We start from the raw sequence: 55873 nt of genomic DNA on the forward strand, positions 1-55873 counted from the left end.
ACAGAAGCCCCTCTTCCTCGAAGGCCGCCAACACCAGACTGGCCAGTTCGCTGGCCTTGGCATGATGGATGGGCAACAACGCCCGCTCCAGAGGCTCCAGGTCCCTGCCCACGTTGACGTCGGCCCGGCGCTCGGCCAGTTCCGCCAACGGCGCGACCAGCAACACGTTGCCCTGCAGCCGACGGCCCAGGCCCTTGCTGCTCAATATCAGGTCCAGCGCCTGCTCCCAAGGCACGTCTTGCAGGCGCAAGGTGACCTGCCCCTGGACCGCGTCACTGGCCACCAGGTTGATGTCAGCGTGATCTGCCAGCACCTGCAAGGCCGCGCGCACCTCCACGTCCTGAAAATGCAGTGTCAACGGCTCATCCCGAACGTCGGCCAGACTTGCTGTCATGGCCCCCATCATCACTGCGCCCATCGCCCATCCGCGTCCATTCATCCGTTTCATCCTTGGTTTTGCCATCGCGCAACCGCAACTCGCGCCGGCGTTCGCGCTGACCTTCCCAGCCTTCGCTCACCGGCTCGCCCACCACCACGCGCTGTGCGTCGATGCTCAGCACGCGCCCCCCTTCGCGCCCCAGGCGAGCGCCGACGGCGACCCGGTGCAAGTACCCTTTCTCGTCTAGGATCGCCTGGTACTGGCCATGTCGCGCCAGCACACCGACCATCTCCAGCTGTTCCAGCGGCAGGCGGGTCAAACCGTGCGCCCGGTGTGAGCCGACTGCCTGGAAAGGATCGTTGCCTGCCCAAGGCTCGTCTGCACGAGCAGGCTGGTGCGCCAGCGAAGCAGGCATGGGCAGTGCGGTCTGCTCACTCTGGTACGCGTGTACCACCATCTGCCAGCGCAGCGTCGTCGTCGCCGCTGCCGGGTCGATCGGTCGTGCATGAAGCCGTTCCACGCGCAGTAGCCGTAACTGGCCCAACCATTCGTCCAGCCACCGGCGCAGCATCGGGTAGGCACCTGCCACCTCGAGGTGCACGGGCACCACACGGTAGCCTTCACCGGCCTGCTCGTCCTTGACGTCGATACGCTCGAAGCGCAGCCCATACCGGTGCCCATGACTGGCCAGCTGCGCGATCAGCTCACTGGTTCCGTCGCCAGCCGCCAGTTGCCAATGCATCTCCTGCAGCGCCTGACGGGCCTGCTGAACCTGCTCGTCGAGCCTTCGCGACGGCTCGAGGGCGGCGACCTCGGCGGCATGCCGCGCCATGAGCGACTCCCCCATCAGGCGTGCATGCTGAAGCCGCTCCAGGCCAGGGCCGATACTGAATGGGTAGCCTGCGCCCAGCAGCACAAGCAGAACGCTGCCCCACCATGACAGCCTGAGCGGCCATGGAAACGTGGCCACATGCTCCAGGCGTCGGCGCCAAGGGTTCATGAACGACTCCAGCGCATGTCCAGCGACACACGAAAGACCTGTGTGTCGCCCCGTGCCTGCAGGTCGTGCAAGGTGACCGCCCCCACCTCCGGCAGGGCCTGGAGCGCTTGCATCAGCTCAGCGACCAGCAGACCCGACGGTGCCTGTCCGGACAGGTGCAGGCGCTGCTGCTCGAACGTCAGCTCCGTCAATCGAAGACCGGCCGGCATGGCGGCTTCGAGCTGTCCGAGCAGGGCAGGCATGCCTGTACTGCTGGCACGCAACGCGGACAGTTCGGCCTGCTGCCGCGCCAAGTCCGTGAGCAGGGCCCTTGCGTCGCTGGCCCGTTGCCGAGACGTGTCGACCATCTGCAGGCGAGCCTCCCAGGACGCATTGGCCTGCTCCTGCTGCTGCAGGCGCTGACGCTGATGGCGTTCGCACACCGCCAGCATCGCCATCGCGAGCAGGCAGACGGCAGTCAGCATGGCCAAGGATTGCCGCAGGGCAGCGCGGCGCCGTTGCGCTCGCCATGGCAGCAGGTTGAACGTTGTCATCGCTCCAGCCCTCGCACGGCGAGGCAACTGGCCAGGGCCAGGCAGGACAGGGCCTCGCTCCCACCCTGGGGTCGCTCGACGCCGTCCAGGACAACGTCTGCCCAAGGATCGATGGGGCAGCAGGGGACGGCCAGCTGTGCGGCGATCGCCTCGTATCGCCGAGCGTCAGCACCCAGGACACCCAGGGCATCCACACCCGGCCAATCCAGGCGAGGCGCGAGCCAGTGACGAGCGGCCTGAAGCCAGTTGCCCTGCTCGTCCATGGCCAGCACGTAGGATTGCGGCGCCTGTTCGACGGGCCAGGCGTACAACGTCGCCCGCCGTTCTTGAAGGCGCATTAGCGCAGGTCGCTGCCCAGGCAACCCGTTCGTCAGGCGCCACAAGGCCACCGCGTCGACCTCCACGATCGACGCCTTGAGTCCCGCGCCGTCCAGCGTGCTCGTCAATTCATCGAGCTGCGCCTGCCGACAGGCCGCGACCCAGACCTCGAGGCCGTCCGAGGCGGACCTCGAAGCGTCCGTGATGCAAAAGTCCAAGGCCACTTCGTCCAGCGAAAATGGCACGAAGCGGTCCGCATCGGCCAGCAACCATGCCTCCATGGCGTCTTCGTCCAGCCCCTGCGGCACCTGGCGTGGCTTCACGATCACCTGGCTGGCAGGCAGCGACACCACCAGCCGGCCCTCGCCGACCTGCTGGCGCGCCTGCCGTAATGCCATGGCCGTCGAGTCGGTCACCGGCGCACCGGGCGTCGTGACGGGCGTGCCGGGACAGGATTCGATCGCCCAGCCTTGAAGATGAACACGCCCCTGATGCCTGCGTACGCGCACCATGCGTACACAGTCGCCCTCCATTTCCAGCCCTACGACGGAACTGCACCCCCTGTTGAAGCATCCGAGCATCGTGACGTCCTTGTGCGTGTTCTGGTTCAGGCATTGCACCTGTCGGAGCCCAGGCCAAGCCCGTCGGCCGGTCACCCTGCCAGGTGAAAAATGCTTATAATGCCCAGCGATCTTTCCTGTTCGCCGGCCCCCGCGCGCCCTCCATTTCCCAACCTGGACACCCAAAAGCCTTGATACGCCTGCTGAAGTTCTTCTGGTGGTCTTTCGTCGCTGTCATCTGTGCGCTGGTACTCGGTGTAAGCGGTGCGTTTCTCTACCTTAGCCCGAGCCTGCCTTCGGTCGACGCGCTGCGAAGCATCCAGTTGCAGATACCGCTGAGGGTCTTCAGCAGCGACGGCAAGCTGATCGCCGAATTCGGCGAAATGCGTCGCTCGCCGATCCGCTTCGATGAAATTCCCCCACAGTTCATTCAGGCGCTTCTGTCAGCCGAGGACGATAACTTCCTCAACCACTATGGGGTCGACCCCAGCAGCCTGATGCGCGCGGCCACCCAACTGGTCAAGTCCGGGCACATCCAGACCGGCGGCAGTACGATCACCATGCAGGTGGCGAAGAACTTCTTCCTGAGCAGCGAACGCAGCTTCTCGCGCAAGACCACCGAGATCCTGCTGGCCTTGCAGATCGAGCGCGAGCTGACCAAGGACGAGATCCTCGAGCTGTACGTCAACAAGATCTACCTGGGCAACCGTGCCTACGGGATCGAGGCTGCCGCACAGGTCTACTACGGCAAGTCGATTCGTGACGTGAGCCTGGCGCAGATGGCCATGATCGCCGGTCTGCCCAAGGCGCCTTCGCGCTTCAATCCGCTGGCCAACCCGGTGCGCGCCAAGGAACGCCGCGACTGGATCCTGGGCCGCATGTACCGCCTGGGCAAGATCGACCAGGCCAGCTACCAGGCCGCCCTGGCCGAGCCGCTCAATGCCAGCTACCACGTGCCGACGCCGGAAGTGAACGCGCCGTGGATCGCCGAGATGGCGCGCGCGGAAATGGTCGGCCGCTATGGCAGCGAGGCCTACACCGAAGGTTTCCGCGTCACCACCACCGTGCCGAGCGACCTGCAGGAGATGGCCAACAGTGCCGTGCTCGACGGCCTGACCGCCTACGATGAGCGCCACGGCTACCGCGGTCCGGAAGCCCGCTACCCCGGCAAGACGTTCGCCGAATGGCAGCGCGTGCTGGGCAAGCAACGCAACCTGGGCGGCCTGGAGCCGGCCATCGTGATGCAAGTCACCAAGACCGGCCTGTTGGTGATGACTCGAGGCGGCAAGGAAGAGCAGGTGGCCTGGGACACCCTCAAATGGGCGCGGCCGCACCTGAACGTCAACAGCCTGGGCCGCGCGCCCACCTCACCGGCCGACGTCGCTCAAGCCGGCGACCTGATTCGCGTGCAGCGGCTGGCCGACGGCACGCTGAAGTTCAGCCAGGTGCCGGGCGCACAAAGCGCCCTGGTGACCCTTGATCCCACCAGCGGCGCCATCCGCGCCCTGGTCGGCGGTTTCTCCTTCGAGCAGAGCAACTACAACCGCGCGGTGCAGGCCAAGCGTCAGCCAGGCTCGAGCTTCAAGCCGTTCATCTACAGCGCGGCGCTCGACAGCGGCTACACCGCCGCCAGCCTGGTCAACGATGCGCCGATCGTCTTCGTCGACCCGTCCGTCGACAAGGTCTGGCGCCCGAAGAACGACACCAACACGTTCCTGGGCCCGATCCGCATGCGCGAGGCGCTGTACAAGTCGCGCAACCTGGTGTCCATCCGCCTGCTGCAGGCGATGGGCGTGGACAAGACCATCGACTACATCGCCCAGTTCGGCTTCAACAAGCAGGACCTGCCACGCAACCTGTCCTTGGCGCTGGGCACCGCCACGTTGACGCCCATGGAGATCGCCACCGGCTGGAGCACCTTCGCCAACGGGGGTTACAAGATTAGCCCTTACCTGATCGAGCGCATCGAAAGTCGCTCGGGCGAAACGCTGTTCACCGCCAACCCGGCGCGCGTGCCGCACACCCAGCAGGACCAGGCAGGTATCGCTGCGCCGGAGCAGCCATTCGACGTCCAGCTGCCAGGGGAAGCCGCACCCGCCAATACCCAGCTGGCCGCCACCCCGCCACTGTCCCAGATCGCCGAGCGCATCATCGACGGTCGCACCACCTACATCCTGACCAGCATGCTGCAGGACGTCATCAAGCGCGGCACCGGGCGTCGCGCCCTGGCGCTGGGCCGTGACGACCTGGCCGGCAAGACCGGGACCACCAACGAGTCCAAGGATGCCTGGTTCTCCGGGTACAACGCCGACTACATGACAACGGTCTGGTCCGGCTTCGATCAACCCGAGACCCTGGGTCGCCGTGAGTACGGCGGCACCGTGTCGCTGCCGATCTGGATGCACTTCATGGGGGCGGCGCTCAAGGGCAAGCCCAGCCATCCACCGGCCGAACCGGACGGCATCCTGAGCCTGCGCGTTGATCCGGTCAGTGGTCGTGCGGCCAGACCGGACACGCCCAACGCCTACTTCGAGCTGTTCAAGGCCGAGGACTCGCCCCCGTCATCTGGCGAGCTGGGCAATGGCGTGGCACCGGGCAGCCCGCTGCCGGCCGACGAAGCGACGCCGATGGACCTGTTCTGATCGCGGGCGTCGAGGGGCCTTCGGGCCCGGTCACCCGGGCGCCCAGACGCGATCGGCCATGAACGAAAAAGCCCTGGCGCTCACGCACCAGGGCTTTTTCATGACACGCCCGGTGGATCAGCCGTTGAACACGTCATCCACGCTCTTGAGCGGGTAGTGCTTCGGATACGGCAGGGTCGCGACGCCGGACTCGATGGCGGCCTTGGCCACGGCATCCGAGACCACGGTGATCAGGCGTGCATCCATGGGCTTGGGAATGATGTACTCGCGACCGAAGCTCAGCGAGTCGACGCCGTAGGCCTCGCAGACCTCTTTGGGCACCGGCAGCTTGGCCAGGTCCTTCAGGGCGATGGCAGCCGCGATCTTCATCTCTTCGTTGATGCGCTTGGCACGTACGTCCAGGGCACCACGGAAGATGAAGGGGAAGCCCAGGACATTGTTGACCTGGTTCGGGTAGTCGGAGCGACCGGTCGCCATGATCACGTCGTCACGAGTGGCGTGCGCCAGCTCGGGCTTGATCTCCGGGTCCGGGTTGGAGCAGGCGAAGACGATCGGGTTCGCCGCCATGGACGCCAGGCCTTCGGCGCTCAGCAGGTTCGGACCGGACAGGCCGACGAACACGTCGGCGCCTTGCAGGGCATCGGCCAGGGTGCGCTTGTCGGTGGCGTGAGCGAACTGGGCCTTGTACTGGTTCAGGTCTTCACGGCCGGCGTGGATGACGCCAGTGCGATCGATCATGAAGATGTTCTCGACCTTGGCGCCCATGCTGACCAGCAGCTTCATGCACGAGATGGCGGCAGCGCCAGCGCCCAGGCAGACGATCTGCGCGTCTTCCAGGGTCTTGCCGGCGATTTCCAGGGCGTTGATCATGCCGGCTGCGGTGACGATCGCAGTGCCGTGCTGGTCATCGTGGAAGACCGGGATGTCGCACTGCTCGATCAGCGCGCGCTCGATCTCGAAGCATTCCGGCGCCTTGATGTCTTCCAGGTTGATGCCGCCGAAGGTGATGGAGATGCGCTTGACGGTGTCGATGAAGGCCTGGGGGCTTTCGGCATCGACTTCGATGTCGAACACATCCACGCCAGCGAAACGCTTGAACAGGACGCCCTTGCCTTCCATGACCGGCTTGGAGGCCAGCGGGCCCAGGTCGCCGAGGCCGAGAATGGCGGTGCCATCGGAGATCACCGCCACCAGGTTGCCCTTGCCGGTGTACGTGTAGGCCAGCTCAGGGTCACGGGCGATCTCGCGTACCGGCTCGGCGACACCTGGGCTGTAGGCCAGGGACAGGTCACGCGCGGTGGAGGTCGGCTTGGTGAGTTCGACGCTCAGTTTCCCTGGGCGAGGCTGGGCATGGTATTCGAGGGCGGCGGTTTTGAGATCTGACATGAGGGCTTTCCGCTAATTGGACTGTTCTGACGGACCGCCGAGGATACGCAAAGAGCCAGGGAGCGACAAGACTGCCCGGTCACTTGTGTCAAGACCCTCGTCCTACGACTTTACGCTAGGTTCGATGCCTGAACGGGCAGGTCACCAGGCTGCCAGGCGCGCCCTTCAGCGTACCTCGAGCATGCTCGGGTCGGTCAGCGACATGCCCCAGCGCGGACCACTGCGCCTGCTCGAACCGACGCCGGCGCGCTCGCGCACCCAGCCCCGTACTTCCACCTGGCGCCCTCGAAGGCGCTCGAGCGTACTCATCGACAGCCGATCGCGCAGACGGTCCGGCACCCTCACCACCAGCCGGTCATCGAGCACCAGCGACACGCCCGAGGGTTGACGCCGCACCTGCACGACACGGCCGGCGACCACGGCAAAGCCGGGACGTCGTAGCTCGGCGGCCTGGCGCACGACCGCCCGTCGCCACAGCCCGGCACCTGCCTCCCGGGCCTGGCGCTCGGCCTGTCGGTGACAGCGGTTCAGCGCCACGTTGGGCGCGATGGCCACGCGGTAGCCCAGGCCTTCGCTGAGCAACCGGGCCTCGAGATTCTGGCCATCTCGGCCATAGGCATGGGCCAGCAGCCGGCCGTAGTGATCGGTGCGCTCCTTGCCCACCACCAGGCCGAGACGCCCGCCATTGGCCTTGACCAGCGCCCGCAGCCGCTGCCGGGCGGCCTCGGCGAACGGTTCGCTGAGCTGACCACGACGACCGATCTCCGGCGCATTGATCCCGATCAGGCGCACACTGCGCCCATCGGTCAAGCGAAGCGTATCGCCGTCCACGACCTGGCGAACAATCGCCTGCTGCACCCGACCCGGCGGGGCACACCGTACCTCGGCCTGGGCAGGCCACCCCCAGATCGCGGCCATGAAAAAGGCGCCCACGAGGGGCGCCTTCTGGTGCAGCGGTGCGAAGCCCAGAGGGTTCGCCATGCGCCTGCTTACTTCTTGGTACCGAACATGCCGAAGCGGTCGGCGAACTTCTGTACGCGACCACCGGTGTCCAGGACTTTCTGCTTGCCGGTGTAGAAGGGGTGGCACTGCGAGCACACGTCGATCGCCAGCGGCTTGGCCAGGGTCGAACGGGTCTCGAACTTGCTGCCGCAGCTGCAGGTCACTTCTACAACTTCGTAATTCGGGTGGATATCTGCTTTCATGGTCACTTCCTCGGCTGCGTGCCGCCATCCAACACCATTGTTGAATACCGCACGGAATCAGGCGACGTATGATAGCAGAGCCATGCGCCAGCGCAAGTTGCCGCACCCACCGACCGTCGTGCTAGGCTTTGTACGAAAAGTCGCCGAGCGGCGATTAGGCAAGGCGAAAACAGGCGAGGAAGCGGAGTTTACGCCTTGTAAATGAGCATTCTGAGCCTGTTTTCAACGCAGCATAATCGTTGCGCAGGCACTTTACGTACATAGCCTAGGCTCGCTAGGCCTTTCGTGTCCTCTTCAGAGATCTGCCGCGTGCCCGACGTCATCCTGCGCCTTGCCCTTCCTTCGCCGCTGCGCAGGTTGTTCGACTACCGTGCGCCGCCGGGCACCTCGGGCAAGACCTTCGTGCCGGGCATGCGCCTGCGCGTACCCTTCGGCCGCCGGGAGCTGATCGGGATCCTGGTCGAGGTGACCGACACCAGTGACGTGCCGGCCGACAAACTGCGGCCGGCCACGGCGCTGCTCGACCCGGTGTCGCCCTTGCCCGCGTCTCTGCTCAAGCTGTGCCTGTGGACGGCGCAGTACTACCAGCACAGCCTGGGCGATACCTTCAACTGGGCCCTGCCGACCTTGCTGCGCCAGGGCGAGCCGGCCGAAATGCGCCAGGAACGGTTCTGGCAGATCGCCCCTGGGGCGCGCCTGGACGATCCGCGCATCGCCCGAGCGCCCCGCCAGCGCGAAGCCTTGCAGACGCTGGCGCAGCACCCCCACGGCGTGGCCCATGCGGTGCTGAGCAAGCTGGGCCTGAGCAAGGACAGCCTCGACCTGCTGCTGGCCAAGCAACTGGTGGAGATCGAGCTGCGCCGCCATTTGCCGGTGGCGCGTCACGAACACTGGCTCGCCCAGCCCGAACTGCCGCTGAACGAGGAACAGCGTGCCGCGTTCGATGCCGTACGCTCCTCATTCGGCGGATTCCAGGCGTTTCTCCTGGCCGGGGTGACTGGCAGCGGCAAGACCGAGGTGTACCTGCAACTGATCCGCGAAACCCTCGAGGCCGGCAAGCAGGCACTGGTGCTGATCCCCGAGATCAACCTGGGGCCGCAGACCCTGGCGCGTTTCGAGCAGCGCTTCAACGCACGCATTGCCCTGCTGCACTCGGCGGTCAACGACCGCGAACGGCTCGATGCCTGGCTCGCGGCGCGCGATGGCGAGGCGGACATCATCATCGGCACGCGCTCGGCGCTGTTCACGCCCATGAAACACCCTGGCCTGATCATCATCGACGAAGAGCATGACGGCTCCTATAAACAGCAGGAAGGCCTGCGCTATCACGCGCGCGACCTGGCGCTGGTGCGTGCACGCCAGGAAGACGTGCCGATCCTGCTCGGCTCGGCCACCCCGTCGCTGGAAAGCCTGCACAATGCTCACACTGGCCGCTATGGCCTGCTGCGCATGCACCAGCGGGCCGGTGGTGCCCGGCAGCCACGCTTCCTGCGCCTGGACGTCAAGAGCCGGCCGCTGGACAGCGGCATCAGCGGCCCCCTGCAACAGGCCATCGGTCAGACCCTCGCGGCCGGACAGCAGGTGCTGGTGTTCCTCAACCGACGCGGCTTTGCGCCCACCTTGCTATGCCACGACTGCGGCTGGCTGTCCGGCTGTCCACGCTGCGATGCCCGCATGACCGTGCACCAGCGTTCGGGGCTGCTGCGCTGCCACCACTGTGGCCACGAAGAACGCATCCCGCACCAGTGCCCCCAGTGCAACCATGTGGACCTGCGCCCGGTCGGCGCCGGCACCGAGCGCGCCGAAGAGCGCCTGAGCATCCTGTTCCCGGAGTACCCGGTGTTGCGCGTGGACCGCGACAGCACGGCGCGCAAGGACGCCATGCAGACCTTGTTCGCCACCATCCAGCGAGGCCAGCCATGCATCCTGGTCGGCACCCAGATGCTCGCCAAGGGGCACCACTTCCCGCGGGTGACCCTGGTGGCGATCCTCGATGCCGACGGCGGCCTGTTCTCCGGTGATTTTCGCGCCAGCGAGCACATGGCGCAGCTGATCGTGCAAGTGGCCGGCCGCGCCGGGCGAGCCGAGGAGCCCGGCAAGGTGATCGTGCAGACGCACCTGGCCGAGCACCCCTTGCTGGTGCAGCTGACCGAGCAGGGCTACTCCGCCTTCGCCGATCAGGCCTTGAGCGAACGGCGCGCCGCGAGCCTGCCGCCCTTCTCGCACCTGGCTCTGCTGCGGGCTGAAGCACACAAGCCGGGCCAGGCCGAAGCCTTCCTCGACGCAGCCTGCGCGGCGGCCGAGCGCCTGCTCGCCACGCAGGGCGCAGCCGGCATCGAATTGCTCGGGCCCGTGCCAGCACCCATGGAGCGCCGCGCCGGCCGTTACCGGGCCCAGTTGCTGCTGCAGGCCAACGCCAGGGCCGCCTTGCATCGCCTGCTCGCCAGCTGGCTGCTGGAACTCGAACAGATGCCGTCGGGCCGCCAGGTCCGCTGGTCGCTGGATGTGGATCCTGTGGATCTCTACTGAGGGGCAGACTTCAAGCTTCAAGCCAGAGCGACGTTGCCTGTCCCATTGAGTTGCCCTCACCTTCACCGCCGCCCGGCTTGCGGCTTGCGGCTTGCCACTTGCCACTTGCCGCTTACGACTTGCCGCCTGCCGCGTGCGACCGGATAATGCCCAGTTTTTCCACCTGCGCCTCGAAGCGCCCGCCGCGCGTGCGGTCGAAAGAGAACCTGATGAAAGACACCATTCGCCAGCTGATCCAGCAAGCCCTCACCCAACTCGTCGCCGACGGTGTGCTGCCTGATGGGCTGACGCCGTCGATCCAGGTGGAGAACGCCCGGGACAAGACCCACGGCGACTTCGCCAGCAACATCGCCATGATGCTGGCCAAGCCGGCCGGCCTGAAGCCGCGTGACCTGGCCGAAAAGCTGATCGCCGCCCTGCCGGCCTGCGAAGACGTCAGCAAGGTCGAGATCGCAGGCCCCGGCTTTCTCAATTTCTTCCAGAACACCCAGGCCCTGGCCAACCGCCTGGACGCCGCGCTGGCCGACGAGCGCCTCAACGTGCGCAAGGCAGGCCCTGCCGAGAAGGTGGTGGTCGACCTGTCGGCACCCAACCTGGCCAAGGAAATGCACGTCGGCCACCTGCGCTCGACGATCATCGGCGACAGTGTCGCCCGTGTGCTGGAATTCCTCGGCGACGAGGTGATTCGTCAGAACCACGTCGGCGACTGGGGTACCCAGTTCGGCATGCTGTTGGCGTACCTGCAGGAGAACCCGGTCACCAGCGACGCGCTGTCGGACCTGGAAAACTTCTACCGCGCCGCCAAGAAACGCTTCGACGAGTCCGAGGAGTTCGCCACCCGTGCCCGTGGCCTGGTGGTCAAGCTGCAGGCGGGCGACCCCGACTGCCTGGCGCTGTGGACCCGCTTCAAGGACATTTCCCTGTCGCACTGTCAGAAGACCTACGAGCTGCTCAACGTCAAGCTGAGCATGGCCGACGTCATGGGCGAGAGCGCCTACAACGCCGACCTGGCCAACGTGGTTGCGGACCTGGCGGCCAGCGGCCTGCTGGTCGAGAGCCAGGGCGCGCAGTGCGTGTTCCTCGACGAATACAAGACCGCCGATGGCGACCCACTGCCGGTGATCGTGCAGAAGGCCGACGGCGGCTACCTGTACGCCACCACCGACCTGGCAGCCGTGCGCTACCGCAGCAACGTGCTCAAGGCCGACCGTGCGCTGTACTTCGTCGACCAGCGCCAGGCCTTGCATTTCAACCAGGTGTTCGACGTCGCGCGCCGGGCCGGCTTCATCGGCCATCCGATGCGCATGGAACACATGGGCTTCGGCACCATGAACGGTGCCGATGGCCGTCCGTTCAAGACCCGCGACGGTGGCACCGTCAAGCTCGTGGACCTGCTCCAGGAAGCCAAGGAACGCGCCTACGCACTGGTCAAGGACAAGAACACCGACCTGGACGAGCAGGCCCTGCGCCAGATCGGCGAAGTCGTCGGCATCGGCGCGGTCAAGTACGCCGACCTGTCCAAGCACCGCACCAGCGACTACAGCTTCAATTTCGAGCTGATGCTGAATTTCGACGGCAACACTGCGCCCTACCTGTTGTACGCCTACACCCGCGTCGCCAGCATCTTCCGCAAGCTGAGCAAGCGGTTCGACGACATCGAAGGCCGGATCGTCCTGCAGGCCCCTCAGGAACAGGACCTTGGCGCCCGCCTGGCGCAGTTCGGCGAAGTGCTCAACAGCGTCGCCGACAAGGGGACCCCGCACGTGTTGTGCGCCTACCTGTACGACATCGCCGGCCTGTTCTCGAGCTTCTACGAAAACTGCCCGATCCTCGCCGCCGAGACGCCCGAGCAGCAGCAGAGCCGCCTGCGCCTGGCGGCGTTGACCGGGCGGACCCTCAAGCAGGGTCTGGAGCTGCTGGGTCTGGAAACCCTGGAGCGCATGTAAGGTGGCCGCCAAGAAGAAGCCTGCGCCCAAGCGTGGCGCCAGCCGCACCCAAGCCCCTGCCAAGCAGCCCATGCCCGGCTGGGTATGGCTGGCGGCGGGGCTGACGATCGGTGCGTTCGTGGTGTTCCTGATGAAGCTCGAACCGGGCAGCGGTGACGTCAAGCGCACCCAGCCCGAGCAGCAACAGGCCGAGCGAACCGCGCAAGCGGCCAAGACGCCGCCGTCGCCCGAGCAACCGGTCAAGCCCAAGTACGACTTCTACACGCTGCTCCCGGAGTCGGAAGTGATCGTGCCGCCAGAGGCCGTGCCTGAAAAGACACCGCCCGTGCCTGCCCAGCCCGTGCCGCCGCCGGCCAAGCCGGTCACCGTCGAGGAAGCGGCGAAGATCGACACCGCCCGTGCCCAGGCTGCCCTGTCCGGGCAGACGCCACCGCCTGCGCCACCGGTGCTCAAGCCTGCTGCGACCACCCAGTACTTCCTGCAGGCCGGCTCGTTCCGCAAGCAGGCCGACGCCGACAAGGTCCGCGCGCAGATCATCCTGCTCGGCCAGGCGGTCAAGGTCGAGTCCGGTACCGTGAAGGAAGAGACCTGGTACCGTGTACTCGTCGGCCCGTTCAGCAACCGGGAACAGCTGACCGTGGCCCAGAAGCAACTGGGTGGTGCCGGCTTCAACAACCTCCTGCTGCAGCAGCGCCAGATTCGGCAGTAAGGCTGCGCAAGCTGCAAGCTGCAAGTTTGAGCATGGGCGAGCAATAAGGCTTCGCCCCATGCCTCATATCTCTCGCCCCACCGCTCAACTTGTCACTTGTAGCTGACCGCTTGCCGCCGCGCCTATCGCCGCTGGCCGTTGACCTGCGACACCTGCCCATTGAGCGTCCAGAAGTCATAGAGCACGCCCAGCAGGAAGACACCGCCGGTCAGCAGGTAGACCAGGGCGCTGATCCACTTGCCCTGGTACAGCCGGTGCACGCCGAAGATGCCAAGGAAGGTCAGGAAGATCCAGGCCAGGCTGTAGTTCACATGCCCCGGCTGAAAGCGCACGTCGGCTTCCCGGTCCATGGAGGGAATCAGGAAGAAGTCGATGATCCAGCCGATACCCAGCAGGCCCAGGGTAAAGAACCAGATCGTGCCAGTGATGGGCTTGCCGTAGTAGAAGCGGTGGGCGCCCGTGAAGCCGAAGATCCAGAGCAGGTAACCCATGACCTTGCTGTGAGTGTCGTGTGATGCAGACTGCTGATAACCGTTCATTCGTAAGATCTCGCTGTGTAATCCTAAAAATTTCTAAGCGTTCATGTGACTTTTGTGAACCTTGCCGACGTATGGTGGTCTTGGATCGACCAACGGATCATTATTTGATCAGAAGGTGTTATAGAGTTGCCCGCCTAAACAGACACCCACAAGAGCTTCACCTATGCCACCTTTGTTCAAGACATGGTTGACCCTCTGTCTCTTATTGCCCCTGGCCGCCCACGCCACCAACCGTGAGCAACGACTTCCCAACGGCTTTACCGGCTATACCGTCCACTACGGTACCTCGGCCAAAGTCGCCCATGCACCGCTTCGCGCCAAGCCGAGCAATGCCGCCAAGCTCAAGGCCGGCCCGACCGTCGCCTCCGCCAGCAAGCAGAGCAACGCCGTGCTCAAGCGCGCGGTCAACGCGATCGGCACTCCTTATCGTTGGGGCGGCAGCAGCCCGAGCAAAGGGTTCGACTGCAGCGGCCTGGTGAAATACGCCTTCGACGATGTCGCCAACGTGAACCTGCCGCGCACCTCCAGCGCCATGGCCCAGGGGCATGGTGTGAAGGTAGCACGGAGCGACTTGAAACCGGGCGACCTGATCTTCTTCAACATCAAGAGCCGCCGGGTCAACCACGTGGCCATCTACCTGGGCAACGACCGCTTCATCCATGCCCCGCGTCGCGGCAAGCGGGTGAGCATCGACACGCTGAACAAGCCCTACTGGAAGCAGCACTACGTGGTCGCCAAGCGGGTCCTGCCGAAGGATACCGGCACGGCTGGCCTGCAGGTGGTCAAACGCTGAAGGCAAACGCCTGGCAACGTGCCGTACTCGAGGCGCCCGTGTGGCGCCTCGTTTCGTTCAGGCGTCCTGCCTGTCGATCAACCCTTGTGCCTGCAAGGCGCGCAAGGCGTCTTCCAAGGTCTGCATCCCCTGCCCTGTCCCGGTTTGCATGACCGACTGCAACTGCGCCAGGCGCCCTTCCCGGATCAGATTGCGCACTGCGGGCGTGGCCACCAGCACCTCGCGCGCGGCCACGCGTCCACCCCCCTTGCGCTTGACCAGCCGCTGCACCACGACCATGCGCAACGATTCGGCCAGCAGGCTGCGAATCAGGGTCTTCTCCTGGGCGTCGAACACGTCGACCAGGTGGTCGATGCTGCTCACTGCGCAGCGGGCATGGACGGTGGCCAGCACCAGGTGACCGGTCTGCGCGGCTCGCAAGGCCAGACGGATGCTCTCCAGATCACGCAACTCACCCAGCAGGATCACGTCAGGGTCCTGGCGCAAGGCGCTGCGCAGCGCCTGCGCGAAGTCGCGGGTATGCCGCCCCACCTCACGCTGCGTGATCAGGCTGCGTTGACTGTGATGGACGATCTCGATGGGGTCTTCCAACGTGATCACGTGGGCCGGACGCTCCCGATTCAGGTAATCGACCAATGCCGCCAGGGTGCTGGACTTGCCGCTGCCAGTGGGTCCGGCGACCAGCAGCAGCCCGTCCTGCCATTGTGAAACAGGCCGAAACACATCGGTCAGTGCCAGGGCTTCGAGGCTAGGCGCCCGGGTCGGCAGCAGACGCAGGCTGACAGCCGGCCCCTGACGCTGGCGGAACAGATTCACCCGCACCCGCTGGGCGTCGGGCAAGGTCAAGGCCAGGTCGAGCTCGTCGCCCTCGCGCCACTGCGCGCGCTGGCCGTCCTGCAGCCAGGGGGAGAGGCCGTCGAACACCTGCGCCTCGGACAGCGGCGGCAGGTCGAGCCGGCGCAGGTCGCCGTCCACACGCATGCACGGGGGATGCCCGGCAGCCAGGTGCAGGTCGCAAGCGCCTGCGGCGACGGCCCGGGCCGCCAGTACGGTCACGTCCATGAGACTCCTCAACGGCCAGCAAGCAGGTAGAATGCCGCAGACCCTCAGGCCGTCGGCAGCGATCCATGTCCACACTAGCAGACAATCTTTCCGCCCTTGCCACCCGCATCGAGCACGCCGCGACCGCCGCTGGCCGTGACCCTGCCGAGGTCCGGCTGCTGGCGGTGAGCAAGACCAAACCCGCCGAAACGGTACGCCAGGCCTATGCCGCCGGCGTGCGCGACGTGGGCGAGAACTACCTTCAGGAAGCGCTGGACAAGCAACAGGCGCTGACCGATCTGACCTTGATCTGGCACTTCATCGGCCCCATTCAATCGAACAAGACGCGGGCCATCGCCGAACACTTCGACTGGGTGCATTCCGTGGATCGCCTGAAGATCGCGCAACGTCTGTCGGCGCAACGTCCTGCCCATCTGCCGGCGCTGAACATTTGCCTGCAAGTGAACGTCAGTGGCGAAGACAGCAAGTCCGGGTGCAGCCCGGACGAGCTGGCAGCGTTGGCCACGGCTGTCGCGGCGCTGCCCGGCCTGCACCTGCGCGGGCTGATGGCGATCCCTGAGCCCACCGACGACCGTACGGCCCAGGAAGCCGCCTTCGCACGCCTGCGCAGTCTGCGCGATGGCCTTGGGATGGGCCTGGACACCTTGTCGATGGGCATGAGCCACGACCTGGAAGCGGCGATCGCCCAGGGTGCGACCTGGGTACGCATCGGCACCGCCCTGTTCGGAGCGCGCGACTACGGGCGCGCCTGATTCCATGCTTTACTCACTCTTTCCCTCAAGGACCTGACATGAGCACTACACGTATCGCTTTCATCGGCGCGGGCAACATGGCGGCGAGTCTGATCGGCGGCATGCGCGCCCAGGGCGTGGAGGCGTCGCGCCTGCGCGCCAGCGACCCGGGTGCCGAGACCCGTGCGCGGATCCAGGCCGAGCAGGGCATCGAGGTGTTCGAGGACAACGCCCAGGCCATCGCCGGTGCCGACGTGATCGTGTTGGCGGTCAAGCCTCAGGTCATGAAGGCCGTGTGCCAGACCCTGCAGCCTGAGCTGAAGGCCGGCCAACTGGTCGTGTCCATCGCGGCCGGCATCACCTGCCAGAGCCTGCAAGGCTGGCTGGGCGACTGCCCGGTGGTGCGCTGCATGCCCAACACGCCTTCGTTGCTGCGCCAGGGCGTCAGCGGCCTGTACGCCACCGCCGAAGTATCGGATCAGCAGCGCCAACAGGCCGAGCAATTGCTCTCGGCAGTCGGTACCGTCGTCTGGGTGGACCAGGAGCAGCAGATCGATGCGGTGACCGCCGTATCGGGCAGCGGGCCGGCGTATTTCTTCCTGATGATCGAAGCCATGACCGCGGCCGGCGAGAAGCTTGGCCTGTCACGCGAGACCGCTTCGCAACTGACGCTACAGACCGCGCTCGGCGCGGCGCACATGGCCGTGGCCAGCGACGTCGACGCCGCCGAGCTGCGCCGCCGCGTGACCTCGCCTGCCGGCACCACGGAAGCGGCGATCCGCTCCTTCCAGGGCAATGGCTTCGAAGCGCTGGTCGAGCAGGCGCTGCAGGCCGCTGCGCACCGCTCCGCCGAACTGGCCGAACAACTGGGTAAATGAGGAGCCCTCGATGAATGCACTGTCCGGCGCCGCGATCTTCGTGGTGCAAACCTTGGTCAGCCTGTACCTGGTGATCGTCCTGCTGCGCTTCGTGCTGCAACTGGTCAAGGCCAACTTCTACAACCCCTTGAGCCAGTTCACGGTGCGCGCCACTCAGCCGCTGCTCAAGCCCATCCGCCGGATCGTGCCGAGCATCGCCGGGCTCGACACCTCCTCGCTGCTGCTGGCGATCGTGATCCAGGCGCTGTTGATGGCCTTCGTGCTGATGGTCAGCTACGGCACCTTCGGCGATGTCCCGCACCTGTTGATGTGGGCGCTGATCGGTATCGCCTCGCTGTTCCTGAAGATCTTCTGGGTGGCGATGATCGTCATGGTGATCGTGTCGTGGATCGCCCCGAACAGCCACAACCCGGCCGCCGAGCTGGCCTACCAGATCAGTGAGCCAGTGCTGGCGCCGTTCCGCCGGATCATGCCCAACCTGGGCGGCATGGACATCTCGCCGATCTTCGCCTTCCTGGCGATCCAGGTGATCCAGTCGTTCGTCATGCCACCGCTGGCGGCCTATGCCGGCATGCCGCAAGAGCTGTGGCGGATGATCTGAGCCGGTCGATGACCTGCTGAAAGGGCTGCGCTGCAGCCCGCGACCACACCCGCCGCAGTGGTGCAGGCAATCACGGCCCATGTAGGAGTCCGCCCGCCGCCTTGGCGCCGCGCTGTCGCGCAGAGAACATGGCGATAGCTGGCAGGATCCGAGACTTTATTGCTGATCGATTTAGGGCCGCTTCGCGGCCCATCGCGGCACTAGGGCCGCTCACCCGTAGCCCCACCGCGGGGTTGCAGGCTATCGCGGTCACCTGTGAGCGGCCCCTGTGCCGCGATCGGGCCCGCAGGCCCGCAAGGCAGCCACCCCATAGGCTCAGCCTCCACACCACCGGCCTCATCGCCTCACCTCGCCCTCATGCGCCTTGCCGCTGCCGGGAGGGGTCTTTAGACTTACGCCTCATTCACGCGTGAGCAGGGTCGATGTCCACTGTCTTTCCCAAAGATTCCGTCGGTCTGGTCGTGCCGCAACTGGCGCGGTTCGACGACCCCCTGACCCTGGCCTGCGGTCGTTCGCTGGCCGGTTACGAACTGGTCTACGAGACCTATGGCACACTCAATGCCAGCGCCAGCAACGCGGTGCTGATCTGCCATGCGCTGTCGGGCCATCACCACGCGGCGGGCTATCACACCCCTGAAGACCGCAAGCCCGGCTGGTGGGACAGCTGCATCGGCCCTGGCAAGCCGATCGACACCGAGCGCTTCTTCGTGGTGAGCCTCAACAACCTCGGCGGCTGCAATGGCAGCACCGGCCCGAGCAGCCTCAATCCGGCCAGCGGCAAGCCCTACGGCGCCGACTTCCCGGTACTGACCGTCGAAGACTGGGTGCACAGCCAGGCGCGCCTGGCCGACCGCCTGGGCATCGCGCAATGGGCCGCCGTGGTCGGCGGCAGCCTGGGCGGCATGCAGGCGCTGCAATGGACCATGACCTACCCCGACCGGGTACGCCACTGCGTGAACATCGCCTCGGCGCCCAAGCTGTCGGCGCAGAACATCGCATTCAACGAGGTGGCTCGCCAGGCCATCCTCACCGACCCGGAATTCCACGGCGGCTCGTTCCAGGACCACGGCGTGATTCCCAAGCGTGGCCTGATGCTGGCGCGCATGGTCGGCCACATCACCTACCTGTCCGACGACGCCATGGGCGAGAAATTCGGCCGCGAGCTCAAGAGCGACAAGCTCAACTACGACTTCCACAGCGTCGAGTTCCAGGTGGAAAGCTACCTGCGCTACCAGGGCGAGGAGTTCTCCGGGCGCTTCGATGCCAACACCTACCTGGTGATGACCAAGGCGCTGGACTACTTCGATCCGGCCGCGGCGCACGATGGCGATCTGGCCGCGACCCTGGCGCACGTCAAGGCCAGCTACTGCGTGATCTCCTTCAGCACCGACTGGCGCTTCTCACCGGCCCGCTCGCGGGAAATGGTCGATGCCCTGATGGCCGCACGCAAGAACGTCTGCTACCTGGAGATCGATGCCCCTTACGGTCACGACGCCTTCCTGATCCCGTCCCCGCGCTACATGCAGGGTTTCTCGAACTACATGAACCGCATCGATATCTGAGGACCCCATGAGAGCCGACCTGGAAATCATCCAACAGTGGATTCCCGCCGGTAGCCGGGTCCTCGACCTCGGTTGCGGCAACGGCGAGCTGCTGGCCTCGCTGCAGGCGCACAAGCAGGTCACCGGCTACGGCCTGGAGATCGACCCGGACAACATCGCCGCGTGCGTGGCCAAGGGCGTCAACGTCATCGAGCAGGACCTGGACAAGGGCCTGGGCAACTTCGCCAGCGACAGTTTCGACGTGGTGATCATGACCCAGGCGCTGCAGGCCGTGGAGTACCCGGACCGCATTCTTGAAGAGATGCTGCGCGTCGGTCGCCAGTGCGTGATCACCTTCCCCAACTTCGGCCACTGGCGCTGCCGCTGGTACCTGGCGACCAAGGGCCGCATGCCGGTCTCGGACTTCATGCCGTACACCTGGTACAACACGCCGAACATCCACTTCTGCACCTTCGCCGACTTCGAGACCTTGTGCGTCGAACGTGAAGCGAGGATCATCGATCGCCTGGCCGTCGACCGCCTGCACCGACACGGCTGGGCCAGTCGACTGTGGCCCAACCTGCTCGGGGAAATCGGCATCTACCGGCTGAGCAGCCCAGGCCTTCAGGGGCACAAGGTCGCGGTCTGAGCCGAGGCCCGTCGGCGCACGACCCCATCTTCCAGCACGGCAGGCTTCGCAGGCCTGCATGCGCGCCCTGTGCCGATGCGTGCTCCCGTGCCGCGCAGCGCATTTCGCGTTTCACTCCAGACAGACTTCCAGGTTTATGATGAACGTCTCACACCTCGTATTGGCCAGCCATAACGCTGGCAAGCTCAAGGAACTGCAAGCCATGCTCGGCGACGCCGTGCAGCTGCGCTCGGTTGGCGAGTTCAGCCAGGTCGAACCCGAAGAAACCGGCCTGTCGTTTGTCGAGAACGCCATCCTCAAGGCGCGCAATGCCGCGCGCCTCTCCGGTTTGCCGGCCCTGGCCGACGATTCCGGCCTGGCCGTCGATCACCTGGGCGGCGCGCCGGGCATCTACTCGGCCCGCTATGCCGATGGCCAGGGCGATGCGGCCAACAACGCCAAGCTGCTCGCAGCGCTCAAGGACGTGCCAGACGCGCAGCGCACCGCGCAGTTCGTCTGCGTGCTGGCCCTGGTACGGCATGCCGACGACCCGCTGCCGATCCTCTGCGAAGGCCTGTGGCACGGGCGTATCCTGCGCCAGGCCAGCGGCGAGCATGGCTTCGGCTACGACCCGTTGTTCTGGGTGCCGGAGCGCGACTGCTCCAGCGCCGAGCTGAGCCCTGCCGAAAAGAACCAGCTCAGCCACCGCGCACGTGCCATGGCCCTGCTGCGCCAACGCCTGGGGCTGGCATGACGGTCAGCGCGTCGACGCCCGCTCTGGCGACCCTGCCACCGTTGGCGTTGTACATCCACATCCCTTGGTGCGTACGCAAATGCCCCTACTGCGACTTCAATTCGCACACGGCAGGCCCTGAGCTGCCCGAGCAGGCCTACGTCGACGCACTGCTGGCCGATCTGGAGCAGGACTTGCCGGCCGCCCAGGGCCGCCCGCTGACCTCGATCTTCTTCGGCGGCGGCACGCCGAGCCTGTTCAGTGCCGAGGCCCTGGGCCGGCTGTTGCGCGGCATCGAGGCCCGCATCGCCTTCAGCCCCGACATCGAGATCACCCTGGAGGCCAACCCCGGGACCTTCGAGCAGGACAAGTTCAAGGCTTACCGGCAACTGGGCATCAATCGCCTGTCGATCGGCGTGCAGAGCTTCCAGCAGGCCAAGCTGCAGGCGCTGGGGCGCATCCATGACGGCGGCGAAGCGGTACGGGCCGCCAGCATGGCCCAGGCCGCCGGGTTCGACAATTTCAACCTCGACCTGATGCATGGCCTGCCGGGGCAGTCCCTCGAGGAAGCCCTGGGCGACCTGCACCAGGCCATCGACCTGGGCGCCACCCACCTGTCGTGGTACCAGCTGACGCTGGAGCCCAACACCGTGTTCTGGAACCAGCCGCCGGTGCTGCCAGAAGACGACATCCTCTGGGACATCCAGGAGGCCGGCCAGGCGCTGCTGGCCGAGCAGGGGTTCGCGCAATACGAGGTCTCAGCCTACGCGCGTCCAGGACGGGCGGCACGCCACAACCTCAATTACTGGAGCTTCGGTGATTTCATCGGCATCGGTGCTGGGGCGCACGGCAAGCTCAGCTACCCGGACGGGCGCATCCTGCGCACTTGGAAGACCCGCCTGCCCAAGGACTACCTGAACCCGGCCAAGCCGTTTAAGGCAGGGGAAAAACGGCTGCCCCTGGACGAGTTGCCGTTCGAATTTCTGATGAACGCCCTGCGCCTGACCGAGGGCGTCGACGCTCAGCTGTTCACCGAGCGGACAGGCGTGCCGCTCGCGCAGCTGGACAGCGCGCGGCGCGAGGCCGAACAAAAGGGGCTTTTACGGGTCGAACCGCAGCGCTTGGTTGCCACGCCACGCGGGCAGCTGTTCCTGAACGACCTGCTGCAGTACTTCCTGACCTGAGGAACCTTCCATGGATGTGATGCTGGACCTGCTCTCGACCGTGTCGCACTGGAGTCGCGGCCACCTGTCGGAGATTTCGCTGGCGCTGGTCGGCTGCCTGCTGGTGCTGTTCGGCGCAGACCTCAAGGGCGCGGTAGAACAACGCCTGGGCGGGGTGAACGGCGCGCTGCGAGTGCCGGCAATGGCGGCCTTGATGCTGGTCGGCTGCGGCGCAGCATTGATCCATGCGACACCGTGGGTGGAGAAGGGGCTGGCGCAGTTCGGCAACTATGCACTGGGGCCGGTGCTGCTGGTGGTGATCGTGGTGATCGGGGTCGTCGCGGACCGGCGGGGCTGAAACACCGGACGGCGTCGCCCCTCGATCCGCCGCTGACCGATCCGGTCGATCAGCGGTCTTGCCTTGTCATACCTTTTCGAACTTCAGATCCCACACACCGTGCCCGAGCCGCTCGCCGCGGCGCTCGAACTTGGTGATCGGCCGCTCGGGCGGACGCGGCACGTAAGCGTTGTCGGCCGCCTGGTTGCGGTAGCCCGGCGCCGCCTGCATCACTTCCAGCATGTACTCGGCGTAAGGCTCCCAATCGGTCGCCATGTGGAAGACGCCGCCGACCTTGAGCTTGCGACGCACCAGTTCGGCGAAGCCGGCCTGGACGATACGACGCTTGTGGTGACGCGCCTTGTGCCACGGGTCGGGGAAGAACAGCATCAGGCGGTCGAGGCTGTCGTCCGCCACGCAGCGGTTCAGCACCTCGATGGCGTCGCAGTCGTACACGCGCAGGTTGGTCAGCCCCTGGGTCAGCACACCATTGAGCAGCGCGCCGACGCCGGGACGGTGCACCTCGACGCCGATGAAGTCCTGCTCGGGCGCGGCGGCGGCCATCTCCAGCAGGGAGTGGCCCATGCCGAAGCCGATCTCCAGCGTGCGCGGCGCCGAGCGCCCGAACACCTGGTCGTAGTCGACGACGCTGTCCGCCAGCGGCAGGATGTACAGCGGGCCGCCTTGGTCCAGACCGCGCTGCTGGCCTTCGGTCATGCGCCCGGCGCGCATGACGAAGCTCTTGATACGGCGCTGGGGGCGCGCTTCGCCGTCTTCGGGGATCGGCGTTTCTTGCGATTCAGTCATCAGGGGCTCTTACTTGATCAGGCCTTCCAGCGGCGAAGACGCGCTGGCATAGAGTTTTTTCGGCATGCGACCGGCCAGGTAGGCCAAGCGCCCGGCGACGATGGCATGCTTCATGGCGTGGGCCATCATCACCGGTTGCTGGGCGTGGGCGATGGCCGAGTTCATCAGTACGGCCTCGCAGCCCATTTCCATGGCGATGGTGGCGTCGGACGCGGTGCCGACACCGGCATCGACCAGCACCGGCACCTTGGATTCTTCGAGGATGATCTGCAGGTTGTACGGGTTGCAGATGCCCAGCCCGGTGCCGATCAGGCCGGCCAACGGCATGACCGCGATGCATCCGGCTTCGGCCAGCTGGCGGGCGATGATCGGGTCGTCGCTGGTGTAGACCATCACGTCGAACCCGTCCTTGACCAGCACCTCGGCTGCCTTGAGGGTCTCGATGACGTTGGGGAACAGGGTCTTCTGGTCGGCCAGCACTTCCAGCTTGACCAGGTTGTGCCCATCGAGCAGCTCACGGGCCAGACGGCAGGTGCGCACGGCCTCGACAGCGTCGTAGCAGCCCGCGGTGTTCGGCAGGATGGTGTAGCGATCCGGCGGCAGCACGTCCAGCAGGTTGGGTTCGCCCGGGTTCTGGCCGATGTTGGTGCGGCGCACGGCGACGGTGACGATCTCGGCACCCGAGGCCTCGATGGCCAGGCGGGTCTCTTCCAGGTCACGGTACTTGCCGGTGCCGACCAGCAGACGCGAGGCGAAGGTGCGGCCGGCCAGGGTGAAAGGCGTGTCGCTACGAAGGTTGCTCATCGTTGTTCCTCTGGAAAAGATTGCAAGGGGCAGCAGGCCATGGACGCCCGCCGGCTCAGCCGCCACCGATGGCGTGAACCACCTCGACATGATCGCCTTCGGTCAGCAGCGTGCCTTCATGCAGGCTGCGGGGCACGATGTCCTGATTGAGTTCCACGGCGACCCGGCGACCGGCCAGGTCGAGCCGGGCCAGCAAGGCCGAGACGCTTTCGCCATCCGGGACGTCGTAGGGCTCACCGTTCAGTTGAATGCGCATGACTCGAGCACCACTGTTCTTTGGGGCCCGCATTCTAGCCCCGATCCGCACTCGAACCCAAGGGCACAAGCGACAAGCTGCAAGCTGCAAGCTGCAAGCTGCAAGCTGCAAGCTGCAAGCTGCAAGCTGCAAGCTGCAAGCTGCAAGCTGCAAGCTGCAAGCCAGAGCGTCAGCGCCGCATCAACCTCCTGTCAACACTTGGCGAACCGCACTACCGTCCGCTTGTAGCTTGTAGCTCGTAGCTCGTAGCTCGTAGCTCGTAGCTTATGGCTTGCGACCTGGGCTCAGGCCAGGCGCCAGGCCGCCAGCCCCAGGCACAGCCAGCCGCCCAGGAAGCACAGGCCGCCGAAGGGCGTGACGATGCCTAGCTTGCTCACCCCGGTCAGGGTCAGCAGGTACAGACTGCCGGAGAACAGCACGATGCCCAGCGCGAACAGACCGCCGGCCCAGCCCATCAGGCGCCCCGGCAGGTGGGCGCACAGCAGGGCAACCCCGAACAGCGCCAGCGCATGCACCAGTTGGTAGAGCACACCGGTGTGAAAGATGGCCAGATAGTCGGCGCTCAGCCGGTTCTTCAGACCGTGGGCGGCGAAGGCACCCAGCGCGACGCCGGTGAAACCGAAGAACGCGGCGAGCATCAGGAAGCTGCGAAGCATGGGGCGACTCCTTCAAAGGGGTCTGTATAATGGCCGGTTCCATTCGTCCGGCCAAGTCATCGCCATGCTGACCTCCCTGCTTCGCCGACTCGCCTTCGCCCTGCTCTGGTTCGCCGCTGTCAGCGTCGTGCTCGTGATCCTGCTGCGCTGGCTGCCGCCGCCCGGCACTGCCCTGATGGTCGAGCGCAAGGTGCAGTCCTGGTTCAGCGGCGAGTCCATCGACCTGCAACGTGACTGGCGCCCGCTGGAAGGCATCGCCGACAGCCTGAAACTAGCGGTCATCGCCGGCGAGGATCAGAAATTCGCCGAGCACCATGGCTTCGATATCCCGGCCATCCGCGCGGCGCTGCTGCACAACGAGCAGGGCGGCAGCTTGCGCGGTGCGAGCACCTTGACCCAGCAGGTCGCCAAGAACCTGTTCCTGTGGCCTGGTCGCAGCTGGCCGCGCAAGGCCCTGGAAGCCTGGTTCACCGGCCTGATCGAGCTGTTCTGGTCGAAAGAGCGGATTCTCGAGGTCTACCTCAACAGCGTCGAATGGGGCCCCGGCGTCTTCGGTGCCCAGGCGGCGGCGCAGTATCACTTCAAGGTCGATGCCGACCGACTGTCCCGCCAGCAGGCCAGCCAGTTGGCCGCCGTGCTGCCCAGTCCGCTGCGCTGGAGCGCCAGCCGTCCCAGCACCTACGTGGCAGGCCGGGCCAGCTGGATCCAGCGCCAGATGAGCCAGCTCGGCGGCTCGGCCTACCTGATGCAACTGCAGGGCACATTAGCGTCGCGCTCGAGCGAGCAGGCCACCGAACGCTGACCGATCGCCTGAAACGACGAAGGGGAGCAGACCGACATCGGCCTGCTCCCCTTCGTGCCACGGCTCGAACGATCAGGCCGCGATCAGCGCCTTGACCTTGTTCATGGCGTTCTTTTCCAACTGGCGAATGCGCTCGGCAGAGACACTGTACTTGTCCGCCAGCTCGTGCAGGGTCGCCTTCTCCTCGGCCAGCCAGCGCTGGTACAGGATATCGCGGCTGCGGTCGTCCAGGCCGTTGAGCGCCTCGTGGAGGTTGTTGCTGGAGTTGTCGCTCCAGTCGGCATCCTCGAGCTGCGTGGCCGGGTCGTAGCGGTGGTCTTCCAGGTAGTGTGCAGGCGACTGGAAGGCGCTGTCGTCGTCGGCTTCGGCCGCCGGATCGAACGCCATGTCGTGGCCACTCAGACGGCTTTCCATCTCGCGCACTTCACGCGGTTCCACGCCCAGGCTTTCGGCAACGCGATGGACCTCGTCGTTGTTCAGCCAGGCCAGGCGCTTCTTCTGGCTGCGCAGGTTGAAGAACAGCTTGCGCTGCGCCTTGGTGGTCGCCACCTTGACGATGCGCCAGTTGCGCAGGATGAACTCGTGGATCTCGGCCTTGATCCAGTGCACGGCAAAGGACACCAGGCGTACGCCCATTTCCGGATTGAAGCGTTTCACGGCCTTCATCAGGCCGACGTTGCCTTCCTGGATCAGGTCGGCCTGGGCCAACCCGTAACCGGCGTAGCTACGGGCGATGTGCACGACGAAGCGCAGGTGCGCCATCACCATTTGCCGCGCGGCGTCCAGGTCTTGCTCATAGTAGAGACGCTCGCCCAGTTCACGCTCCTGCTCGACCGTCAGCAGCGGAATGCTGTTGACCGTGTGCACGTAGGCTTCCAGGTTCGCACCGGGCACCAGGGCATAGGCAGGTTGCAACGAAGTGGTCATTCAAGAACCTCCGACTCACTGAAAATGTGCTCATGGCACTGCCAACATTGACCAGAACCCGCAGGGCAAGTTCCGGTCGTGAAAAAGGCTTAATGTTGGCGAAAAGGACTTAACGTGGTGCCAGCTCGTTCAGGTGACGAGCCACGGCGATCCATGCACCGATATACCCCAACAGTACAGCACCGATCAAGAGTGAAAGTCCATCGGCCCCTGGTACTCCTGCGAGGGCGAAGTCGCTGCCATAGAGGTCGGAAAGCCCCACCACGGCATCGTTGAGCCAGTCCAGCGCGAAGGCCAGGATGCCCCAGGCCAGCACGCCGGCACCCAGGCCGTAGAGCGCGCCCATGTACAGGAAAGGCCGCCGGACGTAGCTGTCGGTACCGCCCACCAGCTTGATCACTTCGATCTCGATCCGGCGGTTCTCGATGTGTAGACGAATAGTGTTACCAATGACTAACAACAAGGCAGAAATCAGCAACACGGCCAGGCCAAAGACGAAGCGATCACCCAGCTTGAGGATCGCGGCCAGGCGCTCGACCCAGACCAGGTCGAGCTGCGCGACATCGACCCGGGGCAGCTCCGCCAGGCGCTGACGCAAGGCCTCGAGCGCCGGCTTGTCGACCTCGGTCGGCGTCACCACCACGACCCCAGGCAGCGGGTTGTTCGGCAGCTCGCGCAGTGCCTCGCCGAGGCCCGACTGCTGCTGGAACTCCTCCAGCGCCTGCTCGCGGCTGACGTACTGTGCGTCCGAGACCCCCGGCATGCCGGCGATCTGCGACCGCAGCGCTTCGCCCTGGGCGCCACTGGCATCGAGTTTCAGGTACAGGGAAATCTGCGCGGCGCGCTGCCAGGAACCGCCCAGGCGCTCGACGTTCTTCAGCAGCAGCGACAGGCCCATGGGCATGCTCAGCGCCACCGCCATCACCAGGCAGGTGAAGAAGCTGCCGATCGGCTGCTTGCCCAAGCGCCGCAGGCTGTCGGCCAGGCTGGCTCGGTGACTTTCCACCCAGGCGCGCAGCAGGGCCTTGAACTCAGGCCCATCGTCGTCGTGCTGACCGCGCCGCTTGGCAGGCTTGGCCTCGGCGGCCTTCGGCGCGACGCGCTCGGAGACCTTGGGGCTACGCATATCGCTCATTGTCCGGCCTCCCCGTCGCCGATCAGTCGGCCGCGCTGCAAGGTCAGCATGCGGTGGCGCATGCGGGCGATGAGGGCCAGGTCATGACTGGCGATCAGCACGGTGGTGCCCAGCCGGTTGATGTCTTCGAACACGCCCATGATCTCGGCCGCCAGGCGCGGGTCGAGGTTACCGGTCGGTTCGTCGGCCAGCAGCAGGGCCGGCTGGTGGACGATGGCGCGGGCGATCCCGACGCGCTGCTGCTGCCCGGTGGACAGGTCCGCCGGGAACAGCTCGCCCTTGTCGCTCAGCGAGACCCGCTCGAGCGCCGAATCGACGCGCTTGGCGATCTCGTCCTTGGACAGGCCGAGGATCTGCAGCGGCAGGGCGATGTTATTGAAGACCGTACGGTCGAACAGCAGCTGGTGGTTCTGGAACACCACGCCGATCTGTCGACGCAGGAACGGAATCTGCGCATTGGTGATCTGCCCCAGGTCCTGCCCGGCCAGCAGCAACTTGCCGCTGGTCGGTCGTTCCATCGCCAGCAGCAGGCGCAGCAAGGTGCTCTTGCCGGCGCCCGAGTGGCCGGTCACGAACAGGAATTCGCCTCGGCGCGCACGAAAGCTCAGCTCGTGCAGGCCGATGTGGCCGTTGGGATAGCGCTTGGCAACCTGTTCGAAGCGGATCATGGATGCTCTCGCTCGGCGAACAGCGCCTTGACGAACGGCTCGGCCTCGAAGGTACGCAGGTCGTCGATGCCCTCGCCCACGCCGATGAAGCGGATCGGTAACCCGAACTGCTTGGCCAGGGCGAAGATCACGCCACCCTTCGCGGTGCCATCGAGCTTGGTCAGGGCCAGGCCGGTCAGCTCGACGCTCTGGTTGAAGTGCTTGGCCTGGTTGATGGCGTTCTGGCCAGTGCCGGCGTCGAGCACCAGCAGCACCTCGTGAGGGGCGTCGGCATCCAGCTTGCCGATGACCCGGCGCACCTTCTTGAGCTCCTCCATGAGGTTGTCCTTGGTGTGCAGACGGCCGGCGGTGTCGGCGATCAGCACGTCGATGTTGCGCGCCTTGGCGGCCTGCACGGCGTCGAAGATCACCGAGGCCGAATCGGCGCCGGTGTGCTGGGCGATGACCGGGATGCTGTTGCGCTCGCCCCAGACCTGCAGCTGTTCGACCGCCGCGGCGCGGAAGGTGTCGCCGGCGGCCAGCATGACCTTCTTGCCTTCGAGCTGGAGCTTCTTGGCCAGCTTGCCGATGGTGGTGGTCTTGCCGGCGCCATTGACGCCCACGACCAGAATCACGAACGGCTTGTTCTGCGACTGGATGCGCAAGGGCTGCTCGACGGGACGCAGCAGGCCGGCCAGTTCGTCTTGCAGGGACCTGTACAGTGCATCGGCATCGGCCAACTGCTTGCGCGCGACCTTCTGCGTCAGGCTTTGGACGATCACCGAGGTCGCCTCGACGCCGACGTCGGCCGTCAGCAGGCGTGTCTCGATCTCTTCGAGCAGGTCATCGTCGATGGCCTTGCGCCCCAGGAACAGGCTGGCCATGCCCTCGCCGATGCTGGCGCTGGTCTTGCTCAGGCCTTGCTTGAGGCGGGCGAAGAAGCCGGTCTTCACCTCCTCAGGGCGCGTCGGCGCAGCAGGGGTGGGTTCAGCCTCAGGCTCGGGGGCCGCTGCAGGTGCAGGTGCGGACACGCTCGGCGCAGGCGGCTCGGGCAGGCGCGCCGTCGGTACGGGCGACACGACCGGCGCGTCCGGCGTCGCCTCGGCGATCACCGGGGTCGGCGCTGCCGAAGCAGGCTCGACGAGCGCGGGCGCCGGACGCTCGGGAATCTCCGGCGGCGGCTGCGGCGTCAGGTCGCTCACCAGGGCCACGGGCTCTTCGGCCACTGGCAGCACCAGGCTGCCGGTCGGCGGTTCGTCAGGGTCGATGTGCTCGGGCATCGCCTGCACAGGGGCCTCGGGCAATGCCTCGGCGCGCGGAGGAATGGCGGGTGGCGCCTCGGCCGGGACTACCGAAGGCGCCTCCTCGATGACCGGCGGCGCGTCGGCAGCCGGCGGTGCTACAGGCTCAGGTGCCGGCGGCTCGGCGACAGGGGTCTGCGGCTTCTTGCGAAACCAGCTGAACAGGCCTTTTTTACCGCCAGCATCGGCCGGGGCTTTCTTGTCGTCGTTGGAACCAAACATGGGAGACGGCTATCTCAGGCAAGCGATGGGCCACCAGCGGCGCATCGGAATTCTTCAAATGCAGAACAGACTATTTTGAATCCGCCTGGTTCATGCGCACTATTTTGTCGTGAGGCCTGCGGGGCGAGAACGGCAACAGGCATGGTCGCCAGGCAAGCGGATCAGTATCCTAGCACCTCCTGGCCCACGGACGCTAAGTCCGCGCTGGCCGCCCTACAGGTTAAACAACGTATGAATGCTCTCGCTCGCCGCGCCGCTGGCCTGTTGCTCAGCGCGCTCTGCTTGCCCCTGACGGGCCATGCCGCCACCGCTCAACCCACCCATGAATTCACCCTGGACAACGGCCTCAAGGTGGTCGTGCGCGAAGACCATCGCGCGCCCGTGGTCGTGTCCCAGGTCTGGTACAAGGTCGGCTCGAGCTACGAGACGCCAGGCCAGACCGGCCTGTCCCACGCCCTCGAACACATGATGTTCAAGGGCAGCGCCAAGCTCGGGCCTGGCGAAGCCTCGCGGGTCCTGCGCGACCTGGGCGCCGAGGAAAACGCCTTCACCAGCGACGACTACACCGCCTATTACCAGGTCCTGGCCCGCGACCGCCTGCCGGTCGCCCTGGAGCTGGAGGCCGATCGCATGGCCAGCCTGCGCCTGCCGGCCGAGGAGTTCAGCCGCGAGATCGAGGTGATCAAGGAAGAACGTCGCCTGCGCACCGACGACAAGCCGACCGGCAAGGCTCTCGAGCTGTTCCGCGCCATGGCGTACCCGGCTAGCGGCTACCATACGCCGACCATCGGCTGGATGGCCGACCTCGAGCGCATGAAGGTCGAGGAACTGCGCCACTGGTACAACGCCTGGTACACACCCAACAACGCCACCCTGGTCGTCGTCGGCGATGTCACGGTCGACGAGGTCAAAGGCCTGGCACAGACCTATTTCGGCGCCATTCCCAAGCGCGCGGTGCCGCCAGCCAAGCTGCCCATCGAGCTGGCCGAGCCCGGCCAGCGCCAGTTGACCCTGCACCTGCGCACCCAGTTGCCGATCCTGTTCTATGGCTTCAACGTGCCCGGCCTGGCCACCGCCAAGGACCCGCGCGACGTGCACGCGCTGCGCCTGATCTCGGCCCTGCTCGACGGCGGCTACAGTGCCCGCCTGCCTTCGCGCCTGGAGCGCGGCCAGGAACTGGTCGCCGGGGCGTCCACCCGCTACGACGCCTTCACCCGTGGCGACAGCCTGTTCATGATTTCGGCCACGCCCAACGTGCAGAAGCAGAAGTCCCTGGGCGACGTCGAGCAAGGCCTCTGGCAGCAGCTCGACGAGCTCAAGAACACGCCGCCCAGCGCCGAAGAACTCGAACGCGTGCGCGCCCAGGTGATCGCCGGGCTGGTCTACGAGCGCGACTCGATCAGCAGCCAGGCCACCACCATCGGGCAGCTGGAGACCGTCGGCCTGTCCTGGACGCTGATCGACCAGGAGCTCGACGCGCTCAAGCAGGTGACGCCCCAGGACGTCCAGAACGCCGCCCGTACCTATTTCACCCGCGAACGCCTGAGCGTCGCCCACGTCCTGCCGGAGGCCTCGGCCCATGAATGATCGTCGCGCACTGCGCTCGCTACCCTGGGGCCTGGGCGGCCTGGCCCACGCCATGGCCCTGGCCCTGCTGCTGGTCGGCCCGGCCCAGGCCGACAGCACCTCACAGGACGCCCCTCCTCCTGGCAGCGCCCTGAAATCGTTGGCCGCGCTGAATGACAAGGCACCTGCCCGGCGCACGCTGGACATCCAGTCCTGGAAGACCCAGGAGGGCGCCAGGGTCCTGTTCGTCGAAGCGCGCGAGCTGCCCATGTTCAACCTGCAGGTGACCTTCGCCGCAGGCAGCAGCCAGGACGGCGACACGCCGGGCGTGGCTGCGTTGACCAACGCCATGCTCAACGAGGGCGTTCCGGGCAAGGACGTCACCGCCATCGCCCAAGGCTTCGAAGGCCTGGGCGCGGAGTTCGGCAACGGCTCGTACCGCGACATGGCCATCGCCTCGCTGCGCAGCCTGAGCGCCGCCGACAAGCGCGAACCGGCGCTCGAGCTGTTCGCCCAGGTGGTCGGCAAGCCGACGTTCCCGCAGGATGCTCTCGCCCGGATCAAGAACCAGATCCTGGCCGGCTTCGAGTACGAGAAGCAGAACCCCGAGCGGATCGCCAGCAAGGCCCTGTTCAGCCAGCTGTACGCCGCCCATCCCTACGCCCATCCCAGCGACGGGACGCCCGAGAGCGTGCCGCCGATCAGCCTCGCGCAACTGCGTGCGTTCCATGCCAAGGCCTATGCGGCCGGCAACGCGGTGATCGCCATCGTCGGCGACCTGGATCGTCAGCAGGCCGAACAGATAGCCGCACACGTGTCTTCGGCGCTGCCCAAGGGGGCCGCCCTGCCCCCGCCGTCGGCGCCTGGCGAACCCAAGGCGGGTGTCACCACCCTCGACTTCCCATCCAAGCAGACCCACCTGATGCTGGCCGAGCTGGGCATCGACCGTGCCGATCCCGATTGGCCCGCGCTGTCGCTGGGCAACCAGATCCTTGGCGGCGGCGGCTTCGGCACGCGCCTGATGAGCGAAGTGCGTGAGAAGCGTGGCCTGACCTATGGCGTGTATTCGATGTTCAGCCCCATGCAGGTCCGTGGTCCCTTCATGATCACGCTGCAAACCCGCGCCGAGCTGAGCGAGGGTACGCTGGGCCTGGTGCGCCGCCTTCTCACCGACTACCTCAAGGACGGGCCGACCCAGCAGGAGCTGGACGACGCCAAGCGCGAACTGGCCGGCAGCTTCCCGCTGTCGAATGCCAGCAACGCCAGCATCGTCGGGCAACTGGGCGTGATCGGCTTCTATGGCCTGCCACTGACCTGGCTGGAAGATTTCATGCGGCAGTCGCAGGCGCTGACCGTCGCGCAGGTTCGGGATGCGATGCGTCGCCACCTGGACGCCGACAAGCTGGTCATCGTCACCGTGGGCCCGAAGGTGCCCCAAAAGCCGCTGCCCGCCCCCACCGACACACCCGCCGAGCCACCCCTCGGCGTACCGGAGCACTGATGTCTCGATCGTCTCAACCCGCCCGCCCTGTCCGAGGCCAGGGCCATGTGCGGATCATCGCCGGTGAATGGCGCAGCCGCCGCCTGAACGTCCCGGAAGGTGCGGGCCTGCGCCCGACCCCGGACCGCGTGCGCGAAACCGTCTTCAACTGGCTGGCGCCCAGCATCGAGGGCGCGCGCGTGCTCGATGCCTTCACCGGCAGTGGCGCGCTGGTGCTCGAGGCGCTGTCGCGCGGCGCGGCGGACGCCGTGGCCCTGGACACCAACCCGGCCGCCATCGCCAACCTGCGGGATAACCTGGAAGTGCTGCGCTGCCCGCGCGGGCAGCTCTTGCAGACCGATGCAGTGCGTTACCTGGAAGGCCCGGTGAAGCAGACGTTCGACGTGGTCTTTCTCGATCCGCCGTTCCACGAAGGCCTGCTTGCCACCGTCTGCACGCTACTCGAGGAGCGCCAGTGGCTGCGCGAGCACGCCTGGATCTACACCGAGAGCGAAGCGGCGCCTTCGACCCTGTCCATGCCGGAAAGCTGGCGCCTGCACCGCGAGAAGAAAACCGGCCAGGTGCATTACGCCTTGTGGCAAAAGCATTGACCTGACCTGACCTGGCCCGCCCGCCTGCCTCGCACCCGTCGACGCAGACGGGCTTCGCGCCACGGCCAACCCGGCTGGATGCCGTGCGCACCGGTATCCGGAGCTCTACACATGCCCTTCGATTGCTCTCCCTTCCACGCCGCCGTCGGCTTGAGCAACCCCCACTTGCAGACGCTGTGGGGGCCGTTCATCCGTCGCCAACCCAGGCTGTCACGCACACGCGAACGCCTCTGGCTGGACGATGGGGACTTTCTCGATCTGGACTGGCATGGCCCCTACTCGGCACAGGCCCCGCTCGTCGCCGTGCTGCATGGGCTGACGGGATCCTCTCAGTCACCGTACGTCATCGGTCTGCAACGAGCGCTGGCGGTCCTCGGCTGGGCCAGTGTGGCCGTCAACTGGCGAGGTTGCTCGGGCGAGCCCAACCGGCTGGCGCGCAGCTATCATTCGGGCATCAGCGAAGACCTGGCGCAGGTGGTCGAACACCTGCGCCGCCTGCGCCCCCTGGCGCCTCTATATGCGGTGGGGTACTCGCTGGGCGGCAACGTGCTGCTCAAGTACCTGGGCGAGCGGGGCGCCGACAGCGCGTTGCGCGCGGCGGTGGCGGTCTCGGTGCCCTTTCGCCTCGACCAGTGTGCCGACCGTATCGCACTGGGGTTTTCCCGGGTGTACCAGGCGCATTTCATGCGTGAGCTGTCGGCACATTTGTCCGCCAAGCATGACTATCTGCGTCAGCAGGGCCAGGCGGAGGGTCTGGCGGCGTTGGAACGTCTCGAGCCGCTCGGACGCCTGCGGACGTTCTGGGACTTCGATGGCAAGGTCACCGCGCCGCTCAACGGGTTCGACAGTGCGCAGGACTATTACCGACGGGCCTCCAGCCGGTACTACCTGGGCCAGATCGAGACACCGACACTGATCGTCCAGGCGCGTGACGATCCCTTCATCTTTGCCCACAGTTTGCCGACGGCCGAGGAGTTGGCACCCGGTACGACCTTCGAGCTGCATGCGCGTGGCGGGCACGTGGGGTTCGTGGAGGGCAGCGTGCGCCGGCCCCGTTACTACCTGGAGCGGCGCATTCCGCAGTGGTTGCTCGAACAGGTCTGAAGCGTGCCTCGACACCATGATCGCGCTGCAGTGAGGTCGGCTGTCACAGGCCGCTCACACAAGGGGATGCGTCGGTCTGTCAGATCCGCGCGGCAGTCCAGACCTCCCTGCTCACGCCGCGGTGAGGCAGGCTGCCACGGCCCTGTGGGAGCGGGCTTGCCCGCGATAGCGTCCGGTCCGCCGCCGCCTGCATCGCGGGCAAGCCCGTCTCAATCCCCCGTGGCGATGGCATGCGCCGGATCGTTGATCCACTCACTCCACGACCCGGCATACAGGCGGCCCAGCGGATAGCCCACCAAGGCCATCGCGAACAGGTTGTGGCAAGCGGTGACGCCAGATCCACAATAGGCGACCACACGCTCCGGCGGACGCCCCGCCAGGTATGTCTCGAACCGCTGGCGCAGGCGCTCGGCGGGCAGGAACCGGCCGTCCGGTCCCAGATTGTCGGTGAATGCCGCGCACTGCGCGCCGGGGATGTGCCCGGCCACCGGATCGATGGGCTCGACCTCGCCCCGAAACCGCGGCAGGGCACGGGCATCGAGCAGGGTCTGCTCCGGACGCTGCAGGTGCTTGTCCAGGCGCTCGGCGTCGATGAGCAGACTGGGGTCGGGCGCCCCCGCGAACGTTCCCACGCGCTTGATCGGCGGGTCCAGGCTCAGCGGCAGGTGCGCCGCGTGCCAGGCCTTCAGCCCTCCGTCCAGCAGGCTGACGCCTTCGCGTTTGCCCAGCCACGCCAGCAGCCACCAGGCCCGTGCGGCGAACGCGCCAGGGCCGTCGTCGTACAGCACGATCTCGCTGTCGTCATTCACGCCCCACTCACGCAGCCGCTCGACCAGGTGCTGCGGCGCTGGGAGCGGGTGTCGGCCCGTACGCCCCTTGCTCACTGGACCGCTCAGGTCTCGTTCGAGGTCGGCGAAATGCGCGCCGGCGATATGACCCTGCGCGTAGCTGCGTTGGCCGTGGTCAAGGTCCTCCAACGCGAAGCGGCAATCGAGGATCACCAACCCAGGCATTTCCAAGCGTTCAGCCAGGTGCTCGGCAGTGATCAGGTGCGCAAGGGGCATGTCAGTCTCCTGGGGGACGAAGGTGTCGGGGCCGCAGGCAGTGGGCCGTGCACGTCGCGGCAGGGCCTGCATTCATGGGGCGATGCCCGTACGGTGACACGCCCTGCACCGCACTGCAAAGCCCCGAACGTGATTTCATGGCCGCTCTAGACGTTGGTCGTAGCGCCTCTCAGGCGAACGGCTCTGGCAGTGGCTGCCCAGGCCTCTGGAGGCCGACGGCACGCCACGCGACTTGGCCGGGCGCGGTCGCTGCGCTACCATCCGAGTCCCCCACGCACTCCAGCCAGGATGACGCGATGAACCGAGTGTTGTACCCGGGTACTTTCGACCCTATCACCCGAGGCCATGGCGACTTGGTCGAACGCGCCTCGCGGCTCTTCGATCATGTGATCATCGCGGTGGCGGCCAGCCCCAAGAAGAACCCCCTGTTCCCTCTCGAGCAGCGGGTCGAGCTGGCGCGAGAAGTCACCCGGCACCTGCCCAACGTCGAGGTCATCGGCTTTTCGACGCTGCTGGCCAGCTTCGCCAAGGAGCAAGGGGCCAATGTCCTGCTGCGCGGCCTGCGTGCGGTGTCCGACTTCGAATACGAGTTCCAGCTGGCCAACATGAACCGGCAACTGGCCCCGGACGTCGAGAGCCTGTTCCTGACGCCCTCCGAGCGCTACTCGTTCATCTCCTCGACCCTGGTACGCGAGATCGCTGCCCTGGGCGGGGACATCAGCAAGTTCGTGCACCCGGCCGTCGCCCAAGCGCTGACCGAACGCTTCAAGAAGTGACGCAGACGGCCTGAGCGTCGCGCCTGCGTGCACTGCGGGCGCGAATACGGCACAATTGCGCGCATCGGTATCTACATGCCCGGGCCCAGGCGCCCCGGCCGGAGTCTCCATGTCCCTGATCATCACCGACGATTGCATCAATTGCGACGTCTGCGAACCTGAGTGCCCGAACGCTGCCATCTCGCAAGGCGAAGAGATCTACGTGATCGACCCGAACCTGTGCACCCAGTGCGTCGGCCATTACGACGAACCCCAATGCCAGCAGGTCTGCCCGGTCGACTGCATCCCGCTGGACGAGGCCCATCCCGAGAGCCAGGACGAGCTGATGGCCAAGTACCGCCGGATCACCGGCAAGGTCTGACGCGGCCTGCCACCTGGCGTACCGCGTCTCTCTCGGCCTGCGCTCAGCGCTGGCAACGCGGGCAGTAGACGCTCGCCCGCTGGCCCAGCCGCACCTCGCGCAGCGGGGTCGCGCACACCTTGCACGGCAAGCCTGCGCGCCCATAGACGAACAGCTCCTGCTGGAAATACCCCGGCTGCCCATCGCCACCGATGAAGTCGCGCAGCGTCGTGCCGCCCCGTTCGATGGCGGCGGCCAGCACGCGCTTGATCTCCACAGCCAGCTTGAGATAACGCGCCCGCGAGATGCCGCCCGCCGCCCGCCGTGGATCGATACCGGAGGCGAACAACGCCTCGGTCGCGTAGATGTTGCCCACGCCGACCACGATGGCGTTGTCCATGATGAACGGTTTGACCGCCATGGCCCGGCCCCGGGACAGCTGGTACAGCCGTTCGCCATCGAACAGGTCGGTCAGTGGCTCCGGGCCCAGGCGCGCGAGCAATTCATGGTTGTGCGGGTCCAGGCTCCAGAGCATGGCACCGAAGCGGCGTGGATCGGTATAGCGCAGGGCCATGCCCGACTCCAGCTCGATGTCCACGTGCTCGTGGCGTGCCGGCGCCAGGCCCAGCTCCACCAGCCGCAGGTTGCCGGACATGCCCAGGTGACTGATCAGGGTACCGGCCTCGGCGTTGATCAGCAGGTACTTGGCACGCCGCTCGACGGTCAGGATGCGCTGGCCGGACAGGCGGACGTCCAGATCCTCGGGGATCGGCCAGCGCAACCGTCGGTCGCGCACGACGACCCGCTGCACGCGTTGACCTTCGAGGAAAGGCGCGATCCCGCGTCGCGTGGTTTCGACTTCTGGCAATTCCGGCATGGGTCAGCGTCCGCTCAGTTCACGAAGGGTCTGTTTGAGGTTTTCGAAGTCGTACTCCGACAGGCCGATGTAATCCAGCACCAGCGATGCGATGGCCTGCCACTCGTGATCGACGGTCTGGTTGCCCAGCACCCGATGCGAGGCGCAGATGTGCTCGGCCATCTTCAGCACGGCCAGCAGGTTCTTGAGCGGGGCGTGGCGCGGCGAGTCGTCGCGAAACACGGCCAACGCATTGTGGTGGTTGGCGATGGTCGCAGTCAGGTGCTCCGGCAGGCGCCAGGACTTGGCGGTGAAATAGCCGACCACCGAATGGTTGGTATTGAATGCACGGTTCTCGGTGTCCACCACGCGGTGATCGGCAGTGGCGTTGGCATAGGCCTCTTCCAGCACCGTCATGTACGTGGGGAAGCGCTTGAGCATCAGCGGCACGCCACAGTCGTGGAACAGGCCGACGGTGTAGGCCTCGTCCACCGCCTGCAGCCCGGTGCGCTTGGCCAGGTTCAGGCAGGTCATGGCCACGTCCTGGGCGTTGTCCCAGAACCGGTTGAGCGTGACGATGGTCTCGTCGCTCATCTCGCCCTTGATCGACTGGGCGTTGATCAGGTTGATGATCGACCGGCTGCCCAGCAGGTTCACCGCGTGCTGGATCGACCCGATCTTGTTGGACAGGTCGAAATGCGCCGAGTTGACCAGCTTGAGCAGTGCGCCGGACAGCCCTGGGTCTTGGGAGATCAGCTTGGCAATGGTCTCCAGATCCGGGTCGGGCATGTACTGCTCGAACTGCAGATCGACCAGGATCTGCGGCTGTGGCGGGATGCTGATGCCTTGCAAGGCCTGCTGGATCTGTTCGGCGGTGAGTTCCTGATGGGACATGAACGGCTTACTCGGTAATGACACGCGATTCTAACCTTTGACGCCATGCGCGCACTAACCGCTCACTTGAATTTCAGGAACTTTCAGGCTACGCCGCAGGCCTGTTTCTCAGGTCCCATTGAACACCGAGGAGCAACTCATGACGACTTCACTGAGCGGTAAGCGCGTAGCCTTCCTGGTCACCGATGGTTTCGAGCAGGTCGAGCTGACCGGTCCGCGCGATGCCTTGCAGCAGGCCGGCGCGACCGTCGACATCCTCAGCGAGAAAGCCGGCCAGGTGAAAGGCTGGAACCACGACAAGCCGGCAGATGATTTCACCGTCGACGCCACCTTCGACGACGCCCAGGCCAACGTCTACGACGCCGTGGTCCTGCCAGGCGGCGTGCAGAACTCCGATACCATTCGTCTGAGCGAAGGCGCCCAGGCGATCGTGAAAAAGCACGCGACTGAAAACAAGCCACTGGCCGTCATCTGCCATGGTGGCTGGCTGCTGATTTCCAGCGGTCTGGTCGACGGCCGTCGCATGACCAGCTTCAAGACCTTGCAGGATGACCTGCGCAACGCCGGCGCTCAGTGGGTCGACGAAGAAGTCGTGGTCGATGGCCCCCTGATCAGCAGCCGCCAGCCGGATGACATTCCGGCCTTCAACAAGGCGATCCTCGACGCCCTATCCTGATCGACGCCCGTCGTCGGCCGCGCCTGGGCGGTGGCCGACGCGCTATACTCCCGCTCTTTTTTTCGGAGCGACGTCATGTCCCTGCCCAGCCTTCGTCTCAAAGCCAACGCCGATCGCCGCTTGCGCGCTGGCCACTTGTGGGTCTACAGCAACGAAATCGACGTCGCCGTCACCCCTCTGCAAGGGTTGCAGGCCGGCCAGCAGGCCATCCTCGAAACCGCCAGCGGCAAGCCCCTTGGCATCGTCGCCCTGAGCCCGAACAACCTGATCTGCGCACGCCTGGTGTCGCGTGACATCAAACTGCCCCTGGACAAGTCCCTGCTCGTCCACCGGCTCAACGTCGCGCTGTCGCTGCGCGAGCGCCTGTTCGACAAGCCCTGCTACCGTCTGGTGTATGGCGACTCCGACCTGCTGCCGGGCCTGGTCGTCGACCGTTTCTTCGACGTGCTGGTGGTGCAACTGGCCTCGGCCACCATGGAGCAGCACAGGGACGACGTGGTCGCGGCCCTGGTGCAGGTGCTCAAGCCCAGCGGCATCCTGTTCAAGAACGACTCGGCCGCGCGCGACGCCGAAGGCTTGCAGCGTTATGTGGAAACGGTCTACGGCGAGGTGCCGGACTGGGTCGCCCTGGAAGAGAACGGCGTGCGCTTCGAGGCGCCGGTGCGCGAAGGCCAGAAGACCGGCTGGTTCTATGACCACCGCATGAACCGTGCGCGCCTGGCGCCCTACGTCAAGGGCAAGCGCGTGCTGGACCTGTTCAGCTACATCGGTGGCTGGGGCGTGCAGGCCGGTGCCTTCGGGGCCAGCGAGGTGTTCTGCGTGGACGCCTCGGGCTTCGCCCTGGATGGCGTCGAACGTAATGCGGCGCTCAACGGCATCGCCGACACGCTCACCTGCATCGAAGGCGACGTGTTCGAGGCGCTCAAGGAGCTGAAGGCCGCCGAGGAACGTTTCGACGTGATCGTCGCCGACCCGCCCGCGTTCATCAAGCGCAAGAAGGACCTGAAGAATGGCGAAGGCGCCTACCGTCGCCTGAACGAGCAGGCCATGCGCCTGTTGACCAAGGACGGCATCCTGGTCAGCGCCTCCTGCTCCATGCACCTGCCCGAAGACGACCTGAACGGCATCCTGCTGACCAGCGCCCGTCACCTGGACCGTAACCTGCAACTGCTCGAGCGTGGCGGCCAGGGTCCGGATCACCCGGTGCACCCGGCAATCCCGGAAACGCGCTACATCAAGAGCATCACCTGCCGGTTGCTGCCTAACAGCTGACGGTCCCCGACCACGAGCGTGCCCTCCTCGTTCGAGTGCGTGCAGCTGATGGCGCGGAGCATGGCGGCCCCCTCGCAGGGTAGCCGCCATGGCCCAACCGCTTCAGATGTCCAGCACCTGCGATGCGATTGCGAAATACACCAGTACCCCCGCTGCATCGGCGATCGACGTGACCAACGGACCGCTGGCGGTGGCGGGATCGAGCCTGAACCGGCTGAGCAGGAACGGCAGGCTCATGCCGATCAGGCTGCCCAGCAGCACGATCACCACCATGCTGCTGGCCACGATCACCGCGATGTCAGCGCCGCCGCGCAGTACGCCCAGCCCGGCGACCGCCACCGCCATGGTGCCGCCCAGGGCCAAGGCAACGCCGCATTCACGTCCGAGCAGGTACAGCCAGTCACGCATGACCACTTCACCCGTGGCCAGGCCCCGGACCATCAAGGTCGCGGACTGCGCGCCAGCGTTACCGCCGCTGTCGATCAGCAGTGGCAGGAAGAACACCAGGGCGATGTGCGCCGCGATGGTGTCTTCGAAAGCCGCGATCCCGGCCCCCGAGAACAGGTTGCCGAAGACCAGCAGTACCAGCCACAGCACCCGCTTGCGGTACAGCAGGCCGAGGGTGGCGTTCTTCAGGTTGCCGACATGGTTGGTGATCGAGGCGCCCTTGTGGAAGTCTTCGGTCGCTTCGTCGACCACCACATCCATGGCCTCGTCATGCGTGATGATCCCGACCAGCCGACCGGCCTCGTCGAGCACCGGCACGGCCAGCAGGTCATGCTGGCGAACCAGCCGCGCGACGTCTTCCTGAAGCGTGGACACGCTCACGCTGAGCACATCACGGGTCATGATCTGCTCGACGGGCACGTTCGGCGCAGCAAGGATCAGTTCACGCAAGGACACGGTGCCGAGCAGGTTGCGTGCGCCATCCAAGACGTAGGATTGATAGATGGTTTCGGCATCGGCCGCTTCGCGGCGCAACATGTCGAGGGCCTGGCTGGCGCACAAGCCATGATCGAGGCTCGAGTACTGACTCGTCATGAGCGCGCCAGCAGTGCCTTCGCGGTAGCGGCCGAGTTCCAGTAGCTGGTCGCGACGGGCCTGGGCGGCCTGCCGTGGATCGTTCGAAAAAGGGGTAAGGCGGGTATCGTGGTGCATGAGAGTCTCCAGGCGCCGTCCAGGCACCTGCGGACCTCACCCTCTCGGGCTCAAGCCTGCGGTAGCCCTGGCGACGGCGCGCTCAGTGCCAGATGACAGGTTCCTGGGGAACCGAAACTGGGAAGGTCCATTGAGATGTTTCTCGTCTAGCCGCACATGCGGCGCGGCAATCATAGGAAGAGGCGCGACTGAAGTCAGCCCCACGTTTGCCCCATCAGTGCATTTTCAGAAGCGTCCTACATGGGACTCGGGTGATGACTGACCCGGAACACCATAGCGTCATGGCTGGCCAACCCTCCAACTGGCCGTTCCCTCGCCGCGCCAGGGGTGTAGAATCGATCGTATTCATCGCCAGACATCCCCCGGCGGGTTTATGAGCTCTGGTCGAGCACGCGGCGATCCCGTGCTGTCGTCGACCTCATCCGTGCCAATGGCAACCGACGTTCGGCGCAATGGACAAGAGAAGCTCACTTCCCTTTACATGACCTGACCAAGCCGCCAGGAGTGCTTCATGCCTGATTACCGTTCCAAGACTTCCACCCACGGCCGCAACATGGCCGGCGCCCGTGCTCTGTGGCGCGCCACCGGCATGAAGGATGACGACTTCAAGAAGCCGATCATCGCCATCGCCAACTCGTTCACCCAATTCGTCCCAGGCCACGTGCACCTGAAGGACCTGGGCCAACTGGTGGCACGCGAGATCGAGCGTGCCGGGGGCGTGGCGAAGGAGTTCAACACCATCGCGGTCGATGATGGCATCGCCATGGGCCACGATGGCATGCTGTATTCGCTGCCCAGCCGCGAGATCATCGCCGACGCGGTCGAGTACATGGTCAACGCGCACTGCGCCGACGCCATCGTCTGCATCTCCAACTGCGACAAGATCACCCCAGGCATGCTGATGGCCGCCCTGCGCCTGAACATCCCGGTGATCTTCGTCTCAGGCGGCCCGATGGAAGCCGGCAAGACCAAGCTGGCCAGCCATGGCCTGGACTTGGTCGATGCCATGGTCATCGCCGCCGACAGCTCGGCGTCCGACGAGAAGGTCGCCGAGTACGAGCGCAGCGCCTGCCCGACCTGTGGTTCGTGCTCGGGCATGTTCACCGCCAACTCGATGAACTGCCTGACCGAGGCCCTGGGCCTGGCCCTGCCCGGCAACGGTTCGACCCTGGCCACCCATTCGGACCGCGAGCAGCTGTTCCTCAAGGCCGGCCGGACCATCGTCGAGCTGTGCCAGCGCTACTACGGCGAGAACGACGCCTCGGTCCTGCCGCGCAGCATCGCCAACTTCAAGGCGTTCGAGAACGCCATGATGCTCGACATCGCCATGGGCGGCTCGACCAACACCATCCTGCACCTGCTGGCCGCGGCCCAGGAAGGCGAAGTGGAGTTCGACCTGCGCGACATCGACCGGCTGTCGCGCACCGTGCCGCAGCTGTGCAAGGTGGCGCCGAACATCCAGAAGTACCACATGGAGGACGTGCACCGCGCTGGCGGCATCTTCAGCATCCTCGGTTCCCTGGCCCGAGGCGGCCTGCTGCACACCGACCTGCCGACCGTACACAGCCCCAGCATGGCCGCCGCCATCGCCCAGTGGGACATCACCCAGACCGATGACGAGGCGGTGCACACCTTCTTCAAGGCCGGCCCGGCCGGTATCCCGACCCAGACCGCCTTCAGCCAGTCGACCCGTTGGGACACCCTGGACGACGACCGCGAGCACGGCTGCATCCGCAGCGTCGAGCATGCCTACTCGCAGGAAGGTGGCCTGGCCGTGCTGTACGGCAACATCGCCCTGGACGGCTGCGTGGTGAAGACCGCTGGCGTGGACGAGTCGATCCACGTCTTCGAAGGTACCGCCAAGATCTTCGAGAGCCAGGACAGTGCCGTGCGCGGCATCCTCGCCGACGAGGTGAAGGCCGGTGACATCGTCATCATCCGCTACGAAGGCCCGAAAGGTGGCCCGGGCATGCAGGAAATGCTCTACCCGACCTCTTACCTGAAGTCCAAGGGCCTGGGCAAAGCCTGCGCCTTGCTGACTGACGGACGCTTCTCCGGCGGTACCTCGGGCCTGTCCATCGGCCATGCTTCACCGGAAGCGGCGGCAGGCGGCGCCATCGGCCTGGTCAAGGATGGCGACAAGGTGCTGATCGACATCCCCAACCGCTCGATCAACCTGCTGGTCAGCGACGAAGAGCTGTCGCACCGCCGTATCGAGCAGGACAAGAAGGGCTGGAAGCCTGTCGAAACCCGCCCGCGCAAGGTCACCACGGCCCTGAAGGCCTATGCCCTGCTGGCCACCAGCGCCGACAAGGGTGCGGTACGCAACAAGGCGATGCTTGATGGGTTGTAAGGCATTGATGGCATGAGAAACCGGCGTCTTGAGCGCCGGTTTTTTATTGTCCGGAGACAGAGACGGCTCCATGCCAAGCGCAGACTCGACATTCAAGCAGCGACGCGCTTTATTCCATAAAGAACTATATAAATTCCATTTGGGTATAAATCCGTTTGATTTCAGCCTGTTAGGATTTCCGGTTCGCATTCGCTCACAGAGGCGATGCCCCCTCTGCCTTTTACTGCTGGAGCTTCAATGAACCTGCCGCTGTCGCTTAACCTGCTGGCGTTCCTGGCCCTGTTGCTAGGCCTGGCACAAACCCGCCGCACTGACTGGAGCCTGGCCAAGAAGGTGCTGCTGGGCCTGGTGCTGGGCGTGGTGTTCGGTGTGGTCCTGCATACCCTCTATGGCGCTGGCCACCCCGTGCTGCAAACCACCATCGGCTGGCTCGACCTGGTCGGCAACGGCTATGTCGGTCTGCTGCAGATGATGATCATGCCGCTCATCTTCGCCTCGATCCTCAGCGCCGTGGCACGCCTGCACAACGCGTCTTCGCTGGGTCGCATCAGTGTGCTGAGCATCGGCACGCTGCTGCTGACCACCGCCATCGCGGCGCTGATCGGTATCGTCCTGACCAACCTGTTCGGCCTGACCGCCGAGGGGCTGGTGGCCGGGGCGCAGGAGTCGGCGCGCCTGCAGACCATCCATGGCGAATACGCCGGCAAGGTCGCCAACCTCGACATTCCCAAGCTGCTGCTGTCGTTCATCCCGAGCAACCCGGTGGCCGACCTGGCACGGGCCAAGCCGACCTCGATCATCAGCGTGGTGATCTTTGCCGTGTTCGTCGGGCTGGCGGCGCTGCAACTGATCAAGGACGATGCCGACAAGGGCGGTCGTGCCCTGTCCGCCATCGATACCCTGCAAGCCTGGGTGATCCGTCTGGTTCGCCTGGTGATGAAGCTCACGCCCTATGGCGTGCTGGCCTTGATGGCCAAGGTAGTGGCCAGTTCCAACCTGGACGACATCCTCAAGCTGGGCAGCTTCGTGGCCGTTTCCTACCTGGGGCTGGGGCTGATGTTCCTGGTGCACGCGCTGATCCTGGCCGTCACCGGCGTCAGCCCACTGCGCTTCTTCCGCAAGGTGTGGCCGGTGCTGACCTTCGCCTTCACCAGCCGCTCCAGCGCGGCCAGCATTCCGCTGAACATCGAGGCGCAGACCTTGCGCCTGGGCGTGCCGCAGTCGATCGCCAGCTTCTCGGCCTCCTTCGGTGCCACGGTCGGCCAGAATGGCTGCGCCGGCCTGTACCCGGCCATGCTGGCGGTGATGGTCGCACCCGTGGTCGGCATCGACCCGCTGGACCCGTGGTGGATCGCGACCCTGGTGGCCATCGTCACCCTGAGTTCGGTGGGCGTGGCCGGCGTCGGCGGCGGTGCGACCTTCGCCGCGCTGATCGTGCTGCCGGCCATGGGTCTGCCGGTCGAGCTGGTGGCGCTGCTGATCTCGGTCGAGCCGCTGATCGACATGGGTCGCACGGCGCTCAACGTGAACGGTTCGATGGCAGCGGGCGTGGTCACCAGCCAGTTGCTGGGCCAGACCGATCGGCAGGTGCTGCTGACTGAAGAGCGGGCCGAGCTGACCCAGACGGGCTAAGAGAAGGACCGCTGGCGCACTCGCCCGAGTGCGCCAGCCGAAAAACGGTCAGCGCTTGTCCCAGACCTCGAAGCGGTAGGCCGGCCGGCCCTCTTCCGTTTGCAGCTGGTCAGACGACAACTGCCACTGCGCCTCATCGAACGGCGGAAACCAGGCGTCACCCTCCGGCTGCAAGACCACTCGCGTCAGGTACAGGCGATCGACCACACCCTGCTCCAGCGCCTGCGCATACAACTGCGCCCCGCCGATCAGCATCAGTTCCTCGACGCCCTGCTCCCTCGCCCACGCGTCGGCCCGGCCGATGGCTTCGGCCAACGACGAGAACACCTCGGCGCCTTCGAGCTGCAGGGCCGGCTGCCGGCTGACGACCAGGTTCAACCGGCCTGGCAGCGGGCGCCCCAGGGAATCCCAGGTCTTGCGTCCCATGATGATCGGCTTGCCGAGCGTGACGGCCTTGAAGTACTTGAAGTCGCCTGGCAGATGCCACGGCATGCGATTGTCGATGCCGATGACGCGGTTCTCGGCGAGCGCCGCGATCAGGCTGAGGGGGAGTGAGGTCTTCATGGGTCCGAGGATAGCAAAGCCGATGGAGGAACGCCTGGGTTATGCTGTGGCCTGGACTGTCCGACGGAAGCCGCTGTGACTGAACTGACCGAACTCGATACACACTGGCTGACCGAAGCGGTGCGCTTGCGTGAAGCGCAGGCCGGCCCGCTGGACGATCAGGAAGCCAACCGCCATGCGCGCCACCAGGGCGGCGACCTGACCACGCGCATCCAGCGCCGCGCCTTGTGGCTGGCGGACCGTGACGGCCTGGTCGATGCCCTGCGTCACTGGAAGCAAGGGGCGCGTCTCGCCCTGCTGGGGTTGATGCTGCTGGCGCTGTTCAGTGGCGCCGGCCTGGCATTCGCCGCGCTGGGCGATGGACAGCGCCCGGTCAATGTCTTCTGGGCCCTGGGCAGCCTGCTCGGGGTCAACCTGCTGCTGTTGCTGGGCTGGGCCATCGGGTTTTCCCTCTCGGGCGCGCACGGCGAGGGGCTGGGGCGCTTGTGGTTGTGGCTCAGTGCGCGCCTGGCCCGCGATGCCAAGGCCGCTCAACTGGCGCCTGCCTTGCTGGTCCTGCTGCAGCGCCAGCGCCTGGACCGCTGGCTGCTTGGCTTGCTGGTGCACGGGCTGTGGCTGCTGGCGCTGAGCACGGCCCTGGTCATGGCGCTGGCACTGCTGGCGACCCGCCGTTATGGTTTCGTCTGGGAAACCACCATTTTGGGCAGCGACACCTTCGTCAGCCTGACCCAGGCCCTGGGTGCCGTGCCTGCCTGGCTGGGTTTCAGCGTCCCGGACGTGAGCATGATCCGCGGCAGCGGCGCTGATCGACCGTCGTTCGACCTGGCACGCCAGGCCTGGGCTGGCTGGCTGCTGGGCGTCTTGGTGGTGTACGGCATCCTGCCGCGCCTGGTGCTCGCCGTGCTCTGCCTGTGGCGCTGGCGCCGGGGGCGCGATCGCCTGACGCTCGACCTCGATCAGCCTGCCTATGGCCAGTTGCGTACCCACCTGATGCCGAGCAGCGAACGGCTGGGCGTCCAGGATGCCGCGCCCGAGCGCCTGCACCAGGTGCAGGCGGCACCGGCGGCGTCCTCGGCAGGAGGCGCCGTGCTGGTCGGCCTGGAGCTGGATGACCAGCGCCCCTGGCCACCCAGCCTGCCGGCCGGCATCACGGAGGCCGGCGTGCTCGACAACCGTGCCTCACGCCACCGCTTGCTCGAGCAACTGAGCCAGTATCCACCCGCGCGCCTGCTGGTGGCCTGCGACCCCTTGCGCTCGCCCGATCGCGGCAGTCTGGCCTTGCTGGCGGAGCTGGCGCGTACGGCCGGCGACACACGCATCTGGCTGCTGCCTGCCGCGCCGGACCTGCCCGTCGACCCGGCGCGCCTGGACGACTGGCATCAGGCCCTGGAGCAACTGGGATTGCCTGCGGATTCGACTTCCCCGCTGACGTGGCTGGAGCATGGGCATGACTGAGCCGCTGACACTGGCCGTGGTCGGCCACACCAACGTGGGCAAGACCTCGCTGCTGCGCACGCTGACCCGGGATGTCGGCTTTGGCGAGGTCTCCCATCGCCCGAGCACCACCCGCCATGTCGAAGGTGCGCGCCTGTCGGTCGACGGTCAGGCGCTGATGGAGCTGTACGACACCCCTGGCCTGGAGGATGCGATCGCGCTGCTGGACTACCTGGAGCGGCTGGATCGCCCCGGCGAGCGACTGGACGGCCCTTCACGGGTCGAGCGCTTTCTCGACGGCAGCGAGGCCCGCCAGCGCTTCGAGCAGGAGGCCAAGGTGCTGCGCCAACTGCTCGCCAGTGATGCTGGCCTCTATGTGATCGATGCGCGTGAACCGGTCCTGGCCAAGTACCGGGACGAGCTCGAGGTGCTGGCCAATTGCGGCAAGCCCCTGCTGCCGGTGCTGAATTTCGTGACTAGCCCGACTCACCGCGAGCCGCAGTGGCGTGAGGCCTTGGCCCGGCTCGGCCTGCACGCGCTGGTGCGCTTCGACAGTGTCGCGCCACCCGAGGACGGCGAACGTCGCCTATACGAAAGCCTGGCCTTGCTGCTCGAGTCCGCCCGTCCGGCCTTGCAGCGACTGATCGACGATCAGCAGGCGCAACGGCTCGCGCGCCAGCAGGCGGGCAAGCGGCTGATCGCCGAGCTGTTGCTCGATTGCGCCGCCTGTCGACGCAGCGTGGTGGCCGAGCCAGCGGCTGAAACGGCGGCCATCGAAGCCTTACGCCAGACAGTGCGCCAACGTGAGCAACAGTGCGTCGAGGCTTTGTTGCGTCTGTACGCCTTTCGCCGCGAAGACGCCACGGCCCATGATCTGCCGCTGCTGGATGGACGCTGGGGTGACGACCTGTTCAACCCGGAAACCTTGCGCGTGCTGGGCGTGCGGGTTGGCGGCGGCGTGGCGGCCGGTGTGGCGGCAGGCGCGGGCGTCGACCTGCTGCTGGGTGGGCTGACCCTGGGCGTGGCGGCCCTGACCGGTGCCGTGGCGGGTGGCGCCTTGCAGACGGCACGCAACTACGGCTCGCGCCTGCTGGGCAAGTTCAAGGGGGAACGTGAGCTGACGGTGCACGACGATGTGCTGCGCCTGCTGGCCTTGCGCCAACAGCAGCTGATGGTCGCCCTGGATCACCGGGGTCATGCCGCGCAAGGCAGCGTGCAGCTCGACGCCTTGGACGAGCAGGCCTGGCGCAAGGGCAAGCTGCCCGAGCCGCTGCTCAAGGCCCGTGCTCATCCACGCTGGTCGACGCTCAACCCGCAGGGTAACGCGCGGCTGGAAGAGCGACAGGCGCAGCTGGAGCGGCTGGCACAGGCACTATAGGCTCGTCCTGGCCAGCGGCGAAGTGTGTCAGTGTCGCAATAGCCGCAGGCCGTTGAAGACCACCAGCAGGCTGACACCCATGTCGGCGAACACCGCCATCCACAGGGTCGACAGGCCGGCGAAGGTGATCGCCAGGAACACGGCCTTGATGCCCAGGGCCAGGGCCAGGTTCTGGGTCAGGATGCGCGCCGTTTGCCGCGACAAGGTGATGAAGGCAGGGATCTTGCGCAGATCATCGTCCATCAAGGCGACATCCGCCGTCTCGATTGCCGTGTCAGTGCCGGCCGCCGCCATGGCGAATCCGATGTCGGCCTGGGCCAAGGCCGGTGCATCGTTGATCCCGTCGCCGACCATGCCGACCCGCTGCCCTTGTCCGGCGTGACGCTCGATCAGGCGCAGCTTGTCCTCCGGCAGCAGGTTGCCTTCAGCCTCATCGATACCGACCTGCTCGGCGATCGCCTGGGCGGTATGAGGGTTGTCACCGGTCAGCATGAGTGTGCGCACGCCCAAGGCATGCAACTGCTCAATGGCCTTGCGGCTGCTGCTCTTCACCGTGTCCGCCACCGCGAACAGCGCCAATGGACCTGAAGGGTCGAGCAGCAGGACCACGGTCTTGCCCTGGCGCTCCAGCCGATCGAGTTCGGTTTCCAGCGCAGGCGAGCACAGACCCAGCTCTTCGACCAGGCGATGATTGCCCAAGTGGTACGTCTGTCCGCCGATTTCACCCCGCACGCCGCGGCCTGCCAGGGCCGTGAAGGCCTCGACCGGGTCATTGGCCAGCCCCTGGGCACGGCCCTGTTCAGCGATGGCGCGTGACACGGGGTGGTCGGAGCGCGCCGCCAGACTGGCGGCCAGGCCCTGGGCACGTGCTTCGAAGGTCGGTTGCAAGACCTGGAAGTCGGTCTGGACCGGACGCCCATGAGTCAGCGTGCCGGTTTTGTCGAGCGCCAGCACGCTGAGCTTGCGGCCTTCCTCGAGGTAGACACCGCCCTTGACCAGAATGCCCTTGCGTGCGGCAGCGGCCAGGCCGCTGACGATGGTCACCGGCGTGGAGATCACCAGCGCGCAGGGGCAGGCGACCACCAGCAGCACCAAGGCCCGGTAGACCCAGTCGAACCACGGCCCGCCCAGCAACAGCGGTGGCACCAGGGCCACCAGCAGGGCCACGGCGAAGACGATGGGGGTGTACAGCCGCGAGAAGCGGTCGACGAAGCGCTGGGTCGGTGCCTTGGCGCCCTGTGCCTGCTCCACGGCCTTGATGATGCGCGCCAGGGTCGACTCGCCCGCGGCGGCGGTCACGCGGTACTCCAGGGCCCCGGACTGGTTGATGGTGCCGGCGAAGACCTGGTCGCCGACGCCCTTCTCCACCGGCAGGCTCTCGCCGGTGATCGGTGCCTGGTCGACGGTCGATTGTCCGCTGACCACCTCGCCATCCAGGCCGATGCGCTCGCCGGGCTTCACGCGCACGGACGCGCCCAGCGCGACTTCACGCACGGGCACCTCGCGCCAGTCGCCTTGGGCCTGGCGTACCGTGGCCATGTCCGGGGTCAGTTGCATCAGCCCACCGATGGCGCGTCGTGCCCGGTCCAGCGAGCGGGCCTCGATCAGCTCGGCCAGGGTGAACAGCACCATCACCATGGCCGCCTCGGGCCACTGACCGATCAGCACGGCACCCGTCACGGCGATGCTCATCAGGGCGTTGATGTTCAGGTTGAGGTGACGCAGCGCGATCCAGCCCTTGCGATAGGTGCCCAGGCCACAACCCAGGATGGCGCCGAGCGCCAGCACGGCCACGACCCATTCCGGCGCCAGGGCGGTGAAATGCAGGATTTCGGCCGCCAGCGCGGCCGAGGCGGACAGCGCCAAGGGCCACCAGCGCGTGCGGGTCGGTGTGCCAAGGGCCGCGCTGTCGGCATCGTCGGCCAGCGGTTCGGCGTGCATGCCCAGGCTGGCGATGGCCTGCTGGATCTCGGCCGTATCGGCCAGGGTGTGGCGCACGCCCAACACGCGGTTGAGCAGGTTGAACTCCAGCTGTTCGATGCCCGGCAGGCGGCCCAACTGGTCCTGGATCAGCCCTTGTTCGGTAGGACAGTCCATGGCCTCGATGCGGAAGCGGCTTAGGCGTGCGTCGTCGCTGGCCTGGTCCGTCAATGTCACCTGCGTCGGAGCGGCCTGGGTGCCGCAGCAGGTGTGTTCGGCGGGCTCATGATCGTGATCGTGATCGTGATCGTGATCGTGATCGTGATCGTGATCGTGATCGGGCGAAGCATGCGCGTGTTTATGGTCGTGGCTGACAGGCTGGCCCATGGACAGATCCCCGAAGATGCGTATTGCCAAAGTGAACACCCTGTAGCCACTATAGGGTCAAGCATCTTCGAAGAGGTGAGCGATGAAGATTGGAGAACTGGCGGCGGCCACCAATTGCGCCGTCGAGACTATTCGCTACTACGAGCGCGAGCGCTTGCTGCCTGCGCCAGCGCGTAGCGAGGGCAATTACCGGGTATACACCCAGGCCCATGTCGAGCGGCTGACGTTCATCCGCAACTGTCGCACCCTGGACATGACCCTCGACGAGATCCGTAGCCTGCTGCGCTTGCGTGACAGCCCTGAAGACCAGTGCGCCAGCGTCAATGCGCTAATCGACGAGCACATCGAGCACGTGCAGGCGCGCATCGACGGGCTGATGGCCTTGCAGACGCAGTTGACCGATTTGCGCCAGCGCTGCCAGGCCCGGGAAGCGCAATGTTCGATCCTTCAGCGCCTGGAGGTGACGGGTGCGGTGACGGCGGTGGACGTCGAGCATTCGCACGTCGGGCGCAGTCACGAGCGTTAGGAATCGGGGGCAGACGTCTGGGGCGTGTGATCTGGCGCTATCGCAGGCGAGCGGGCTTCGCGCCCATGAGTAGCTGAGCTACGAAGGTCTGCATGACACAGGGAAACACATGAGCCACATATCCCTTCATTCCGCCTAGTCACCGCATGCCATAAGGATCTCCTTGGTTCAGCTGTCCATCCAAAGCCCTGGCAGCAGGCACCCAGTGATCATCCGCATCGCCAAATTCTGTAAAATCGGAAAGTGCGGTTCTAACACGGCCAGTCGTGACGTGAGAATGGAGCCATCAGGTAGTTAAGGATTGCTGGCATGTCACGTTTCAAGTCACCGCCGCCTCAGGCGATACCGGTCGAGTTCGATCATCACGAAGATTTCAACATCGCTCACCCTTCCACAGGCCTGGAATCCTGGGGATTGGTAAAGATTACCAGTCAGTTGTTAAAGCAGCTTGGTGGGGATATCTACCTCAGGGCAGGCAAGCACATCGGGCCCCACAAAGGCTTCGGTGTACGCCACATCTGGCAGGAGCGTGGGCATGACCTGATAAAGTGGGGCTACCCAACGGTCTATGACGTGCCGCGCTTTGTGTCCGACATCATCATGCATGGCACGAACATCGTCTGTGAGTTCGACTCGATGAAGGGGAATGAGCGCTTGATCGTGCTTCGGGGTCGCAAGGGTTGCGCAGTATTGGCGGCTTGGCCTATCGACAATGATCAGCTCTATTACAGCGTGGTGACGGCTTATCGTAATCGTGCGCCAAATGGAAAGGCTGTGGGCGTAATCGAGGGTTTTCAAATCCCAGAAACGCCAAAGGCGCCAGAAGGCGCCCTTGACTGAAGAAGATACGCGGGAGGGTAGTCGCAGCGCTTGCTTAGCTAACCCTGAAGGGCTGGGTCACATGCCAACAGACCTGAGTCTGTTGCCGCTACCACACGGATGGCGTCTCCGTGCAATCCACACTCCAGATCCAATGTCGCCTGATGATCTTGGAGCCCTGCTCTTATTTCCCGCACATCCACTATAGCGCCACGATCTGCGTTATACAAGGTGGTTGGCGCCTGATCGACAGGTCAGCACTCCACCGAATCGCACTATCAGACCGCCATGGGCGCCGTCATGGGCGCATGGTGCTCATACCCTTCCAGCCGGAAATCGCTCGGCTCGATCCGCTCCAGCCACTCCGGCGCATAGATGCCCGTGTCCGCGAAGGCCGGCACGCGCTCGTCGATCACCAGCCGCGGCGCCGCGAGCGGCTCGCGCTTGAGCTGTTCGCCCAGCATGTCCAGGTGGTTCTCGTAGACGTGCGCGTCGCCGATGAAATAAGTGAACCAGCGCGGCGTGTAGCCCGTCAGCCGACCGAACAGCGACAGCAGCGCCGCGCCTTCGGTGAGGTTGAACGGCGTGCCGAGGCCCAGGTCGTTGGAGCGAATGTACAAGGTCAGGGAGATTTCCCGGGTCTCGACATTCGGGTGGAACTGGTACAGCAGGTGACACGGCGGCAGCGCCATCTCGTCGAGCTGGGCGCAGTTCCAGCCGTGGAACAGGATGCGCCGGCTGCCCGGATCGTTGACGATGGTGTCCAGGCACTGACGCACCTGGTCGATGGCCTTGTACAGCACCACGAACGCCTGTCCGTCTTCCTGGTCCTGGGCGATCTGGCGGAAGCCCTGCTGCTCGGCCAGGGCGATCGCCGCCGGGTTGCTCAGGGGAATGCGCTTGTAGCCCGGCCACTGGCGCCACTGTACGCCATAGATCTCGCCCAGGTCGTCATGCCCTTGGCGGAACGGGTTGGCCAGCCACTGGGCGTTCTCGTTGGCGTTCTGGTCCCAGACCTTGCAGCCCAGGTCGCGGAACTGTCCGGCGTCGCGCACGCCGCGCAAGAAGCCCACCATCTCACCGATCGCCGACTTGAAGGCCAGCTTGCGCGTGGTGATCGCCGGAAAGCCTTTCTGCAAGTCGAAGCGCAGCATGGCGCCGGGCAAGCTGATGGTGCGCACGCCGGTACGGTTCTGCTGCAGCGTGCCGTTCTCGATGACGTCACGCACCAGGTCTAGATACTGTTTCATGGCCTACCTGTAACGAAAACGGCAGGAGGATCGCTCCTGCCGTGGGAATCAAAGGGCGGGTTTCGCCGTCGGTGCACGATTATAAGCCCACCAGATCAAGCCCAGGCCACCAAGTATCATCGGCAGGCACAGCAACTGACCCATGGTCAGCCAGCCGAAGGCGATATAGCCCAGCTGGGCATCGGGCACGCGGACGAATTCGACGATGAAGCGGAAGAGACCGTAGAACAGCGCGAACATGCCCGAGACGGCCATGGTCGGACGTGGCTTGCGCGAGAACAGCCAGAGGATGACGAACAGCGCCACGCCTTCCAGGGCGAACTGATACAGCTGCGAGGGGTGACGTGGCAACTGCGCTGGGTCGCTGAACGGCGGGAAGACCATGGCCCAGGGCACGTCGGTCGGCTTGCCCCACAGCTCGGCGTTGATGAAGTTGCCGATGCGCCCGGCGCCCAGGCCGATCGGCACCAGCGGCGCAACGAAGTCCATCAGCTCGAAGAACGACTTGTTGTTGCGCTTGCCGAACCACAAGGCGGCCAGCATCACGCCGATGAAGCCGCCGTGGAACGACATGCCGCCCTTCCACACTTCGAAGATCAGCGTCGGCTGTGCCAGGTAGGCGGACAGGTCGTAGAACAGCACGTACCCCAGCCGCCCGCCGACGATCACGCCCATGGACAGCCAGAACACCAGGTCGGAGAGCTTTTCCCGACTCCAGGTCGGGTCGAAACGGTGCAAGCGTCGCGAGGCCAGCAGCCAGGCGCCGCCGATGCCGATCAGGTACATCAAGCCGTACCAGTGGATTTTCAGCGGCCCGATGGCGACGGCCACGGGGTCGATCTGCGGGTAAGGCAGCATGGTGGTTCCTCTTGGTTCAGAACAGGAAGCTGAGGCCGACGCTGAACAGCAGCGCGGCGAACAGGCGCTTGAGCAAGCGCGGTGAAAGCCTATGCGCCAGGCGGGCGCCGAAGCGGGCGAAGAACATGCTGGTCACGGCGATGCCGACCATCGCCGGCAGGTAGACGTAGCCCAGGCTGTGCGCGGGCAGACGCTCGTCGTGCCAGCCCAGCAGCATGAAACTGGCGGCGCTGGCCAGGGCGATCGGCAGCCCGCAGGCCGAGGAGGTCGCCACGGCCTGCTGCATGGACAGGCTGCGCCAGGTCAGGAAGGGCACGGTGAGCGAGCCGCCGCCGATCCCGAAGATCGCCGAGGCCCAGCCGACCACGCCACCGGCCGCTGCCAGGCCGACCTTGCCCGGGACCTCGCGGCGCGCCTTGGGCTTGAGGTCGAGGGCCATCTGCACGGCGACCAGCACCGCAAACACGCCGATGATCTTTTGCAGCGACGGCCCCTGGATCAGCGAGGCGGTCTTGGCCCCGAGCAAGGCGCCCGCGAGGATGCCCAGGGTCATCCAGGCGAAGATCGGCCAGCGCACCGCGCCTTTGCGGTGGTGCTCGAGGATGGCATTGATCGAGGTGAAGACGATGCTGGCCAGCGACGTGCCCACGGCCAGGTGGGTCAGGATCGACGGATCGACGCCTTGCAACGTGAAGCTGAAGACCAGCACCGGTACGATGATGATGCCGCCGCCCACGCCGAACAGACCGGCCAGCACGCCGGCACAGGCGCCCAACAGCAGGTAGAGTGCGAACTCCATGCAGCGTCCTCCAGAAAACCAGCCCGCATGGTAACGGAAGCTGGGCGCGAGGCCCTAGTGAACTCTGTCATGGCGCTGAAGGGCGCATCGGGCGCTGGTACAGTGGGGAACAACCTGGAGGTTCATCGATGTGCCTGATCGTCTTCGCCTGGCGTCCCGGCCATGCGCTACCGCTGATCGTGGCGGCCAACCGTGACGAGTTCTATCAACGCCCGACCCGCGCGCTGGGGCCCTGGCCGGAGGCACCCGGTGTGTATGCCGGGCGTGACCTGGAGGCCGGAGGCACCTGGCTGGGCGTAGGGCCCGAGGGACGCTTCGCTGCGCTGACCAATATCCGGCAACCTGGACAGCCGAGCGGTAGCCGATCGCGGGGTCACCTGGTCGCC

Annotated in this window: 55 protein-coding genes (1 of these 55 cut by a window edge); 29 read left to right on the forward strand and 26 right to left on the reverse strand. The window is 65.9% G+C overall.

From position 1 onward, the window contains the following. From G7007_RS14975 to pilM, 4 genes are all read right to left on the reverse strand, one after another. Positions 1-394 (reverse strand): secretin and TonB N-terminal domain-containing protein (locus tag G7007_RS14975; protein ID WP_258198590.1); only part of this gene is annotated, 394 nt, incomplete at its 3' end. After that, entirely contained in the window at positions 363-1379 is a 1017-nt protein-coding gene (locus G7007_RS14980; protein ID WP_181102875.1) for a pilus assembly protein PilP, read from the reverse strand. The genes G7007_RS14975 and G7007_RS14980, both read right to left, overlap by 32 nt. Next, entirely contained in the window at positions 1376-1912 is a 537-nt protein-coding gene (locus G7007_RS14985) for a PilN domain-containing protein (RefSeq protein ID WP_181102877.1), read from the reverse strand. Before G7007_RS14985 ends, G7007_RS14980 begins: the two co-directional genes overlap by 4 nt. After that, positions 1909-2811 (reverse strand): type IV pilus biogenesis protein PilM, encoded by a 903-nt coding sequence (pilM, locus tag G7007_RS14990; protein ID WP_181102879.1) that lies wholly within the window; start codon positions 2809-2811, stop codon positions 1909-1911. The genes G7007_RS14985 and pilM overlap by 4 nt, the downstream gene beginning before the upstream one ends. A gap of 170 nt (positions 2812-2981) precedes the next feature. On the opposite strand from pilM, the gene G7007_RS14995 reads away from it, so the two are divergent. Continuing rightward, positions 2982-5432 carry a penicillin-binding protein 1A gene (locus G7007_RS14995; RefSeq protein ID WP_181102881.1) on the forward strand — a complete coding sequence of 817 codons (2451 nt, stop codon included), beginning with the start codon at positions 2982-2984 and terminating at the stop codon, positions 5430-5432. 117 nt (positions 5433-5549) lie between these two features. On the opposite strand, the gene G7007_RS15000 is transcribed toward G7007_RS14995, so the two are convergent. The 3 genes from G7007_RS15000 to rpmE all read right to left on the reverse strand — a co-directional run bounded on the left by G7007_RS15000 (position 5550) and on the right by rpmE (position 8023). Continuing rightward, on the reverse strand, positions 5550-6818 hold the full coding sequence (locus G7007_RS15000) for a malic enzyme-like NAD(P)-binding protein (protein ID WP_181102882.1): 1269 nt from the start codon (positions 6816-6818) through the stop codon (positions 5550-5552). A gap of 165 nt (positions 6819-6983) precedes the next feature. Beyond that, positions 6984-7799, reverse strand: a complete 816-nt coding sequence (locus G7007_RS15005) for a thermonuclease family protein (RefSeq protein WP_258198591.1) — start codon at positions 7797-7799, stop codon at positions 6984-6986. A gap of 8 nt (positions 7800-7807) precedes the next feature. Further along, complete coding sequence (gene rpmE / locus G7007_RS15010; RefSeq protein WP_060395291.1) at positions 7808-8023, reverse strand: 50S ribosomal protein L31; 216 nt, start codon at positions 8021-8023, stop codon at positions 7808-7810. Between the two features lie 309 nt (positions 8024-8332). On the opposite strand from rpmE, the gene G7007_RS15015 reads away from it, so the two are divergent. The 3 genes from G7007_RS15015 to G7007_RS15025 all read left to right on the forward strand — a co-directional run bounded on the left by G7007_RS15015 (position 8333) and on the right by G7007_RS15025 (position 13207). Further along, positions 8333-10552: a primosomal protein N' gene (locus G7007_RS15015; protein ID WP_181102885.1), complete on the forward strand. Its 2220-nt coding sequence runs from the start codon at positions 8333-8335 to the stop codon at positions 10550-10552. Positions 10553-10761: 209 nt separating this feature from the next. Next, positions 10762-12498 (forward strand): arginine--tRNA ligase, encoded by a 1737-nt coding sequence (gene argS, locus G7007_RS15020; protein ID WP_181102887.1) that lies wholly within the window; start codon positions 10762-10764, stop codon positions 12496-12498. Position 12499: 1 nt separating this feature from the next. Next, positions 12500-13207, forward strand: coding sequence for an SPOR domain-containing protein (locus tag G7007_RS15025; protein ID WP_181102888.1), 708 nt, complete (start codon positions 12500-12502; stop codon positions 13205-13207). A 122-nt stretch (positions 13208-13329) separates the two neighbouring features. Here the strand turns inward: G7007_RS15025 and G7007_RS15030 are convergent, their stop codons facing one another. Then, positions 13330-13746 carry an NINE protein gene (locus G7007_RS15030; protein WP_181102889.1) on the reverse strand — a complete coding sequence of 139 codons (417 nt, stop codon included), beginning with the start codon at positions 13744-13746 and terminating at the stop codon, positions 13330-13332. A gap of 163 nt (positions 13747-13909) precedes the next feature. Between G7007_RS15030 and G7007_RS15035 the strand changes: the two genes are divergently transcribed. Further along, on the forward strand, positions 13910-14539 hold the full coding sequence (locus G7007_RS15035) for a C40 family peptidase (protein ID WP_181102890.1): 630 nt from the start codon (positions 13910-13912) through the stop codon (positions 14537-14539). Between the two features lie 57 nt (positions 14540-14596). Here G7007_RS15035 and G7007_RS15040 read toward each other — a convergent pair whose 3' ends face one another. Then, the gene (locus tag G7007_RS15040; RefSeq protein ID WP_181102892.1) at positions 14597-15601 is read right to left on the reverse strand and encodes a type IV pilus twitching motility protein PilT; all 1005 of its coding nucleotides are present in this window, start codon (positions 15599-15601) and stop codon (positions 14597-14599) included. Positions 15602-15666: 65 nt separating this feature from the next. Between G7007_RS15040 and G7007_RS15045 the strand changes: the two genes are divergently transcribed. From G7007_RS15045 to G7007_RS15080, 8 genes are all read left to right on the forward strand, one after another. Further along, entirely contained in the window at positions 15667-16353 is a 687-nt protein-coding gene (locus tag G7007_RS15045; protein WP_181102894.1) for a YggS family pyridoxal phosphate-dependent enzyme, read from the forward strand. A 38-nt stretch (positions 16354-16391) separates the two neighbouring features. Beyond that, positions 16392-17210, forward strand: a complete 819-nt coding sequence (gene proC / locus G7007_RS15050; RefSeq protein ID WP_181102895.1) for a pyrroline-5-carboxylate reductase — start codon at positions 16392-16394, stop codon at positions 17208-17210. A 10-nt stretch (positions 17211-17220) separates the two neighbouring features. Next, a complete protein-coding gene (locus G7007_RS15055; RefSeq protein ID WP_181102896.1) occupies positions 17221-17811 on the forward strand; it encodes a YggT family protein in 591 nt (196 codons plus the stop codon). Positions 17812-18233: 422 nt separating this feature from the next. Further along, complete coding sequence (gene metX, locus G7007_RS15060; protein WP_181102897.1) at positions 18234-19373, forward strand: homoserine O-succinyltransferase MetX; 1140 nt, start codon at positions 18234-18236, stop codon at positions 19371-19373. A gap of 7 nt (positions 19374-19380) precedes the next feature. After that, positions 19381-20001 (forward strand): methionine biosynthesis protein MetW, encoded by a 621-nt coding sequence (metW, locus tag G7007_RS15065; protein ID WP_181102898.1) that lies wholly within the window; start codon positions 19381-19383, stop codon positions 19999-20001. Positions 20002-20137: 136 nt separating this feature from the next. After that, positions 20138-20734 (forward strand): RdgB/HAM1 family non-canonical purine NTP pyrophosphatase, encoded by a 597-nt coding sequence (gene rdgB / locus G7007_RS15070; protein WP_181102899.1) that lies wholly within the window; start codon positions 20138-20140, stop codon positions 20732-20734. Continuing rightward, a complete protein-coding gene (gene hemW / locus G7007_RS15075; protein ID WP_181102900.1) occupies positions 20731-21897 on the forward strand; it encodes a radical SAM family heme chaperone HemW in 1167 nt (388 codons plus the stop codon). Before rdgB ends, hemW begins: the two co-directional genes overlap by 4 nt. A 10-nt stretch (positions 21898-21907) precedes the next feature. Then, positions 21908-22234: a DUF3392 family protein gene (locus G7007_RS15080; RefSeq protein ID WP_181102901.1), complete on the forward strand. Its 327-nt coding sequence runs from the start codon at positions 21908-21910 to the stop codon at positions 22232-22234. 66 nt (positions 22235-22300) lie between these two features. Here G7007_RS15080 and trmB read toward each other — a convergent pair whose 3' ends face one another. The 4 genes from trmB to G7007_RS15100 form a co-directional block, all read right to left on the reverse strand. Continuing rightward, a complete protein-coding gene (gene trmB, locus G7007_RS15085) occupies positions 22301-23020 on the reverse strand; it encodes a tRNA (guanosine(46)-N7)-methyltransferase TrmB (protein WP_144935545.1) in 720 nt (239 codons plus the stop codon). A gap of 9 nt (positions 23021-23029) precedes the next feature. Further along, complete coding sequence (locus G7007_RS15090) at positions 23030-23824, reverse strand: thiazole synthase (protein WP_181102902.1); 795 nt, start codon at positions 23822-23824, stop codon at positions 23030-23032. Positions 23825-23879: 55 nt separating this feature from the next. After that, positions 23880-24080: a sulfur carrier protein ThiS gene (gene thiS / locus G7007_RS15095; RefSeq protein ID WP_181102903.1), complete on the reverse strand. Its 201-nt coding sequence runs from the start codon at positions 24078-24080 to the stop codon at positions 23880-23882. Between the two features lie 284 nt (positions 24081-24364). Then, positions 24365-24736 carry a DUF423 domain-containing protein gene (locus tag G7007_RS15100; RefSeq protein WP_181102905.1) on the reverse strand — a complete coding sequence of 124 codons (372 nt, stop codon included), beginning with the start codon at positions 24734-24736 and terminating at the stop codon, positions 24365-24367. Positions 24737-24800: 64 nt separating this feature from the next. Here G7007_RS15100 and mtgA point away from each other — a divergent pair, with 64 nt between their 5' ends. Beyond that, a complete protein-coding gene (mtgA, locus tag G7007_RS15105; RefSeq protein WP_181102907.1) occupies positions 24801-25538 on the forward strand; it encodes a monofunctional biosynthetic peptidoglycan transglycosylase in 738 nt (245 codons plus the stop codon). 72 nt (positions 25539-25610) lie between these two features. Here the strand turns inward: mtgA and rpoH are convergent, their stop codons facing one another. The 4 genes from rpoH to ftsY all read right to left on the reverse strand — a co-directional run bounded on the left by rpoH (position 25611) and on the right by ftsY (position 29770). After that, positions 25611-26465 (reverse strand): RNA polymerase sigma factor RpoH, encoded by an 855-nt coding sequence (gene rpoH / locus G7007_RS15110; protein ID WP_181102909.1) that lies wholly within the window; start codon positions 26463-26465, stop codon positions 25611-25613. 109 nt (positions 26466-26574) lie between these two features. Then, positions 26575-27600, reverse strand: coding sequence for a permease-like cell division protein FtsX (ftsX, locus tag G7007_RS15115; protein ID WP_181102911.1), 1026 nt, complete (start codon positions 27598-27600; stop codon positions 26575-26577). After that, positions 27597-28268 carry a cell division ATP-binding protein FtsE gene (gene ftsE, locus G7007_RS15120; protein WP_060395313.1) on the reverse strand — a complete coding sequence of 224 codons (672 nt, stop codon included), beginning with the start codon at positions 28266-28268 and terminating at the stop codon, positions 27597-27599. Before ftsE ends, ftsX begins: the two co-directional genes overlap by 4 nt. Next, complete coding sequence (gene ftsY / locus G7007_RS15125) at positions 28265-29770, reverse strand: signal recognition particle-docking protein FtsY (RefSeq protein WP_181102913.1); 1506 nt, start codon at positions 29768-29770, stop codon at positions 28265-28267. Before ftsY ends, ftsE begins: the two co-directional genes overlap by 4 nt. Before the next feature lie 231 nt (positions 29771-30001). Between ftsY and G7007_RS15130 the strand changes: the two genes are divergently transcribed. From G7007_RS15130 to G7007_RS15145, 4 genes are all read left to right on the forward strand, one after another. Continuing rightward, positions 30002-31357: a M16 family metallopeptidase gene (locus G7007_RS15130; protein ID WP_181102915.1), complete on the forward strand. Its 1356-nt coding sequence runs from the start codon at positions 30002-30004 to the stop codon at positions 31355-31357. Then, on the forward strand, positions 31350-32837 hold the full coding sequence (locus G7007_RS15135; protein WP_181102917.1) for a M16 family metallopeptidase: 1488 nt from the start codon (positions 31350-31352) through the stop codon (positions 32835-32837). Before G7007_RS15130 ends, G7007_RS15135 begins: the two co-directional genes overlap by 8 nt. Beyond that, positions 32837-33427: a 16S rRNA (guanine(966)-N(2))-methyltransferase RsmD gene (gene rsmD / locus G7007_RS15140; protein WP_181102919.1), complete on the forward strand. Its 591-nt coding sequence runs from the start codon at positions 32837-32839 to the stop codon at positions 33425-33427. Before G7007_RS15135 ends, rsmD begins: the two co-directional genes overlap by 1 nt. A 111-nt stretch (positions 33428-33538) precedes the next feature. Further along, a complete protein-coding gene (locus G7007_RS15145; protein WP_181102921.1) occupies positions 33539-34531 on the forward strand; it encodes a hydrolase in 993 nt (330 codons plus the stop codon). Between the two features lie 209 nt (positions 34532-34740). Here the strand turns inward: G7007_RS15145 and G7007_RS15150 are convergent, their stop codons facing one another. Then, entirely contained in the window at positions 34741-35595 is an 855-nt protein-coding gene (locus tag G7007_RS15150) for a sulfurtransferase (protein WP_181102923.1), read from the reverse strand. 296 nt (positions 35596-35891) lie between these two features. On the opposite strand from G7007_RS15150, the gene coaD reads away from it, so the two are divergent. Both coaD and G7007_RS15160 read left to right on the forward strand, forming a co-directional pair. After that, positions 35892-36371, forward strand: coding sequence for a pantetheine-phosphate adenylyltransferase (gene coaD, locus G7007_RS15155; RefSeq protein ID WP_060395320.1), 480 nt, complete (start codon positions 35892-35894; stop codon positions 36369-36371). 109 nt (positions 36372-36480) lie between these two features. Next, positions 36481-36732, forward strand: coding sequence for a YfhL family 4Fe-4S dicluster ferredoxin (locus G7007_RS15160; protein ID WP_060395321.1), 252 nt, complete (start codon positions 36481-36483; stop codon positions 36730-36732). A gap of 43 nt (positions 36733-36775) precedes the next feature. Here G7007_RS15160 and mutM read toward each other — a convergent pair whose 3' ends face one another. Further along, positions 36776-37588, reverse strand: a complete 813-nt coding sequence (mutM, locus tag G7007_RS15165) for a bifunctional DNA-formamidopyrimidine glycosylase/DNA-(apurinic or apyrimidinic site) lyase (protein ID WP_181102925.1) — start codon at positions 37586-37588, stop codon at positions 36776-36778. Positions 37589-37591: 3 nt separating this feature from the next. Continuing rightward, complete coding sequence (locus G7007_RS15170; protein WP_375139502.1) at positions 37592-38404, reverse strand: HDOD domain-containing protein; 813 nt, start codon at positions 38402-38404, stop codon at positions 37592-37594. Positions 38405-38600: 196 nt separating this feature from the next. Here G7007_RS15170 and G7007_RS15175 point away from each other — a divergent pair, with 196 nt between their 5' ends. Both G7007_RS15175 and G7007_RS15180 read left to right on the forward strand, forming a co-directional pair. Next, positions 38601-39137 carry a type 1 glutamine amidotransferase domain-containing protein gene (locus G7007_RS15175; protein ID WP_181102928.1) on the forward strand — a complete coding sequence of 179 codons (537 nt, stop codon included), beginning with the start codon at positions 38601-38603 and terminating at the stop codon, positions 39135-39137. A 75-nt stretch (positions 39138-39212) separates the two neighbouring features. Then, entirely contained in the window at positions 39213-40409 is a 1197-nt protein-coding gene (locus G7007_RS15180; protein WP_181102930.1) for a class I SAM-dependent rRNA methyltransferase, read from the forward strand. 102 nt (positions 40410-40511) lie between these two features. On the opposite strand, the gene mgtE is transcribed toward G7007_RS15180, so the two are convergent. Continuing rightward, complete coding sequence (mgtE, locus tag G7007_RS15185; RefSeq protein ID WP_181102931.1) at positions 40512-41567, reverse strand: magnesium transporter; 1056 nt, start codon at positions 41565-41567, stop codon at positions 40512-40514. 511 nt (positions 41568-42078) lie between these two features. Between mgtE and ilvD the strand changes: the two genes are divergently transcribed. Next, positions 42079-43920 carry a dihydroxy-acid dehydratase gene (gene ilvD / locus G7007_RS15190; RefSeq protein WP_181102933.1) on the forward strand — a complete coding sequence of 614 codons (1842 nt, stop codon included), beginning with the start codon at positions 42079-42081 and terminating at the stop codon, positions 43918-43920. Between the two features lie 237 nt (positions 43921-44157). After that, positions 44158-45552 carry an L-cystine transporter gene (locus tag G7007_RS15195; RefSeq protein WP_181102935.1) on the forward strand — a complete coding sequence of 465 codons (1395 nt, stop codon included), beginning with the start codon at positions 44158-44160 and terminating at the stop codon, positions 45550-45552. Positions 45553-45600: 48 nt separating this feature from the next. On the opposite strand, the gene G7007_RS15200 is transcribed toward G7007_RS15195, so the two are convergent. Further along, positions 45601-46116: a dihydrofolate reductase gene (locus G7007_RS15200; RefSeq protein WP_181102937.1), complete on the reverse strand. Its 516-nt coding sequence runs from the start codon at positions 46114-46116 to the stop codon at positions 45601-45603. 75 nt (positions 46117-46191) lie between these two features. Between G7007_RS15200 and G7007_RS15205 the strand changes: the two genes are divergently transcribed. Together G7007_RS15205 and G7007_RS15210 are read left to right on the forward strand one after the other, a co-directional pair. After that, complete coding sequence (locus tag G7007_RS15205) at positions 46192-47571, forward strand: DUF2868 domain-containing protein (RefSeq protein ID WP_181102938.1); 1380 nt, start codon at positions 46192-46194, stop codon at positions 47569-47571. Then, positions 47564-48928 (forward strand): GTPase/DUF3482 domain-containing protein, encoded by a 1365-nt coding sequence (locus G7007_RS15210; RefSeq protein WP_181102940.1) that lies wholly within the window; start codon positions 47564-47566, stop codon positions 48926-48928. Before G7007_RS15205 ends, G7007_RS15210 begins: the two co-directional genes overlap by 8 nt. 27 nt (positions 48929-48955) lie before the next feature. Here G7007_RS15210 and G7007_RS15215 read toward each other — a convergent pair whose 3' ends face one another. Beyond that, entirely contained in the window at positions 48956-51235 is a 2280-nt protein-coding gene (locus G7007_RS15215) for a heavy metal translocating P-type ATPase (RefSeq protein WP_181102942.1), read from the reverse strand. An 82-nt stretch (positions 51236-51317) separates the two neighbouring features. Here G7007_RS15215 and cadR point away from each other — a divergent pair, with 82 nt between their 5' ends. Both cadR and G7007_RS15225 read left to right on the forward strand, forming a co-directional pair. Beyond that, positions 51318-51761, forward strand: coding sequence for a Cd(II)/Pb(II)-responsive transcriptional regulator (cadR, locus tag G7007_RS15220; protein WP_181102943.1), 444 nt, complete (start codon positions 51318-51320; stop codon positions 51759-51761). 309 nt (positions 51762-52070) lie between these two features. Next, positions 52071-52601, forward strand: coding sequence for a hypothetical protein (locus G7007_RS15225; protein WP_181102945.1), 531 nt, complete (start codon positions 52071-52073; stop codon positions 52599-52601). A 257-nt stretch (positions 52602-52858) separates the two neighbouring features. Here G7007_RS15225 and G7007_RS15230 read toward each other — a convergent pair whose 3' ends face one another. From G7007_RS15230 to G7007_RS15240, 3 genes are read right to left on the reverse strand one after another with little or no spacing between them, the layout of a single operon-like run. Next, positions 52859-53830, reverse strand: coding sequence for a thymidylate synthase (locus tag G7007_RS15230; protein WP_181102947.1), 972 nt, complete (start codon positions 53828-53830; stop codon positions 52859-52861). A 48-nt stretch (positions 53831-53878) separates the two neighbouring features. Continuing rightward, positions 53879-54688: a prolipoprotein diacylglyceryl transferase gene (lgt, locus tag G7007_RS15235; RefSeq protein ID WP_181102949.1), complete on the reverse strand. Its 810-nt coding sequence runs from the start codon at positions 54686-54688 to the stop codon at positions 53879-53881. Between the two features lie 16 nt (positions 54689-54704). Further along, complete coding sequence (locus tag G7007_RS15240; RefSeq protein WP_181102950.1) at positions 54705-55487, reverse strand: sulfite exporter TauE/SafE family protein; 783 nt, start codon at positions 55485-55487, stop codon at positions 54705-54707. A gap of 128 nt (positions 55488-55615) precedes the next feature. Here G7007_RS15240 and G7007_RS15245 point away from each other — a divergent pair, with 128 nt between their 5' ends. Beyond that, a protein-coding gene (locus tag G7007_RS15245) for an NRDE family protein (RefSeq protein ID WP_181102952.1) crosses the window boundary here: on the forward strand, positions 55616-55873 show its start. It continues 489 nt past the right edge of the window; the window shows 258 of its 747 coding nt (coding positions 1-258); the start codon lies at positions 55616-55618; its stop codon lies beyond the right edge, outside the window.

It is taken from the genome of Pseudomonas entomophila (assembly GCF_013523125.1).
Lineage (GTDB): Bacteria > Pseudomonadota > Gammaproteobacteria > Pseudomonadales > Pseudomonadaceae > Aquipseudomonas > Aquipseudomonas entomophila_B.

Bases quoted from the DNA above. Each gene is read 5' to 3' on its own strand.
- G7007_RS14980 (WP_181102875.1), bottom strand. From the start codon at position 1,379: ATGAACCCTTGGCGCCGACGCCTGGAGCATGTGGCCACGTTTCCATGG.
- G7007_RS14985 (WP_181102877.1), bottom strand. From the start codon at position 1,912: ATGACAACGTTCAACCTGCTGCCATGGCGAGCGCAACGGCGCCGCGCT.
- pilM (WP_181102879.1), bottom strand. From the start codon at position 2,811: ATGCTCGGATGCTTCAACAGGGGGTGCAGTTCCGTCGTAGGGCTGGAA.
- G7007_RS15000 (WP_181102882.1), bottom strand. From the start codon at position 6,818: ATGTCAGATCTCAAAACCGCCGCCCTCGAATACCATGCCCAGCCTCGC.
- G7007_RS15005 (WP_258198591.1), bottom strand. From the start codon at position 7,799: ATGGCGAACCCTCTGGGCTTCGCACCGCTGCACCAGAAGGCGCCCCTC.
- rpmE (WP_060395291.1), bottom strand. From the start codon at position 8,023: ATGAAAGCAGATATCCACCCGAATTACGAAGTTGTAGAAGTGACCTGC.
- argS (WP_181102887.1), top strand. From the start codon at position 10,762: ATGAAAGACACCATTCGCCAGCTGATCCAGCAAGCCCTCACCCAACTC.
- G7007_RS15030 (WP_181102889.1), bottom strand. From the start codon at position 13,746: ATGAACGGTTATCAGCAGTCTGCATCACACGACACTCACAGCAAGGTC.
- G7007_RS15035 (WP_181102890.1), top strand. From the start codon at position 13,910: ATGCCACCTTTGTTCAAGACATGGTTGACCCTCTGTCTCTTATTGCCC.
- G7007_RS15040 (WP_181102892.1), bottom strand. From the start codon at position 15,601: ATGGACGTGACCGTACTGGCGGCCCGGGCCGTCGCCGCAGGCGCTTGC.
- G7007_RS15045 (WP_181102894.1), top strand. From the start codon at position 15,667: ATGTCCACACTAGCAGACAATCTTTCCGCCCTTGCCACCCGCATCGAG.
- proC (WP_181102895.1), top strand. From the start codon at position 16,392: ATGAGCACTACACGTATCGCTTTCATCGGCGCGGGCAACATGGCGGCG.
- G7007_RS15055 (WP_181102896.1), top strand. From the start codon at position 17,221: ATGAATGCACTGTCCGGCGCCGCGATCTTCGTGGTGCAAACCTTGGTC.
- metX (WP_181102897.1), top strand. From the start codon at position 18,234: ATGTCCACTGTCTTTCCCAAAGATTCCGTCGGTCTGGTCGTGCCGCAA.
- metW (WP_181102898.1), top strand. From the start codon at position 19,381: ATGAGAGCCGACCTGGAAATCATCCAACAGTGGATTCCCGCCGGTAGC.
- rdgB (WP_181102899.1), top strand. From the start codon at position 20,138: ATGATGAACGTCTCACACCTCGTATTGGCCAGCCATAACGCTGGCAAG.
- hemW (WP_181102900.1), top strand. From the start codon at position 20,731: ATGACGGTCAGCGCGTCGACGCCCGCTCTGGCGACCCTGCCACCGTTG.
- G7007_RS15080 (WP_181102901.1), top strand. From the start codon at position 21,908: ATGGATGTGATGCTGGACCTGCTCTCGACCGTGTCGCACTGGAGTCGC.
- trmB (WP_144935545.1), bottom strand. From the start codon at position 23,020: ATGACTGAATCGCAAGAAACGCCGATCCCCGAAGACGGCGAAGCGCGC.
- G7007_RS15090 (WP_181102902.1), bottom strand. From the start codon at position 23,824: ATGAGCAACCTTCGTAGCGACACGCCTTTCACCCTGGCCGGCCGCACC.
- thiS (WP_181102903.1), bottom strand. From the start codon at position 24,080: ATGCGCATTCAACTGAACGGTGAGCCCTACGACGTCCCGGATGGCGAA.
- G7007_RS15100 (WP_181102905.1), bottom strand. From the start codon at position 24,736: ATGCTTCGCAGCTTCCTGATGCTCGCCGCGTTCTTCGGTTTCACCGGC.
- mtgA (WP_181102907.1), top strand. From the start codon at position 24,801: ATGCTGACCTCCCTGCTTCGCCGACTCGCCTTCGCCCTGCTCTGGTTC.
- rpoH (WP_181102909.1), bottom strand. From the start codon at position 26,465: ATGACCACTTCGTTGCAACCTGCCTATGCCCTGGTGCCCGGTGCGAAC.
- ftsX (WP_181102911.1), bottom strand. From the start codon at position 27,600: ATGAGCGATATGCGTAGCCCCAAGGTCTCCGAGCGCGTCGCGCCGAAG.
- ftsE (WP_060395313.1), bottom strand. From the start codon at position 28,268: ATGATCCGCTTCGAACAGGTTGCCAAGCGCTATCCCAACGGCCACATC.
- ftsY (WP_181102913.1), bottom strand. From the start codon at position 29,770: ATGTTTGGTTCCAACGACGACAAGAAAGCCCCGGCCGATGCTGGCGGT.
- G7007_RS15130 (WP_181102915.1), top strand. From the start codon at position 30,002: ATGAATGCTCTCGCTCGCCGCGCCGCTGGCCTGTTGCTCAGCGCGCTC.
- G7007_RS15135 (WP_181102917.1), top strand. From the start codon at position 31,350: ATGAATGATCGTCGCGCACTGCGCTCGCTACCCTGGGGCCTGGGCGGC.
- rsmD (WP_181102919.1), top strand. From the start codon at position 32,837: ATGTCTCGATCGTCTCAACCCGCCCGCCCTGTCCGAGGCCAGGGCCAT.
- G7007_RS15145 (WP_181102921.1), top strand. From the start codon at position 33,539: ATGCCCTTCGATTGCTCTCCCTTCCACGCCGCCGTCGGCTTGAGCAAC.
- G7007_RS15150 (WP_181102923.1), bottom strand. From the start codon at position 35,595: ATGCCCCTTGCGCACCTGATCACTGCCGAGCACCTGGCTGAACGCTTG.
- coaD (WP_060395320.1), top strand. From the start codon at position 35,892: ATGAACCGAGTGTTGTACCCGGGTACTTTCGACCCTATCACCCGAGGC.
- G7007_RS15160 (WP_060395321.1), top strand. From the start codon at position 36,481: ATGTCCCTGATCATCACCGACGATTGCATCAATTGCGACGTCTGCGAA.
- mutM (WP_181102925.1), bottom strand. From the start codon at position 37,588: ATGCCGGAATTGCCAGAAGTCGAAACCACGCGACGCGGGATCGCGCCT.
- G7007_RS15175 (WP_181102928.1), top strand. From the start codon at position 38,601: ATGACGACTTCACTGAGCGGTAAGCGCGTAGCCTTCCTGGTCACCGAT.
- G7007_RS15180 (WP_181102930.1), top strand. From the start codon at position 39,213: ATGTCCCTGCCCAGCCTTCGTCTCAAAGCCAACGCCGATCGCCGCTTG.
- mgtE (WP_181102931.1), bottom strand. From the start codon at position 41,567: ATGCACCACGATACCCGCCTTACCCCTTTTTCGAACGATCCACGGCAG.
- ilvD (WP_181102933.1), top strand. From the start codon at position 42,079: ATGCCTGATTACCGTTCCAAGACTTCCACCCACGGCCGCAACATGGCC.
- G7007_RS15195 (WP_181102935.1), top strand. From the start codon at position 44,158: ATGAACCTGCCGCTGTCGCTTAACCTGCTGGCGTTCCTGGCCCTGTTG.
- G7007_RS15200 (WP_181102937.1), bottom strand. From the start codon at position 46,116: ATGAAGACCTCACTCCCCCTCAGCCTGATCGCGGCGCTCGCCGAGAAC.
- G7007_RS15210 (WP_181102940.1), top strand. From the start codon at position 47,564: ATGACTGAGCCGCTGACACTGGCCGTGGTCGGCCACACCAACGTGGGC.
- G7007_RS15215 (WP_181102942.1), bottom strand. From the start codon at position 51,235: ATGGGCCAGCCTGTCAGCCACGACCATAAACACGCGCATGCTTCGCCC.
- cadR (WP_181102943.1), top strand. From the start codon at position 51,318: ATGAAGATTGGAGAACTGGCGGCGGCCACCAATTGCGCCGTCGAGACT.
- G7007_RS15225 (WP_181102945.1), top strand. From the start codon at position 52,071: ATGTCACGTTTCAAGTCACCGCCGCCTCAGGCGATACCGGTCGAGTTC.
- G7007_RS15230 (WP_181102947.1), bottom strand. From the start codon at position 53,830: ATGAAACAGTATCTAGACCTGGTGCGTGACGTCATCGAGAACGGCACG.
- lgt (WP_181102949.1), bottom strand. From the start codon at position 54,688: ATGCTGCCTTACCCGCAGATCGACCCCGTGGCCGTCGCCATCGGGCCG.
- G7007_RS15240 (WP_181102950.1), bottom strand. From the start codon at position 55,487: ATGGAGTTCGCACTCTACCTGCTGTTGGGCGCCTGTGCCGGCGTGCTG.